We start from the raw sequence: 57,671 nt of genomic DNA, 5'->3' as shown, positions 1-57,671 counted from the left end.
CTGGGTTCTGGCCTGTTTGTAATTGGTATCCGCCGGCATATGGTAAATCAGCCCCTCGGTGTCGATGGCCAGTGTCATCACGTGGCCCAGATATGGTCGTCATTGCTATCGAGCAGCGCCAGTAACGGTGACCTCTTCATCGTTTTCTCTCTCAACCGAATATTCATTATTTTTATGACTGCTATCTCTCATGTAGTCATAATTGTGAATATACGGGCTGCCGAGTCGCCATCGATGGGCACGAAATCGAAACTGAGAGGTCGGTATCGGTCATTGGCGCGCCGAGCATCAATCTGCAGCGCCCGCAATAGCTGACTTTTACGGACTTTTCAGTCTCAGAAAAACAGGCGAATCTTCGGTTCTGGTCTAAAATTGTTCTTTTTTTGATCAATAAAAACCGGTAGTGTGTGGGCTTCCTTGTTCCGCCATGGAGGGCCTCAGAAGAGACAACCTAGTGGCTAGAACTATGTTTCCTCGCACACTCGCAGTATTGGTAATTTTTTTCGGTTTTGTGCTCTCAGGCTGTAAGGCAAACCTGGGTGAAGAGACCTGGTACCAGGTAGAGAGTGACAACTTCCGCATCGTCACCAATGGCGACCCCGCGGCGGTGAAGACCCTCGCCGCCGATCTGGAGCGCTATCGCGCCGTGGCGTTGCAGCTGCTCGACGCCCCGCAGGATAGCCAGAAGCTCACTATTTACGCCGCCGCCGACCGCAAGAGCTATGCCGGCCTGGTGGGCGAAGAGCTGGCGGAAATGACCAACGGCCTGTTCGACACAACCGCGCAGGGCAGCTACGCCCTGGTAAACCTGGACGGTCGCAATGGCAAGCGCCAGCTGCGCGCCCGTGAGTTCCTGTTCCACGAGTACACCCACTTCCTGAGCTACAACGGCAACACCACGCACTACCCCTATTGGTACAGCGAAGGCTTTGCCGAGTTCATGTCGACGATGACCTTTACCCAGAACGGCGGCTACCAGTTGGGTGCCATTCCGGAAGAGCGGGCGATGACCCTGATCTTTGCCAGCCAGATGCCACTGGAGAAGCTGTTGCGCGCTACCGTCTCTAACACGACCGGTGACGAAAAGGCCCAGGTATACGCCAGCGGCTGGATGCTCGCGCACTGGCTGATCATGGAAAGCGGCAAGGTGGAGCAGTTCAAGGACTACGTGAAGGCGTACAACAATGGCGCCGACCCGGTAAAGGCTCTCGAAACGTCGCTGGGCATGTCCCTGGCGCAGATTGAGGAAAAGTACGAGGCCATGTTTGAGAAGGGCAGCTTCAACCTCGTCGGCGGTGCGATTCCGGCCGACTTCCGCGAGGCCCGTCCCGTGGTGAGCAAGCTCGCTCCGCGAACTGCCGTAGCAGAAATCGGCCACTTCCTGGTGATGTCCGGTTACAACCTCGACGGACTGCTGGATCTGCTGCAGTACGCCCACCTCGCCGGCGTCGACAGCCCAAAACTCACTGCGGTGCAGGCGGATGCGGAGACCCATGTCGGCAACTTCGAGCGTGCCGGGCAGCTGCTGGCGAGCATCCCGGCGCGATACCGCGATGAGATCTGGTACAAGAATGTAGATGCGTGGCTCGGCCTTAACCGCCAGGTCAATCGTCCGGGCGATGCGCGCAGCCGTGACGAGCTGAAAAAGGTACGCGACCAGTTCGTATTTCTGGTGAATAACGATTCCGACACCGCCTCCCACTGGTACGGACTCGCGATGTCGATGGAAATGCTCGACTATCCGCGGGAAAAATACGTGGAAATGCTCGAGCAGGCCTACCTGCGCGCACCGCGACAGGTGCATATCGCCCAGTGGCTGGCACGGGAACTCTACGAACAGCAGGATGCGGAATTCTTCGCCCATGTCGCGCAGCCGCTGATGCTGGAGCTGGAAAGCGAAGAGGAATTCGAGCAGATGAAGGCAATGCTGGCGGAAATGCAGGGGCAGAAAAAATCGACGGACAAGGCGCGGACGACGCTGGCCCGAAAAGAGGGTTAAGTTCAAATAACCAAAAAAGCCCCGGTCGAGAGACCGGGGCTTTTTTGTGTCGGTCTTGGCGCAACTAAATCAAATAGCGACTGCCGCTGCCTAGCTCGCGATAGTCGATCAAAGCATCAGGGTATTGGTTTTGAACTCGTTGACGCAATGATCAGCGGCCGACAACAGCTGTGATTTCAATAGCGCGGCCTGATCGGCCATAAGTTCATCATAAGTCGGAGCGCTTTCACTTTCGTCGGTGCTCATCTTGCTGCACACAGATTCGGCCAGTACCTCTTGAGTAGATGTGTCGATTAATCGCAGCTTCGCACTATATCCAACCCGATACCTGTTCCATACGGTTGGGAAGTAACCCATGTTCCAGCCTATGGTGCGAACATCTAACAGTAGCCGCGCATCGTTAACATTGTCAGCCAGGTCAGCCGGTTTGACACTGGAAGTACGGATACTGTTGTCATCAAGCAGCCGCAAGGAATACTGCTCGGCAAGCACCGGTGCCAGTGATTCGTAGATATAGGACGCGGGATCTTCAACACCGTTTTCTTCGATTATCTTGTTGCCGGCTGAAATCATTGCCACGGCACCCAGCGCACCGAACATGGCTTTGTCAGCGGTCATTGCAGCGAAGCCCGGCTTTTCATCGGCAAAGGCCCCACTCATCATGCGGCCTTCCATCAGCGGTGCGGTATCCGCTGACAGCGGAATGGTTTTGGTTCCTGCGCAGCCTGCCATGAATACAATGAGGCTGAATAGCGCGAGCTTCTTAATCATTTTTATCGTTTCCCTAGAGCGTATCATTGATAACAAGATCCAGTGCTTATCGTTTTCAATAACGTTGAGATCGCTATTGCATTGCAGACTGGGGGAAAAATTATAAATGTGCCAAACGGCAAGTGATAGTTAAAATCAATTACAGCCAATTACAGGGTTGTAAAGCGGGTAATAAATGGCTCACTTGAGATTGAAGAGCAATAGATGAACTGCGTCACCGATGTGATCCGATAGTTCGACAGAAAGTTGCAGTCAGCTTAAACAGTACTTAACGCGAAAACGCGAATTCTGGCCATTACCGGCAAATGAGTTAGGTGAGGCTGGGACGGAACGCTGTAATTGCTAGTAGGCTACACCCCAATAATTAAAGCCGGCCAGCTTGAGCGACAATATGTAAGCGGAATCCTGTGACTGAATATCGAAGCCGCTATTTTCGATAAGTGCAGGAATCGGCCGGTTCAGGTTGCAGCCGCCGAATGCGCGGCGCCAGTAGGGGTTTAGGCGATCCTGCCACTTGCGGACACTGGCATCCGGCGCACGGCCGTGTTCGCTGAAGACCAGCTCGCCACCGGGCTTCAGCACCCGTCGCATCTCTGCCAGTGCGCTGCGCCAGTCAGGGATGGTGCACAGGGTGTAGGTCAGCAATACCGTATCCACACTGTCGTCCTCCAGTGGTATCTCTTCGCTGGGCAGATCCAGCCAGCGAACCTCGAGCGGCGACTTGCGGACATTGTCGCGCGCACGCCTGCGCATGCCCGCCGAGGGCTCCAGCCCCCAGACAAACTCCACTTTATCGGTATCGTAAAAGGGCAGGTTGAGGCCGGAGCCGAACCCCACCTCCAGCACGCGGCCGCGGGCCTGCGGGACCACCAGCTGCCGCTGTTTGCGGAATGCCTTGAGGCCGCAGGCGCAATTGATCAGATGGGGTAAGCAGTGATTTTCGTAGAAGCTCATGAACGATGTTCCAAAGTACCTTTTGCCGGCTCACCAGTAATTCCGCTTTTTCGCAAAATTCCACCAATACTATTGGTTCAACTTCTCCACGAGCGCACGTGAATCCTCCAGTGACCGTACCTTCATTCGCGCCCGCTCTTCATCCGTAACTGCCGATTCATCTATTTTGTAGAGTTCCCACGGGTCTTCTGGAGACGGTCTCGAAAACTGTGTGCCATACCATTGTGGCATGTCTTCTCTCATCATGATGCGGTCCCAGGCCGCCGCGCTGAGCCAGCGCGCCGAGTCATTAGATGGATCAAGGGTGATCGCCATCCACGCGAAGCTGAAAGCTGTTCTTATATCGTCGGCTGATTCGCCATGCTGGAAAATCATCGCGGCGTGATAGTAGTCTTCGGATGTATGTAGTTGTCCCGCGGCAACCATTGCAAGCACGGATCTGCGACGCTCTGCATCCTGTCTGGCAATAATGTCCCAATCGACATTCTTGGATTTTCTCACTTGCTGGTCTTCGTTGAACAGTTCCAGCAGCTCCTGATTGGTAGATGCGTCCGTGTCGGCATGGGCCGAAATGTATGTAAATAGCGCAATCGTGAGAAACAGTATCTTATTCATGCTTTAACGTGTTGATCGCGTTAGCCGGGCCATTGGTTGGAGCATTAGTGCTCTTGATTTATTCCAATCTTTTATACAACGAATAGGTATCGAGTCGCCATGGCTGGTATCTACCTCATGCTTCTTTATCATTGGTGTTAACCTATGGCTTGAGATTGCTGCGACGAGCTAATCTCCAACTTTGCATCGAGAACAGATAAAAACAACAATATGATCAATCTACAGGAATGGCGGCGCGGTGGAAGCACCTTTGAATATCGCGGCTGGCCAGTATTTACGCGCACTGGCGGCAATCCGGACGGCGAGGCGCTGGTGCTGATCCACGGCTTTCCCACCTCATCCTGGGACTGGAACAAGATCTGGCCGGAGCTCGCCCGGCACTATTTGCTCTACACCATCGATATGCTCGGCTTTGGCGACTCCGCCAAGCCGCGTGATTTCTCCTACCAGATTGCCGATCAGGCCGAGCTGATCGAAACCTGGCTGACGGCGCAGGGTGTCGGTGATTACCACATCCTGGCCCATGACTACGGCGACACCGTGGCCCAGGAGCTGATGGCCAGGGACCGCGAGCGCCTGAATGTCACCCGCGCGGATGACTCGAATCTGCGCATCAGGAGCGTCTGCCTGTTGAACGGCGGGCTCTTCCCGGAAACGCACAAGCCGGTGCTGATACAGAAATTACTGCTATCCCCAATCGGGGCAATGGTTGCCAGGCTGTTCAGCAAGCAGAAGCTGGCGGCCAATCTGCACAAAATCTGCGGCCCGAATACGCCGCCCTCTGCGTCGGATCTCGACGGTTTCTGGGAGCTGGTGCAGAACAACGATGGCGTGGGGGTGATGCACCGGCTGATTCACTATATGCCACAGCGCCGGCGGCATCGTGCGCGCTGGGTCGGCTCCCTGTGCAATGAGTGGATGCCGGTGAAGCTGATCGATGGCACGCTCGATCCGATATCCGGTGCGCATATGGTGGCGCGCTATCGGCAGCTGGTGCCCAATGCGAATGTCACCGAGCTCACGGAAGTCGGACATTACCCGCAGACCGAAGCGCCGGAACAGGTGCTCCGCGCCTATCTGGCCTTCCGCACGCAGATCGAAGAGCCCGAGCCGATGATGGTGTCCAGCTAGCAGTTATTCATCTACTAAAAGGGAGAGGCGAACCGTGAAAAAAAGGATTTCACCGGCTGTTATTTTTCTCGTCGTGGCACTGATGGCCGTGATCGGCTGTGAGCAGCGCGCAGACGAGAAGGCGCCGGCGGTGCAGGCGGCGCCCGAGGAATTGGCAGAGTCGCAGGAGCCGGCGGCGGAAGAAGCGGCCGTTGCGGTATTTCAGAACTATATCGAGACCGGCGATCTGCCGGCGATGCGCCAGCGCGGCGTGCTGCGCCTGCTCGCCCCGCGCCTGGCCGAGGATGAGGCCCTGCCCCGCGATGGTCTGCCCAGTGCCGAGTGGCGGGCGCTGGCCGAGAAGTTTGCCCACAGCCGCGGCCTGGAACCGCAGTGGGTCTATGTGGACAGCTTCGCGGAGCTGATTCCGGCGCTCACGGAAGGCCGCGGCGATGTGATTGCCACCAATTATTCCCGCACCACCGAGCGTGCTGAGCAGATTGCATTTACCCGCCCGCTGCAATACGTGCGCGAGCTGCTCGTGACCCGTCAGGGCGCCGAGCCAGCGCAAGCCGATGCCGAACCGCTGCAAGTGGCGGTGCGCCGCGGCAGTGCCTTCGCCGAGACACTGTCGAATGGCGGGGAGCCGCAACAGCGTTTCGAGATCGCCTACCTGGACGAGCCGATACAGCACGACGACCTGCTGGCCGCGGTGGCCGACGGCGAATATATGGCGACGGTGATCGATAGCAATCTCGCCGAAGCGCTGCTGCCGTCCTATCCGCACCTGACCACCAGCAGTGAGCTGGATTCCCAACGGGCCATCGCCTGGGCGGTGCGCCGCGAGGCGCCAAAACTGAAGCGCGCACTGAACGAGTTCTTCACCGCCGAACACGTGCTCGCCAGCCAGCACCGGGAGCGCCCGCTGCGCGATTGGCAGGCGATTAAGGAGACCCGCACGCTGCGCGTGCTAACCCGCAACCACCCCGCTTCCTACTTTATCTGGCGCGGTGAGTTGATGGGTTTCGATTACGACCTGCTCAAGCAGTTCGCCCGCGAACACAAGCTGCGTCTGAGCATGGTGGTGCCCGGGCCCGATGTGGATCTGGTGGAGGCGCTGAACGCCGGCATGGGCGATATGATCGCCGCGTCGCTCACGGTTACCGACTCGCGGCGTCAGCAGGGCCTGGTCTTTTCCCGGCCCTACATGAGCGTCACCGAACAGGTCATTGCCGCCGGTGCGGCAGCGGCTGAATTGCAGGCGCAGCCGGTGGCGGAACTCCTGGCAGGTAAGCAGGTGGTCGTCAATCCGCTTACCAGTTACCACGGCAGCCTGGAGAAACTCGCCGGCGAGCAGAGCACACCGATGCAGATAGTACCGGCCGCGGGGGCGACCACCGAGCAACTGATCGACGCGGTTGTCGAAGGCGTTTACCCCTATACCGTCGCCGACTCCCACCTGGTCGCGATTGAAAGCACCTACCGCGATGACTTCACCGTGGTGGGAGAGCTGCCGGGCGAGCGCGATATCGCCTGGGCAGTGCGCGGCGATCAGTCGCAGTTGTTACAGCAGCTGAACGGCTTCCTGAAAAAACACCACCGGGGCCTGTTTTTCAACGTCACCTATAACAAATATTTCAAGGAAACCAAGCGCATCCTCCGCCACCAGCGCGATCGCCTGCGCAGTATTGATCAACTGTCGCCTTACGATCCGCTAGTGCGCGAATATGCCGCCGCTGCCAATCGCGACTGGCGCATGGTGGTTTCGCAGATGTATCAGGAAAGCCAGTTTGACCCGCGCGCCCAGTCATTCGCTGGCGCCCGCGGCCTGATGCAGGTGTTGCCGCGCACCGCGCGGCAGATGGGTATCAGCGATCTATTTGTGCCGGAAAACAGTATCCGCGCCGGTGTCTCCTATCTCGAGTGGCTGGAACAGCGCTTCCCGCGGGATCTGCCATTCGACCAGAAAATCTATTTCACCCTTGCCGCCTACAATGCCGGTCACGGCCATGTCAGGGATGCGCGCAAACTCGCCGCACGCCTTGGCAAGGACCCGGACCTGTGGTTCGGCAATGTGGAGGAGGCGATGCTGTTGCTGTCCAGGCCGGAGTATCACCGCCAGACCCGGTTCGGCTATGTGCGCGGCCGCGAGCCGGTGAACTATGTGCGGCAGATCCGCGAGCGTTACCTGGGCTATCTGTCGGTGGCCAGAAACGATAAAGAAATTGGTAACTGAATCCCCAGCGTTATTTGCCTTGCTGGGTAATCAGTTCAGCAACCCACGAATGGGATTGTGGGTACTCGTCCATATCCAGCACAAATTCCTGCCCCCGGGCAGCACATTGCAGGTGGCAGTGATCGCCGTCGCTATTTGCGAGATCCAGACTCCAGCGCTCCAGCTTGCTGTGGTAACTCAGCGGAGTCTGCCCCGCGCGCGGGTAGAGAAATTTTGGCAGGCGCCAAGCCGTCGGTTTTGTTGAGCCCGGCCGAGTCAGTACCAGCGGCGGAGCGAGTTGTGAGAATATCCCCGCCCCTGCAAGCGCGCGCGCACAGCGACTCGGTGAAAATCGATCGGCGGCGAGGTACAGCGTATTGGCGGCGTCAGGGCCTATCGCGAAATGCGGGTGGTAGCGTGCCCATGGGAGCGCACCGGACTCAAGTGCATCGACTTTGATGACTTCGCCAATTGATAGCCAGCCCCAGAGGACATGACGGGCCGGTTCGTCTTTGACAAAGCGCCAGTGGCCGTCAAACTTCTCTACCGGCCGGAACAGCCCGAAGAACAGGAACAGATCGCCAACCCCCACGCCCTGCTTGCGCAGATGCCCCTGGGCGGCGCCGGTCTGACCCAGCAGCGGCCGCCAGCCCGGTAGCCGCGGCAGCGCAGCGGTTTGCATATCCGGGTCCAGGTGCGCGCCCATTTCGGCGGTAATCCTGCCGCGTGTCAGATCCTCCACCAGCGCGCCTATATCGTGCTCGCCATGGTGGATGTCACCGTAGTGGATCTTGGACTTTGGATCGGGAATCGGCAGCGCGTATAGGCTGCCGTCGGGGAAGATCGGGCTGGGACAGCCGCCAGCGGAGGAGTCGAAGCCCTTGCGGCTCAATATCAGGCGCATAATTCCGTCTGTTGCCGCTCGCACATCGGCATAAAAGTGAATGCCGATTAATTTTGACTGCGATTGAACCGATTTAAAACCCCACCGCTATTCGTTGCAGCGGTGACCGAACAGCTCCAGGCCTTTTTCCAGGTGGTCGGCCAGCAGCGGGTGTGCAATCAGGTATTCCGCGGTTTGCGGATTCCACCTGTCGGCGGCCTGTGCGATTGCATCCTGCCATTCTGCGCGGGTGTAATCGCCACGCCCCAGCCACAGCAGTGCTACCACTTCCTGCTGCTGGTCGGGCTCCAGGTCCGCAATAATGGTGTTGAATTCCTGCAGGCTGGCGTCGTCCGCATGGCTGGCCAGCATCTGTCTTGCCCAGTCACCACTCGGATCGGGTATGGTGACCCCTTCCTGGGCATGAAACTCCCGTGACAGCTGGATCAGGCGGCAAATATTGTCAGGGCTGACACTAAGCATATTGTCCTCCCGCAGAACAGGCGGCGTGCGGTTGCAGCCCACATGGCGGGCTGAAAAGGAAGTGCTGTCTTAAGCCTAGGTGCTTTTTGCCGAAGTGTGAATGCGGGGGCGGTGCCCGGCGGTACGCCGAGTTCTGGTGTGAATGCAGGAAAGGCCCTTGCGGGCCTTCTCGCTACAGGCGGATTGTCCGCGGTGAACGGCGGGGTCAGTTGCTTCTCCCTTTTATCTGCAAATCCGCCATCGCCATACACCACTTGCTCTGCTGGCGGCGATTCTTCAACACGCGCCCCAGTGCCGGCATCAGTTCCTTGTTCTGTTTCAGGACCTGGCTGTACTGCGCGATATCCGTTTTTCTGCAGGTGATTGGAAACAGTGTCGCATAGGCCTTGTTGTACAGCGTATCCTTGGTGTCGCTAACCTCGGGCACGGCACCGAATAGCTGGGAACTCAGTTCGCGAAACATTTTCAGCTGTTCCGGCGGGAAGAGTGCACCGGCGGCGGCGCGGATCTGGCTCAGCTTGTACTGGTCGCGTTTGTTCAGGATATTGTCCAGCCACTCTTTTTTCGCCTCGAGGGTCGGTCGGATAGCGCGAGCGCTGATCGCGTAGTTACGGGCGCGGTCGGTGTTGTCCCGTTTCAGTTCATCCTCGACCAGTTTGGCGTAGTCGCCGTACTGGTGGCGGTTCAACAGTACGATCAATTGCCAGCGCATATCCTGGTCGATCGCCAGGCCGTTGATTTCCTGTTCGCCGGAGAGCAGCTGCGCGGCATTGCCCAGGGCCTCATCGGTATGGGCAATTTGCGTAAACGTCTCGAACCAGGTTTTCTGTGCATCGCTGCCCGCGGGGGAGCTGTTGACCTTGGCCCAGACGAAATCCTCGATCGCATCCAGACGTTCCGCGCGCAACTCACCCGGCACCCTGAAGCGGTAGGCGTAGGCACTGGCCGCCTCCAGGTGGCTGCTGATCAGGCGAATAACATTGATGTTGCTCTCGACACCGGCGTTGTTCAGCGCGAAGGTGATCCAGTCGTCCAGAGGCCATTTTGCGTCGGTGACACTGTCAAACAGGCTCTGCCACAGCATCAGGCGCGTAAAGGAGCTCTCGATGGCATTGATGTGACGCGTTACCTGGCCGACGGACTTGTCATCCAGCTCCGTTTTCACGTAGGCCCAGTCTTCATCATTCAAGTGCAGGATCTGCGGGCAGGGCAGGCCCGCCGCCTCCTTGACCGGAGTCTTGGCGCCGCTGTAGAGGACCGGCAGGGCCTGGACGCGGGCCATGATATTGTCCTGCAGGCGGTAGATGCCCAGCTGTATTTTCTGTGAGCGCAGGGTCGGGTGTTCCTTCGGTGCCGTCTGGTTGATGGTCAATTCGGTGATCTTGTCATCGGTGCAGGTATAGGCGGCGGAAATGGTGTTCAGGCCGGCCTTGTACAGCCAGTTCTGCGTCCATTGCTCCAGCTCTTCGTTGGCGGCCTTGCCGAGGTGGCCCATAAAGTCCTTCAGCTCGGCATTGCCATAGGAGAATTCGTGTAAATAGTTGCTGACGCCCTGGCGGAACGCCTCTTTGCCCAGGTAGTGGGGCAGCTGCTCCAGTACCGAGCCGCCCTTGCCGTAGGTAATACTGTCGAAGTTGGAGAAAGCCTCTGCGGTGTTCGGCACGCGCACTTCAATGGGGTGGGTGGTGGCCAGCTGGTCGGCCTGATAGGCGGACTGCTTCGAACGCAGGTAGAAGTTCTCCCATACATCGTCGAATTCACTGTTGCCCGCCAGCGCCAGCGATGCCATATAGGTGGCGAAGCTTTCCTTCAGCCACAGGCCGTTCCACCATTTCATTGTCACCAGATCGCCAAACCACATGTGCGCCATCTCGTGGGCGATGACGTTGGCGAGTTTCTGTCGCTGTGCCTGGGTTTTTTCACCGCGGGAGACATACGCCTCGTTGAAGGTCACCGCGGCGACGTTTTCCATCGCACCGATGGTGAAGTCCGGCACGATCAGCTGGTCGTATTTGCCGAACGGATACTTGATGCCGTAATACTTCTGGAAGAATTCGAAAGACTGCTGCGTGAAGGTGAACCAGTCCTGCGGTTTCACGTTCGGTGCCAGCGTTTTGCGGGCCATCAGGCGCAGCGGAATATCGCCGGCTTTACTCTCCCACACCACAAATGGGCCCGCGTGCAGCGGCAGGATATAGGTGGAGAATTTCTTGGTCGCGGGAAACTGCCAGTGTTTGCGGCCGTCTGCCAGATCCTCGATTTTTTCCTCGCGCGTGCTGGTGACTACGTGCCAGTCCGCCGGTGCCTTTACGTCGATGGTATAGCTGGCTTTGAGGTCTGGCTGATCGAACAGCGGGGCAAAACGGTTGGCCTTGTAGGGTTCGAAGTGGGTGTAGAGGTAGACGTTGCCGTCCTGGGGATCTTCGAAACGGTGAAGGCCGGATCCGTCGGTGGAGTAGGGGTGACTGTAGTCGACGGCGATAGTGTTCGGGCCCAGCTGCAGTTGTTCCGGAGCGATGCGGATGAAGTAGCCGTTGTATTCGAACGGGATTTCCTGGCCGTCGACACTGACAGAGTGCACCTCGCCGCCAGTGAAGTCGATTGTGAGTGCCTGTTGCAGTGGCCGCGCAATTTCGGTTTTCGCGACGACACGGCCTTCGAAGCTCGAAGATTTACTGTCCAGTTCTACGGAAATCTTGTAATCCACATTCGCGATCTGCAGCTTGCGCAGCGCCGCGTAGGCGGCGGTGAGCCCGGGCTCATCCGGGCGCGCGACACGCGGCACCGCCTCCACTTTTGCCGGCGCGGCGGTTTCTGTGTGGGCGGGCTTGTCCGAAGGGGGCGTTTTATCGCCGCAGCCGCCCAGCAGGGCGCCGCACAGGAGTGCTGTGGTTATGAAGTTCGAATACCGCATGGTTTTCTCCAGAAACAGGCACGGCGGTCCCGCAGTGTAAATTCCGCTGCTCAATATGCGTTTATAGCGTCGTCGAGGTCAGAGCGGAAAAACCGCGGCCGTTCGATATTTTTATTAGCAATAAAAAAGGCCCCGCAGGGCCTTTAAACGTTGTTGCTTGTCGTCATCCCGGCGCAGGCCGGGATCCATGTTCCGCGGTGCTGGACCGCGGGTCAAGCCCGGGTGACTAAGTGTTAACCCTTGTTCTGCCCGGACAGCAGCGCTGACATAGTCAGGCAGCGCTGGTTTTCATGGCGGCGGTTCTTCAGGGCTTTTTCCAGCAGCGGATTCAGCTCCTTGCCGCTGTCCAGAATTTCACTCACCTGCTGTAGGCCTTTCTCGCTACAGTTCAGCGGGAAGAGCTTCGCGTAAGTGCCGACGAACTCCGGTGCGTCGCTGGCGTTGACGTCATCCAAAGCGGCGACGATGCGCTCGACATTGGCTTCAAACTGGTCACCCTGTTCGGTGGGGAACAGAGAGTAGGCGGCGTATTTCAGCTGAGCCAGCTTGAAGTTGTCGCGGTGCTGCAGGATATTCTCCAGCCACTTGCTCTTGGCTTCCGGCAGCGGGCGGATGGCTTCCGCGGCAATGGCCTGCAACTGGGAACGGTCGGAGTTGTCCTTGGCCAGCTCGCGTTCGATCGCCTGTTCGTAGTCGCCGTACAGATGCTGGTTCTGCAGTGCGATCAGATCCCAGCGCATATCCGGGTCCAGCTTCAGGCCGTCGACGTTCAGCTCGCCGCGCAACAGTTGCTTGGCGTTGGCCAGGGCATCGTCGGAATGGGCCACACCGGTGAAGGTGGCGAACCAGGTCTTCTGTGCGTCGCTGCCGGCCTCGGCCTGCTGCAGCCGATCCCAGACGAAGTTTTCGATTGCCAGCTGCAGCTCATCGCGCTTGGCATCTTCCATCGCAACCTGATTCAGGTAGCCGTAGGCATAACCCAGGTGGCGGGATACCAGGCGTACCACGTTGATATCGCGCTCGTCACCGGCATTGGACAGTACGAAACTCACGTACTGGTCAAGCGGCAGTTTGGCGTCGTAGACACTGTCGTAGAGGCTCTGCCACAGCATCAGGCGCGCGAACGGCTGCTCGATATCGTTGATGTGGTTGGACATATTGTCCACGGATACCGCATCCAGGTTGATTTTGGCAAAGGCCCAGTCGCCTTCGTTCGGATACAGAATCTGCGGGCAGGGCTGGCCGACGGCTTCCGCCACCTTGGTCGAGGCGCCGCTGTACATTACCGGCAGGGTCGCCACGCGCTGCATGCTGTTGCCGTCCATGCGGTAGAAGCCGAGCTGGGTGCGCTGTTCACGCAGGGTGGGGTATTCCTCCGGCGCGGACTGCGTCAGGGTCAGGCTGGTGACCTTGTCGTTTTCACACTGGAAGCTCGCCTCGATGGTGTTCAGTCCGGCCTGGTACAGCCACTGCTGCTGCCACTGATCCAGGTCCTTGCCGGCGGCCTTGCCCAGGTGTCCCATAAAGTCGTCCAGGGTGGAGTTCTTGTAGGACAGGTCCTTCAGATAGTTGCTGACGCCTTTACGGAATTCTTCCTTGCCCAGGTAGTAGGGCAGCTGCTTGAGGATGGAGCCGCCCTTGCCATAGGTAATGCCATCGAAGTTGGCGAAGGCCTCGTCGGTGTTTTTCACCGGCAGCTGGATCGCGTGGGTGGTGGGCAGCTGGTCGGAGTGGTAGGCCCACTGCTTGGTGCCGAGGTAGAAGTTTTCCCAGGTGTTGTTGAACTCGCTGTTCTCCGCCAGCGCCAGGTTGGCCATGTAGGTGGCAAAGCTCTCGTTCAGCCACAGGTCGTCCCACCAGTTCATGGTAACCAGGTCGCCGAACCACATGTGCGCCATCTCGTGGGCGATCACATTGGCCAGGCGCATGCGCTGGGCCTGGGTTTTCTCACCGCGGGAAACGTAGCCCTCGTTGAAGGTCACTGCGGCGACGTTTTCCATCGCGCCGGCATTGAAGTCGGGCACGATGACCTGATCGTATTTAACGAAGGGATAGTCCACTTCGAAATACTGCTGGAAGAACTCGAACGACTGCTTGGTGAAGGTGAACCAGTCGTCAGGTTTTACGTACTGGGCCAGAGTCTGGCGTGCCATCAGGCGCAGCGGGATGCCGTCGGCATCATCTTCCCAGACGTGGAAGGGACCGGCGTGCAGGGAAAAGATATAGGAAGAGAATTTCTTCGACTGCGGGAAGTGCCAGTGATTCACTTCGCCGTCTTTTTCGATGCGGTCTTCGCGCACGGAGCTGACGATGGTCCAGTCCTTCGGCGCGGTGACGTTCAGGGTGTAGTGCGCCTTCAGGTTCGGCTGATCGAAGTGCGGGAACAGGCGATTGGCATCGTACGGCTCGAAGTCGGTGTACATATAGACTTCGCCGTCTTCCGGATCTTCGAAACGGTGCAGGCCCGAACCATTGGTGGAATAGGGGTGCTGGTAGTTTACCGCGATCGCGTGCTCGCCTCGCTGCAGGTGCTCCGGCGCGATGGTGATGAAGTGGCCGTTGTATTCGAACGGCACTTCCTTGTCATCGACACTGACGGAATCCACGCTGCCGCCGGCAAAATCGATCGTCAGTGGTTGCTGCAGCTGGCCGTTGAACTGGGTATCGGCGATCAACTGGCCGGAAAAACTGCCCCCGGTCTTGTCGATGGTTACCGACAATTCATAGTTCACCGCGGCGATCTGCTGCTTGCGCAATTTGGCGTAGGTCTCGGACAGTCCTGGCGCGTCGGTGCGGGCCGCGGCAGCCGCTGTGGCGGTGCTGGATTCGGTGGCTTGCTGGTTGCCGGGTTCCTGGCTGCAGGCGGCCAGGATGGCGCTGCACAGCAAGGTGGCAGCGAACTTGGGCGCGGCAATTTTTCCGGTCTTGTTCATGAGTACCCCCCCCACGGGTTCGATTTGTTGTGTTGCCCGAATGGTTCCGGGCGGAGTTGTCGCGAGAATAGTGGCTCGTTATAGCACGATGGTCTCGCTCTGGCGGTCACTTCATCGCGTGTGGGGTGCAGGCTATCGCGCGCCAGTTGATTCTGTGGATAAATTGTGAATTGCGGGATTATCAACTAAGCGGACGGAATTTTTTAGAGGAGTGTGTGGCCATAGTTGGGGCCCGCCCGGGACACGGAGTTCCCGGGCGGCCTCTGCGGCGGGCGGAGATCAGTTGCTCGGGAAGGAGAACTGGGCGCCCTCGCGCACGCCGCTGGACGGCCAGCGCTGGGTGATGGTCTTGCGATTGGTGTAGAAACGCACGCCGTCCGGGCCGTACGCGCTCAGGCAGCCGAACAGGGAGCGCTTCCAGCCGCCGAAGCTGTGGTAGGACACTGGTACCGGCAGCGGCACGTTGATACCGACCATGCCGACGAGAATGTTGTCGCTGAAGTAGCGCGCCGCCTCGCCGTCGCGGGTGAAGATGCAGGTGCCGTTGCCGTACTCGTGATCGTTGATCATCTGCATGGCGGCTTCCATGCTGTTGGCGCGCACTACTAGCAGTACCGGGCCGAAGATTTCCTCTTCGTAGCAGGTCATGCCCGGCTTCACGTTGTCAATCAGCGTGCCGCCGACGAAGAAACCGTTCTCGTAGCCTTTTACTTCCGGATCGCGGCCGTCGACGACGATGGTCGCGCCCTGCTCCGCGGCGCTGGCGATATAGCCGTTCACCTTGTTTTTGTGCGCCTCGGTAATCACCGGGCCGAAGTCGTTGCTGCTGTCGGTGTAAGCGCCCACTTTCAGCTTCTGCATTTCGCCGCTCATTTTCTCGATAAAGGTATCGGCGGCTTCGTCGCCCACACACACGGCGACAGAGAGGGCCATGCAGCGCTCGCCGGAGGAGCCGAAGGCGGCACCGGTCAGCGCGGCCACGGCGTTGTCCATATCAGCGTCCGGCATGATGATCGCGTGGTTCTTGGCGCCGCCGAGGGCCTGGCAGCGCTTGCCGTGGGCGGATGCGGTGGAATAAACGTATTCGGCGATCGGGGTGGAGCCGACGAAGCTCACCGCCTGTACTTCCGGCGCAGTCAGCAGGGTATCCACGGCGACCTTGTCACCGTTGACGACGTTCAGCACGCCGTCCGGCAGGCCGGCTTCCTGCAGCAGCTGGGCCAGGTACAGGGAGCAGGATGGGTCGCGCTCGGACGGCTTCAGCACGAAGGTGTTGCCGCACACGATCGCCAGCGGGAACATCCACAGCGGCACCATGGCCGGGAAGTTGAACGGGGTGATACCGGCCACGACACCCAGCGGCTGCATCTCGCTCCAGGAATCGATATTCGGGCCGACGTTGCGGCTGTGCTCGCCTTTCAGCAGTTGCGGGCCGTAGCAGGCGAAGTCCACGTTCTCGATGCCGCGGGTCAGTTCGCCCATGGCGTCGTGAGAAATCTTGCCGTGCTCCTCGCCGATCATCGCGCAGATCTGCTCGGCGTTTTCCTCCAGCAGTTGCTTGAAGCGGAACATGATCTTGGCGCGCTTGGCCGGCGGCGTGTTGCGCCAGGCCGGGAAAGCGGCCTGGGCTGCGGCGATGGCCTCCTCAACGGTTTCCTTCGCGGCAATGGCGACCTGCTTGGTGACTTCACCGGTGGCCGGGTTGAACGCGTCCTGGGTGCGCTCGGCGGCCTCGCTGACCTGACCGTTGATGTAGTGGCCCACAATCTTCATAAGTAAATCTCTCTATTTTTTAAAATTCTGAAAATCTGTTTTCTTTTGAATTCGTCATACCGGCGCAGGCCGGTATCCAGTTCGCACTGAGCTCTCCGGCTCCGCGAAGCTGGATTCCGGATCAAGTCCGGGATGACGACCTTGGTTCTTAGCCGGCGGCGACTTCGGTGATGGAGTCCCCCAGCGCGCTCACCAGCGTGTCGATCTCCTCCGGCTGCGCCACAAACGGCATGCCCAGCTGGATGGTGTCGCCGCCGTAGCGCACGTAGAAACCCTTCTCCCACATCTTCATCGCGATCTGGTATGGGCGCAGCAGCGGCTCTCCCGGTGCCGCCTCGATGGTGAGGCCGGCGGCCACACCGCAGTTGCGGATATCGGTGATCAGCGGGGTGCCCTTCAGCTGGTGTACGCGCTCTTCCAATACCAGCGCCAGTTCACCGGCGCGGGCGAACAGGTTGTCCCGCTCGAGGATATCCAGCGCGGCCAGCGCCGCGGCGCAGGCCACCGGGTGTGCGGAGTAGGTGTAGCCGTGCGGCAGTTCCAGCAGGTAGTCGGGGCCACCCTGTTCCATGAAGGTGTCGTAGATCTCCTGCTTGGCGATCACCGCGCCCATCGGCACGGCGCCGTTGGTCAGCTGCTTGGCGGTATTGATGATGTCCGGCGTCACCCCAAAGGCCTCGGCACCGGTGGCGGCACCCATGCGCCCGAACGCGGTGATGACCTCGTCGAAGATCAGCAGGATGCTGTGCTGGTCGCAGATTTCTCTGAGGCGCTGCAGGTAGCCCACAGGCGGCGGCAGCACGCCGGCGGAGCCGGCCATCGGCTCGACGATCACCGCGGCAATATTGGAGGCATCGTGCAGGGCGATCATCTCCAGCAGCTCGTCCGCCAGGTGTGCGCCCTCTTCGGGCATCCCCTTGCTGAAGCGGTTTTCCGGCAGCACGGTATGCGGCAGGTGGTCGGCATCCACGGCGGTGCCGTAGAGGGCACGATTGGCACCGATGCCGCCAACGCTGATGCCGCCGAAGTTCACGCCGTGATAGCCCTTGGCACGGCCGATCAGTTTGGTCTTGGACGGCATGCCCTTCTTGCGCCAGTAGGCGCGGGCGATCTTCAGGGAGGTCTCGGCGGATTCGGAGCCGGAACCGGTAAAGAAGACACGGTTCAGGCCTGCCGGCATGAACTGGGTGATGCGCTCCGCCAGCTCGAATGCCTTCGGGTGGCCGAACTGGAATGCCGGGGAATAGTCGAGAGTGCGCAGCTGCTCGCTGACCGCATCGGCGATCTCGGTGCGGTTGTGGCCGGCACCGCAGGTCCACAGACCGGACAGGCCATCGAAGATGCGGCGGCCGTCGGCGCTGGTGTAATAGCAACCCTCGGCGCCGGTGATGATGCGCGGATCCTGCTTGAACTGGCGGTTGCCCGTATAGGCCATCCAGTGGGCGTCCAGCTGCGCCTGGGTCAGCCCGGCAAACTTGTCACTCATTGTTATTCTCCCGGAAATACTCGATTTGATCGTGTGATGCCCGGACTTTAGGGGAGGATTAAAGTTGCATAAATTGCAATTTATCCACGTTTGGTTTCATATATCTGAAACTAACATGGCGATGAGATATGGGACGCAAACAGGCGGCGCTGCTCGGGCAGCTCAGCGATATCGACCTGCGGCTACTGCGGGTCTTCCGTGCCGTGGCGGAGGCGGGCGGCTTCTCGGCGGCAGAGCTGGAACTCAATGTGGGCCGCTCCACCATCAGCCGCCATATCAAGGATCTGGAGGTGCGCCTGGGGGTGAGCCTCTGCCGGCGCGGTCGCGGCGGCTTCGCGCTGACCGACGAGGGGCGGCAGATCTACCAGGCGACGATACGTCTGCTGGCTTCCCTCGATACTTTTCGCGGCGAGGTGGCCGACGTGCACAAGCGCATGACCGGCCATATCGCCATCGCGCTGTTCGACAAGATGGTCACCAACCCGGCCGCCCATATCGGCGAGGCCCTGCGCAGCTTTGACGACCTGGCGCCGGAGGTGAGCCTGGATATTCATATCGAGCCGATCAACGAAATCGAGCGCGGGGTCATGGAGGGGCGCTTCCAGCTCGGTGTGATCCCCGCGCACCGGGCGTCACCTAGTCTCGACTACCAGCACCTGTTCTACGAGCAGATGTACCTCTACTGCGGCTATCGCCACCCGCTGTTCGACACCGCGGATATCGCCATCGACGACGATGCGATCCGCAGCTGCAAATATGCGGGCCTCGGCTATCACTCACCGAATATGGAGGTTGGCAACCGGTTGGGGTTGGAGCGGGATATCACCGTCAACGACCAGGAGGCCATTGTCCACTGCCTGCAGTCCGGCCGCTATATCGGCTACCTGCCGGATCACTACGCGGAATCGTTTTTAAAGAAAGGTGAGATCCGCGCGGTATGTCCGCAGCGCTATCAGTACCAGTGTGACTTTGTGGCGATACAGCGGGTATCGCCGAAGCCTTCTCGGATCGTGAAGACTTTGTGGCATTGCCTCGCTGCGGTTCATGAAGTGGAGTGAGGTCCCACACTGGGACTAGGGTGTGATTGCCTGACTTTACTGTCTGTTGCGAGGATAAAACGGCGCCTATTTCTCGGGTTCATGCAGTAACTTTGCAGCATTTCTATTAAATTGGCTTCGGGGCCAATGGCGAACTTTCGGAGGCTCCGGGTCAGCTCTGGGCAGCATGCTGCTGTTACTGAATAAAATAACGAGAGTGGATGCCATGGACCGTGCCCGCCCCTGTATCGCCCGATATCTAATGGTCTGTCTCCTTAGCTGTACAGCTCAGACGTTTGCCGCAGTGCCAAAGGCTGAATTCGACCTATATCGGATGGTCGCGGGGGATTCCTATCAGGCTAATGCAGCGCATGGCTGGCTCGCAAATGACGTCGATGGCGACGGCGATGAACTTTCGGTGACAGAAGTTTCCCGCCTACCAGAACATGGAGAGCTGAGTTGGCAGAGTGATGGCTCTTTTATTTACACGCCACAGCCGGGTTTTAGTGGCAATGACCGTATCTACTACCAGTTAAGCGATAGCAATGGCGAAAGGTCGAAAGGTCTCGTCGTTTTCCATGTGACACCGAGCGCTAAGTTTCTACTTGGAGGAGATTGGTCAGGGGCTGGTAATGGCAGTGGTCACACGAGTTACCAGCCGGGTTTTCTGTGGGATAAATCTCCAGAATTGCTGTGGCAGTACGATGGCGGTTCAGACGAATCATACTATCTGCCACCTGCCGTGGCTGACGGCCAGATTTTCCTTTCCACCGCTTTTTGGAAACCTGGCGAAATACCGCAAAGGCAGTATGGCCTCACTTCCCGTTCGCTGCGCACGGGTGAGCTGCTATGGCAAGCGCCAATTACCAGTGGCGAACAGATAACCCCTCCTTCCAGCGAGGCTGGTCACGTCTTTGTACAGAGACGCCGCGATGCCGACAACGGCGAAGTGGTTGGAATCAAAGTAGGTGAAGGCTCGGTGCACTGGGCCTCCGCATATCCGCAACCCTACCTGAAAGATGCAGACGATTTGCCACCACCTACCCCGGCGGAGGATGCCGTCTGGGTTCCCGGAAGTTTTTGGCGAAACTACTTTGGCTTCGATAAAAAAGAAGGTCATGAAATTTTCAGTTACATCTTTTCTACAGACGAGCTTGCTTTTCAGTTGGCTCCCACACTGATGAATGGCAGGCTATATGTTGGTGAGGGAGACCTGATTAAAGAATACGATGCCAGTAGCCGCATGCCATTGCGCGCGCTTGAGCTGAACAGAATTGGTGTAGGCAGTGCTATTACCGCCAATGATATTTATGCCAGTGATGGAAGCCTGTTTGTTCTGGGGCCGGCAGAGCTAATTGCCATCGATGCCGAAAAACTACAGGTGCGCTGGAGAATTCCACTCGACCGTCCGAGTGCCCTCGCCGTGGCACATGACCTGCTGTATGTGGTGCATGAACGGACGGTCAGCATGATCAATGCGCTCGATGGCAGCGTCGTTAGCTCGATACCGGATTTCAATACGGGTTTTGACAAGCCTGCAATGATTGTTTCCGACAGTTCCCTGATTGTTGCCGCCTATCTGGCGATACATGTGTTTGACCGATTTTCCCTGGAGGAGGAGTTCTTCATTGATTCCCAGGGCCCAGCGATTGCCCTTGCTGATGGGGTACTGGTGACAGCAAACGGCGACCTTAGGGCTTATCGGGTCAGTGATTCCGGGGTGTCCAGCGCAGAAAAGCCCGAAGTAGTTTCGGTTCCGGAGCAACTGGTCATGGACATGTCGGAAAATCGCGTACTGAATTTGAGGGAGATCTTCTCTCACTCCAGCGCAGGCCTCAATTATGTAGTGGAACTAGCGTATAAGAATGGCCTTCTCACCAGTAGTGTCGAGGGAGACCTGCTGACGCTATCCGCATCCGACTTTCCGGGCGAACAGCAGGTTACCGTACGCGCTCACTTGAATGGTTACTCAGAGCAGGTTCAATTCGACGTTCTGGTCCAGAACCCGGAAGTCGTCATCGAGATCTATGATGTTAACGGGGGGCCCGTTGTTCCCGGTGATACCGTCACCGGCGAAATACATGGAAAGGTGACAGTGCGCAACAAGCGCGGTCAGCATGCACAGTTCTACAAGAACTTCATGGTGCTACACACCCATGAGCATGGCCATATGGTGAATGAAGAGGTCTGGCTCAGGGAATTTACGCTGGATACCAGCGAGTTCTTCGATGGGGAAAATCTGATCAGTGTGCACGTACATCCGATGAGTATGCCCGGAGAACGTTTCACCACCAATTTTGATGTAGGAGTTTTCCGGCTGGTGACGAGCAACAATAATCCGGCACCAAATGGTGATTTTAAACTGCCGAGAGCTGAGCTGATGGAGGGCTCCCTTGAGCTAAATGCCTCAACATTATTTCCTGGTCATGCCGTCAGCTCGGGGTTCAGGGATTTTCGAGTATTCGATGATATTGATGAAATCTATATCGATGGAAACAGTTTTCACGGCGAGGCTCAAGTCATTGCGCATTTGGGGGCGAGCGTCCTCGGCAGGAAGCATTACTTTTTTGATAGTTATGGTGGTTTTCCCTCTCCTGCCACTGACTACAGGAAGATGTTTGAAAGCGTGCATCTGGTGAATTTCCAGCAGCCTCAAGCCATTAACAGCAAGGTGGTATATTTTTTTAGTGACGGCGCGGGCCGGGCAAATTATGGATTTCATGCGCTGGAAATTCCGGCCCTACCTGAAGAGGATCTGGAAGCGTTTAGCCGTCAGATGCCCGAAGTGGACTTTTTAAACCTGCAGCAGGGGGATCACCTGTTTATCGGTGAGGAACAGTTTTTCCGGGTGCAGGTAAGGGTAAAGATGGCGGAAAAATTCTCCGAGATATTTCATCAGGTGGTGATCTGGGTCGGCAACCAACCGATGTATTCCGCTGGTGTAGATCCCGACTGGTTGTCATGTAATGTGCCGGAGGGTAGTGATACCTATATCGCTGAACTGCTCATCCCCGCGGTAAAGGTGGAGCAGCTCGCACAGGCAAGACAGAAGGGCGTGGGTACCGGCGCGTTTGCGGTATGGAGCGAGTTGTCCCCGGGCACGCTGGGTCCCAGTCTGCCGGTGCGCGAACACGTGCATCTTTCCTCGCTGAGAACCTCGGCAAATGCTGAAGACCCGGACGATTATGACCGAGACGGCATCGTTAACGACCTAGATAACTGCCCTTATCTCTCCAATTCGCAGCAGCAGGATAGTAATGAGGACGGTCAGGGTGACCTCTGTTACGGCTTTCCACTAGAGATCTTTGACGATACTCAAAACGGTAAACGCTTGGTCGGCGGGATGTCTTCCGGGCGTCACCAGAGATCCCTATATGTACAGGTGCCGGATAGTGAATACGAGGGAACCTGCGCTGATCGCAATTACTCGCTCTGGCCACCGCTGGAGGTGAGTGACGAAAGTGAACTAGCGGCTATCGCGGCAGATCTGAACCTGGATCTGGGTACTATAGAGGCTACCCACGGTCGCCTGCAGGTAACCCTGAACGGCCAGCCGCTGCACTTTTACGGCACGGACTTCTCTATTCAAGATACCATCGGTCAGGGTGTCGGACGTTGGAAGCTGGCTGTCTTGAATGAAGGCCTGACTGAAGACGAGGTTGGAGACGTCACTGCTGATGTTGGTGGTGCGACTGATGATGGCGGCGGTGCGACTAATAATGTTGGCGGTGCGACTGCTAGTGGCAGCACCTCTGGCAGTGAGCGCACTTCTGAAAATTCTGCCAAGCGCAGTGGAGGGGGAAGCATAGACCCGGCCACACTTCTCTTGATTCTGCTGGCTATGGCACTAAATTTTTTCAGACGATACGCGCGGTAATAGCGTGTTCTTACTCGCCTTTTGGCAAACTGGCGGCCGGCTGATCAAAGCCGTGCACAATATCTGGATTCACTTGGCCTGTCATAGGTACATCATGAAAGGATGGAAGCTGAGGTCGGTTTCAGTTTCTGGAACGTTCTGGAGCTGTGGCTACAGCCCTGTTCAAATGTGGGATCAGACCGCAGTAGCAGTCCGATCCAGATAGGGCCTGTACTTGAAAGTTTCCTCGCGCGACAGGCGGTTGAACTCATGCGGGAAAGCCAGCCAATCGTTGGCCTTGCGGGGCTGGTCATCCTGTCTGCGTCGACTCAGCCCTTGCCGTCGATTGTTTCGCGGATCTTGCCGAACACGTTGCGAATCAGCTTTTTTGCTGCCGGCATTTTCTGGTCTATCTCTGCGCGCAAGGCGAGCAGCTCTTCATCTTCAGGCTGGATACGCAAGCCGCGCTTCACGTTGTAATCGGCCTGCTTAAGATCGTCCTCGAGGAGACTGGAGCGGGCGCGGCGAGCAAATTCCGCGGCCAATTGCTGCATGCCGGCATTGGCCTGGGGGTTTTCGGCGTCCAGTGCCAGCGCCTTGCGGTAATAGTGGAGTGCATTGTCTCCCTTGGGGCGATTCAGGCGGCCGCTTTCCAGCGCCTCGGCGCCGCGGGCAACATAATCCTCGATCAGCCTTGTGGTGACAGTCTCAAGACCTTGGTTCGCTTCGCTATTGTCATTGTCCAGCAGCAGCACCTGGCGGTAGTAATAGCGCGCATTGTCGTGCTCCGGGAATATGTAGCGCCGCTCGTCCAGGCTCAGTTCCGCCTGCTCCAGCAGCTGGCGGATCTGCCGCTCGGTCTCGCTTTCATAGGTCAGCGCGAAAACCAGCAGGACTGCGGCAACTAAACCCAGTGCGGGCAACAGCAGGGGGTGCGTCTTGCCGCCCAGCCGGATCGCACCGAGGCGCGAGGCGAATGGCACTGTCTTGTTGCCAGCTGGCTTCTTCACGGTGGGGTCGAGTAATGGTTCGATCGAATCCACCAGTTCCCGGCATGACTGGAACCGCACGGCTGGCTGCTTCGCCAGCATGCGCGCGAGCAGTGGCGACAGATATTCCAGTGCGGCGGGCAGGGCCGGAATCGGTTGCTGGATATGGTTGATTGCAGTGGAGGTATGGCTGTCACCCTTGAATGGGTTATGTCCGAGTAACAGTTCCAGCAGGATCACGCCCAGGCCATAGATATCGGTGGTGATATCCAGCGGCTGTCCCTGAGCCTGCTCCGGGCTGCTGTAGGACGGGCTACCCAGACTGAAGCCGGCCTGGGTCAGGTCGGAGTTGTTGTCCACATCCTTGGCGATACCGAAGTCCGTCAGCACCGCAGAGCCGTCTTTGCGGAACAGGATGTTGGCCGGCTTGACGTCGCGATGGATGATGCCTTTTTCGTGCACCACCGCCAGGCCGTCGGCGATCTGCCGGACGAGCCGCAGGGCCGCGTCGGGCTGCTGAAAGCGGTGCTGGTTGTCGGTCAGGTCACCGCCATCGACATACTCCATGGCAATGTAGTTATCGCCGTTCGGCAGCGTGGAAATATCGTGAATGGTGATGACGTGCGGATTGGAAAGGCTGGCGATGAAGTGCGCTTCTTTGACGAAACGCTCACTGATCCCTTGCTCGGCACTGTTGCGCAGCACCTTGATCGCCACCTTCCTGTTCAGGGATTCCTGGGTGGCCAGGTAGACCGAAGCCATACCGCCGTGGCCGATCTGGCCGTGCACGGTGTAGCCGGGAATGTGCATGTCGGAGTGGTTCATATCGCCTGGCTTGCCTGCCAATGGCCGGGGCGTCGGTTCAATAAGCAGCCGGGCCCGGCATTTTCGTTTTATCTGCGGGCGGCAAGGATACCGCTCCGCCTCGGGGAGATAAACCAAATAGCGCACGCTGTGAGGCGGAAAATCACTGCGGTTGTGTCAGGCGGTGAGGGGGAGTTGGGGGGTGAGCTGCGGGCGCGGCCTGTGGCCGCGCTCGGGCAGGTGGAGCGATCAGGCCGGTTCAGCGACAGGTTCTACAGTCTTGATCCGGTCGATGTAGGGGGCCAGCTCCGGCTTGTACTCGAGGATCTCCTCGCGCGACAGGCCGTCGATCTCGTGCGGGAACACCAGCCACTCGCTGGTCTTGTGGATATAGTAATCCGGCTCGCGCTCGGTCTTGTTGTTGGCCGGCTTGTAGTAAGGGGTGGCCACGCGGATTTCCGGCGTGTTCTTCTTACAGGCCCTGTGCAGGTCCTTGATGGTCTGGTCGATGCTGAGGCCGGAGTCGTGTACGTCGTCGACGATCAGCAGGTTGTCGTGTGACTCCAGGCGCTTGATCAGGTAGGTCAGGCCGTGCACGCGCACATGCTTGTCGCGCTGGCCGATACCGGTGTAGGACGATGTGCGGATGGCGATATGGTCAGCGTCCACGCCCATCACGTGCAGCAGTTCCTGCACCGCGATACCCACCGGCGCACCGCCGCGCCAGACACCGACGATATAGTTGGGGCGAAAACCGCTCTGGAAGACTTGTTCCGCGAGCGCGTAGGAATCCGCCAGGAGTTGCTGCGCGCTGATAAACTGTTTTTTCACGATTGAAGCCCTTAGAAGAAGATGAACTTGGCAATGAACAGGGCCGCCAGCAGGTACACGCTGATGCTGACATCCTTGCTACGGCCGCTCAGGGTCTTGATCACGGCATAGGCGATAAAGCCCAGTGCAATGCCGTTGGCGATGGAGAAGGACAGCGGCATCATCACCGCCGCCACCACCGCGGGTGCGGCTTCGGTGATGTCATCCCAGTCGATGGACGACAGGCCGGAAGTCATCAGCACCGCCACATATAGCAGCGCGCCGGCGGTCGCATAGGCGGGCACCATGCCTACCAGCGGCGAGAAGAACAGGGCCAGCAGGAACAGGCCCGCGCACACCACCGCCGTCAGGCCGGTGCGGCCGCCGGCGGCAACGCCTGCGGTGCTCTCCACATAAGTGGTGGTGGTCGAGGAGCCCAGCAGCGAGCCGACTGCGGACGCGGAGCTGTCGGCCATCAGCGCCTTACCCATGCCGGGCAGCTGGCCCTTCTGGTCCAGCAGTTTGGCGCGGTCCGCGGTACTCAGCAGGGTACCGGCGGTATCGAACAGATCCACGAACAGGAAGGCGAAGATCACGCTGATCATGCCCACCTCGAAAGCGCCGGCGATATCCAGCTGCATAAAGGTCGGCGCCATGCTCGGCGGTGCGGACACCAGTCCGGCGTACTCCACCTTACCCATCAGCAGCGCGATAACGGTGACCACCAGGATGCCGATCATCACCGCGCCGAGCATGCGCCGGTGGGCCAGTGCGGCGATCAGGAAAAAGCCCAGCGCCGCCAGAGCCGCATTGCTGGAGGTCACATCACCCAGGGTCACCAGCGTGGCCGGGCTGGCCACCACGATACCCGCGCTCTTCAGCGCGATAATGGCGAGGAACAGGCCCACGCCCGCCGCCAGTGCCTGCCGCAGCGACATCGGGATACTGTCGATGATCCACTCCCGTATCCGGAAGATGCTGAGCAGCAGGAACACCACGCCGGAGATAAATACCGCCCCCAGGGCCACCTGCCAGCTGTACCCCATCTCGCCGACCACGACAAAGCTGAAAAACGCATTCAGCCCCATGCCCGGCGCCAGTGCGAACGGGTAGTTCGCGTAGAGCCCCATGATCAGGCAGCCGATGGCAGCGGCCAGGCAGGTTGCCGTGAACACCGCCCCCTTGTCCATCCCGGCCGCGGCCATGATGTTCGGGTTCACGAAGATGATGTAAGCCATGGTAAGGAAGGTGGTCACCCCGGCGATCACTTCCCGGCGCACCGTCGTGTCGCGCTCCGACAGCTTGAACAAGCGCTCCAGCAGCGTGCGCTGCCCAATGGATTGCGGAGCTGCCGAAGTGGCGGTTGTCGACGAATTGATATCAGTCATGTGCGTGCCCAGTAGCAGAATTCAGGATCAGAAGTGATATTTCACCAGCAGGTTCACGTTGCGCTCATTGGAATCGATACCGAAGGTGCCGTCCTCGATGCCGAACTTGTCATCCCAGTGCACGTATTCGATACCGGCATACAGGCTCTTCGGCTGGCCCCACTGGGCGCCTACATCCCACTTCAGCTGGGAGGTGAAGTTCATACTCGGGTGCGCATCCGCTGACGCACTGGTCCAGTCGATAAAGCCGTCGTAGAGGAAGTCCGCGCTGCCCAGGCTAAACGGCAGGCCCCACACCAGGGTCAGCTGCTCGTTACTGGCTTTGTCGTCGTTGTCGCGGTGGTAGACGTTCGCCTGTACAAAGGAGAAGCCCGGCACCGCCAGGTCAAAACCGACGCCGGCCAGTTTGTTGGTGAAATGCGGGCCGGTCGCGGTCAGGTGATCCGGATCATCGAAGTTGCCGAATTCCAGCGTGGAGGCCAGCAGCACATCCTTTACCGGGCCGAAGGCCAGCTCGCGGCCGCTCAGCTTGCCCAGGCTCAGACGCGGCGATACCTCGGTGTACAGCTCGTCGGAGCCGGCGCTTGAAGTCAGGTAATCGGCGAACATAAAGAAGTCGCCCCAGCTGTGGCCGCTGACGTGCTCATAGGTCACCACCGTGCGGCTGGAGTCGTCGGTGCCGAGGCTGTAGTTGACCTTGTAGTCGCTGCCGCTCAGCAGGCTCAGGCTGTTGTCTTGCCAGAGCACTTCGGCGTTCGCCGCTAACGAAGCCAGGCCGGCGGTAATAAAGAGCAGGGACTTGGACAGGTTCACGGTTACCTCAATTACTGCGATTAAGCGGGGCTGCCCCGCGCGGCTGTAGACAGGTGCCGCTGGCGGATGGTTAAAAAATGAGCGCGGAATTTACAGGAATCGTGACCAGTTTTCCAATTTTTTTCCGGCCGATATAAGGCTTAATTTGCCGGCCAAAAGGCAATAAATTTCTATAGAAAATAAAATTAAGAAATTTAATTCTTTATCGGTGAGTCTGAATGGTTTGGGTGGGAAATTGATCTAGTAACGGTCCGTTGTGTGCGCATAAATTTCAGGGCCGACAGCAATAGTCGCCTGCCCTCGGCGTTTGTACGCGATGCAAGATTGTATGGCGGCGTTAAACAGCTGGGGGGCGGCCCCACTGCCGTTGGCGAGATCGGGCGTCGAAGCCGATAGGCTTGTCTAGAGGAGACGTCCGGAGCCCGCCGCAATAGCAGCGGGCCCCGAGTCTGGATTGCGCTACTATTCGGCGGTTACCGGGTCGATCACACTGGTGACTTCCGAGACGGCATTCGCCGGGAAGCCACCCATTTCTGCATGACTGATGACGGCTTCCTTGTTGGGGGCAATATATACACAGTAAACCTTGTCCTCGGTGACATAGCTCTGCAGCCACTGTACCGACGGCCCCAGCTCTTTCAATACACCGCAGGATTTCTGCGAGATTCCCTGAAGATCTTCTTTGGTCAGGTTTCCTGCTCCGGGAATTTCCCGTTCGATCACAAACTTAGGCATGGTCAATCTCCTTATTGTTGGCTGAAACATCTGTGTTACAGCGCCCGGCACATACGGGGAGTTGCCCCGGGGCGGGCCGAATACCACGGCACGAATATATACACGGGCGGTAAGCCCAGCGAGTGAGTGACGTGCCAAAGCACAGTAGTGCGGAAAGAATGGCGCCTCATTAGCGTTACTTGAGTTTGTACGGTGTTTCCCGGTAGTGAGCCACGAGAGATATAAAGTGCTGGCGAGCCGCTTGGTAATGATTCCTATGCCACTTCTTGCGCCGGCCAAATATCGCAGGGTGTCTGCTACGCTTCAAATTTCCGATTCTGCGAGCGGCAAAGCGCTGACCACTGCTTTTATATTCCCACCCGCGCGAGCCAGGGGGAGGCCATGTTGGACTACAAGCTCTATTACTGGGATTTACCATTCCGCGGCAACTTCATCCAGCTCTTCCTGGAAGAGGTCGGGGCCAAATACGAAAGGCATGACGCCACTGAACTCTATCCAGAGCGCAGCCTGAAAATTAAGAATCCCGGCATGGCGCCGCCGTATCTGTACGAGTGCAAAAGCAAAACCTATTTCGCGCAGATGCCCGCGATCCTGATGCACCTGGGCAGGGAATATGACTACCTGCCCAAGCGCGCCGAGACTCACACGCTTGCGCTGAAAACGATCCTGGACAGCAACGATGTGCTGATGGAGATCACCAACTTCAACGGCATGGCGATGTGGGAAAAAAGTGATTGGGAGGAATTCCGCTATTCCCGCCTGCCCGACTGGATGAAGGTCTTTGAAAGGACCGGGCTGGAGCACGGCCTCAAGGGCGACAAGGGATTTATGCTCGGCGCCACACTTACTGTTGCCGATATCGCCACGACGGCGCTGTTCGGAACCATGATTCATTCATTCCCGCAACTGAAGGAAGACCTGCAGGAAAACGCCCCACAAATCGCCAACCTCTGCCACAGAATCGAAGCGCGTCCGGCGATCAAGCGGTTTCTTGGCGCGCAAAGAGAAGAGTTAGGCAACGGCTATTGCGGCGGGCAGATTGAGAAATCCTTGCGGAAGATGATTGAGTAGCTGACTGCTTGCGAGCAAGTGCGATCAGATAAAAAAGAACCAGGCAGATTCGACCTGGTTCTGTCCCTTGCTGGAAACATTCTGCGCACTATTGCTCAGAAACCTTCCAGCACAATCTTGCCGATCGCCCGCCCGGATTCCAGTTCCTCATGTGCGGCGCGCAGGTGTTCTGCGTTGATGGTGCCGAGGTTCTTGCCGATGGTGGTCTGCACCAGACCCTGGTCGACGAGATCCGACAGCCGGTTCAGGAGCTTTCCCTGTTCGTCCATATCCGCGGCCTGGAACATCGAACGTGCGAACATGAACTCGATGTGCAGCGACAGGCTCTTGGGTTTCATCTTCATCACATCCAGCGGTTTTTCCGGATCATCGATCATCGCGATCTTGCCGAAGGGCGCCAACAGATCGATAAACGTCTCGAAGTAACTGTCGGTGCGGTGCAGGCTGGCGACGTGGGTAACCGGGCCTATGCCCAGCGCCTCGATCTGCGGCTGCAAGGGTTTGGTATGGTCCACCACGTGATGTGCACCGAGTTTCTTCACCCACTCACTGGAGCTTTCCCGGGACGCGGTGGCAATCAGCGTGGCGCCGGTCAGTGCCCGGGCCAGCTGCAGCAGGATGGAGCCCACCCCGCCGGCCGCGCCGATCACCAGAATTACCTCTTCGGATTGCCCGCTGGCGCCTGCGGATTGTCGCTGGATGCCCAGGTGCTCGAACAGCATTTCCCAGGCCGTGATTGTCGTCAGCGGCAGCGCCGCCGCTTCCGCATCGGACAGGCTGCTGGGCTTGCGGCCGACGATGCGCTCATCCACCAGCTGGAACTCGGCGTTGCTGCCCTGCCGGTTCAGGTCGCCGGCGTAAAAGACCGCGTCGCCAGGCTGGAACAGGCTCACCTTGTCGCCGGTGGCAACTACCTCGCCCACGGCGTCCCAGCCGAGCACCTTGTGCTCGCCCTCTGCCGGTGCGGCCCGCTTGCGCACCTTGAAGTCCACCGGGTTGACCGCAATCGCCCTGATCTTCACCAGCAGGTCGTGTCCGCTGGCGACGGGCTGCGGCAGCTCTATGTCCATCAGGGAGTCGGCATCGGTGATTGGCAGGGATTGGCGGTAGCCTACGGCTTTCATGGAATTTCTCCCGCGGTTTGTTCGATGGGTGAATACTAGACACTGGGGGCTCGCCAGGAACGCCTGCCTCAAGGCACTTTGTCACTCAGGCAATTAACTGAAAACCAATCAGCGCAACGCACAGCAGAAAAGCCAGCGCCGGAAACGCGATCGGATAGCGGATCACCCCGGCTTCTGTCTCGCCGCCGCGCACCTTGATGGCAAACAGGGACAGGTTAACCAGCGAGAAGATCACCAGCATGATAAAGGCGGTGATTTTCGCCAGCACCGTCAGCGGCAGCCACAGCGCGAACACCAGGATAATTCCACCAACCAGAACTGTGGAAACCACCGGCGTCTGGGTTCGCGCACTGATGCCGGCAAAAATCTGTGGGGCCAGGTTCCTCTTCGCCATACCGTACAGCAGCCGCGACGCCATGATGATCTGCACCAGCGCACCGTTGACGACCGCAAACATGCTGATGATGCCGATAAAATTGGTCGAATGGCCGGCATTGGTGACCATGGTGGCCAGTGGCGCCGCACTCTGCGCCAGTTCGGGCACCGGCAGCGTGCGCACCGCCAGCGCAGCGACGACCATGTACAACAGTGTCGATACGCCGATGGCGATCATTATTGCCCGCGGCAATGTCCTGCGCGGGTTCCTGACCTCCTCGGCCAGATTGACCATGTCCTCGAAGCCGATAAACGCATAGAAGGCGAGAAAGCTGCCCACCAGCACGCCGGCCCAGGCGCCCGTGTCGGGAAACGCAAAGATCTGATTCCACGCATTGGCTACGGGTGCCTGGCGGCAGACATAGATCACAAACAGCAGGCCGCCCACCTCGATCAGCGTGACGACAGTCACCGTCAGCGCGGATTCGTTGATGCCCCACAGCGCGATCAGCGTCAGCAGCGCAACCAGCAGCGTGATGGCGAGGTAGTCCGGTATCTGGATAAAGAGCGCGAGGTAGCCGACGAAGCCGTTGGCGATCGTCGCCGCCGAGACGATACCGGTAACCGCAACCAGGAAGCCGACCAGCTGCGCCAGCCAGCGCCGCTGCCACGCATTCTGGATATAGGCGGCGGAGCCGGCGCTGTGTGGAAAGCGGGAGGACAGCTCCGCGTAGGACAGCGCGGTCAGTGCGGCGATGATGCCGGCCAGCAGGAAGGCATAGGGCAGAAACAGTCCCGCCACCGCCCCGACTTTGCCGATCAGTACATAGATGCCCGCACCGATAATCGTGCCGATGCCGTAGAAGCTGGTCACCGGCAGGGACAGGGAGCGTTTCAGGGCGACGGGGTCTGGCACGCAATTCCTCTACGAAATGAATTGTTGGGAAAACGGGCAAATTTTGCTACGTTTCTTGCGTGAACGCCGTATCTATTGAGGATAAATATTGCGTCAAACTTTTTGTCAGATACGAATTATTTCAAGAATAATAAATTTCTGGAGTATGTATGAAATCTAATTGCTTACACTTGGCGATTCCCGCCGGTGATCTGGAAAAGGCCAAGATCTTCTATTGCGAGGTGCTGGGCTGCAAGACCGGTAACAGCGAAGAGGGGCGCTGGGTCGACATCGACTTCTGGGGTAATGAGCTGACCCTGCACCAGAGCGAAGAGCAGCTGCCCAACGTGCGCCACAAGGTGGATATGGGCGAGGTGGCGGTGCCGCACTTCGGCATCCATCTGCCGGATGATGAGTTCCAGGCGCTGAAGCGCCGCATCGAAGCCGCGGGGCTGGAGTATCTGGACAAGCCCTACCGCCGCTTTGTCGGTAACGAGTACGAGCAGGAGACGTTCTTTATCGAGGATCCGAACGGCAATATCCTGGAGATGAAGTCGATGGTGAATCCGGAGTTGATGTTCCGGTAGGCTGACTCTTCGCGCTGAAAGCTTGTGTGGTAACCAAAAGGCAGGTGCCGGGTAGCAACTCGGCACCTGCTTTTTTAATTACAGCGCGTAGCGCCCGATATAGTGTGCGATATCCACAATCCGCGACTTGCCGCTGAACTCGAAGCGCACTTTGCCGAGCGAGGAGAAATACAGTTCCAGCTCGCTGTCGATATCCAGGGTGCCGGAGGTCTCTACGGAGTAGGCGACGATATTCTTGTAGGGCAGCGAAGTGAAATCCTTCTTGCTGCCGGTAATGCCCTGCACATTGACGGCGATAATGCGCTTGCTGGTAAATACCACGCCGTCGCGCATGGACTTGAACGAGTCCAGCACTTCCTCGCCGTCCAGCAGCAGCGGGGCTACCTTTTCCGCGTAGGCCGGGTTCTGTTTAAGCTTGAACAGGCTTTTATTTTCAAAGTCGATCATTAGGGGCGGATTTCCGTATTCTGAGTTTTCACCGGCATTTTCATACGGACAATTCCGAAATGCCAGCGCGCCAATCGTAGCGAGTTGACGTGGTTCAGGCAGGGCGAGTGGAGTGGCAGGTCAGCGCTCACCCCAGGGGTTTGGCTTGCTGAAAGTCGCGATGTACAGGGCCTCTACCTTGCTGCGTGCCCAGGGCGTTCTGCGCAGAAACTTGAGGCTGGACTTCAAGGACGGGTCGCTCTTGAAGCAGTTGATATCGATTCGCTCCGCCAGCCCATCCCAGCCGTAGTGCGCCTCCAGCTCTTCAACGATGGTGGCCAGCGTGACACCGTGGAGCGGGTTGTTGGGTTGGGAATCGGGCATCTTGATGGACTACCTGGCCGGGAACTCGCCGGCATAACCAATGGAATGGTGCGATTGTACGGACTCAATGGAGCGCGAATCTACTGCAACTGTAGGTCAAACCTGCTTAGGACCGTTGTCACAGTTGCCGGGCGAGCTAGGACACTACGCTTGCCAAAGCGCCTACCTACCCCCATATATTGATGCCATCCCGCTCTGACAAGTAGACGTTTATGCCGAATACCGCCGAACCCGTTGCCAGCCCAGCCGTGGAGGCGCCGGCCAGAAACTCATCCAGCATGAGTTTCCGCGACATGATGGCGGAACTCTGGCAGTTTATGCGACCGTACAAAAAGGTCCTGCTGGCGGCGGGGGTGGCGCTGGTATTTACGGCGGGCATCACCCTGTCCATCGGCCAGGGGATCAGGCTGCTGGTTGATCGGGGTTTTATGGCGGGTTCCAGTGCGGCCCTGGGTAACGCGGTGCTGGTTCTGATGGCGCTGGCCCTGTTGATGGCGGTGGGCACCTACGCGCGCCATTACCTGGTGTCCTGGTTGGGCGAGCGGGTGGTGGCGGACCTGCGCAAAGCGGTGTTCGACCATATCGTGACGCTGCACCCCAGTTATTTCGAAACCAACCGCAGTGGTGAGATCATGTCGCGCCTCACCACTGACACCACCCTACTGCAACATATCATCGGCACTTCCTTCTCGATGGCGCTGCGCAGTGCGCTGATGTTTGTCGGTGCACTGGCCCTGTTGCTGTTCACCAATCTAAAGCTGAGCCTGATGGTGCTCGTCGGTGTGCCGCTGGTGCTGCTGCCGATCGTGCTCTATGGCCGCCGGGTGCGCCGCCTGTCGAAGGCCAGCCAGGACTCGATTGCCGATGTCGGCAGTTATGCCGGCGAGATTATCCAGCACATCAAGACCGTGCAGAGTTACACCCGCGAGGACCATGAGAAACAGGCCTTTGGCCGGGAAGTGGAAACCGCATTCCAGGTGGCCAAGCGGCGCATACGCCAGCGCTCCCTGCTGATCGCCTCGGTGATACTGCTGATGTTTGGCGCCGTAAGCGGGCTGCTGTGGGTTGGCGGTAACGACATGATTGCCGGGCGCATGAGCGCCGGCGACCTGGCCGCCTTCGTGTTTTACGCCATGCTGATGGGATCCGCGGTGGCGACCATTTCCGAAGTGTACGGCGAGCTCCAGCGCGCGACCGGTGCCACCGAGCGGCTGGTGGATCTGTTGAATGTGGAGGCCGACATTCCCGTAAGTACAGGTGAGGATCAACCCGCAAAAACTCTGCACGATGCCAAAGCCCAAGTGGCCTTCGAGGCAGTGGATTTCAGCTACCCGTCACGTCCCGATCAGCCCGCTATTCGGGGGTTGAGCCTGTTGGTTGCCGAAGGCAAGAGCCTGGCCCTGGTCGGGCCGTCCGGTGCGGGCAAGTCGACACTGCTGGAACTGTTGCAGCGCTTCTATGACCCGCAGGGCGGGCGCATCACTTTAGACGGCGTGGACATCCGCGAACTGGACACCGGCATTCTGCGCAAACAGATGGCGGTAGTGCCCCAGCAGCCGGCACTGTTCACTGCGGATGTCTGGTACAACATCCGCTACGGCAGGCCCGACGCCAGCGATGCAGAAGTCATCGCTGCGGCCAAGGCGGCCCATGCGCATGAGTTCATCGAGCAACTGCCGGACGGCTACAACAGCCACCTCGGCGAGCAGGGCACGCGCCTGTCGGGCGGGCAGAAGCAGCGCCTGGCGATAGCCCGCGCGATTCTGAAAGACCCGAAGATCTTGTTGCTGGATGAAGCCACCAGCGCGCTGGATGCCGAGAGTGAATATCACGTACAGCAGGCGCTGCAGGAACTGATGAAAGGCCGCACCACTATCATCATCGCCCACCGGCTGGCGACGATTCTGCACGCCGACAGTATCGCGGTGCTGGATCAGGGGCAGCTAATCGCGCAGGGCACACACGCAGAACTTATAGAAATCTCGCCGCTGTACAAGCGTCTGGCGGAGTTACAGTTTCAGGATGCGGAGAGGCAGCAGCCGGCTGTCGATTAACAGCCGGCTTGCGAAGGGATCAGGCTGCTTGGGCTTCCGTTCTCGCACGGTCCGCCAGGTACTCGTCGTAGGTGCCCTGGAAGTCGATCAGTTGGTTGTCCTTGATCTCCAGTACCCGGGTGGCCAGCGAGGATACGAATTGGCGGTCGTGGCTGACGAAGATCAGGGTGCCCTCGTATTGGGACAGCGCCTTGTTCAGCGCCTCGATGGATTCCATGTCCAGGTGGTTGGTGGGCTCGTCCATGATCAGCACGTTGGTGTCCATCATCATCAGCTTGCCGAACAGCAGGCGATTCTTCTCGCCACCGGAACACACCCGCGCCTTCTTGTTGGCGTCGTCCGCGGTAAACAGCAGGCGGCCGAGCATGCCGCGCACGGTCAGGTCGTCGTGCTTGGGCTGGCGCCACTGTGACATCCACTCGAAGATGGTGAGGTCGTTGTCGAAGTCCGCGCTGGCGTCCTGCGGGCAGTAACCGATAGCGGCATTCTCCGACCATTTCACCACGCCGCTGTTGGCCTGCAGCTCGTCCACCAGGCAGCGCAGCAGAGTGGTCTTGCCCACGCCGTTCTCGCCAATCACCGCCAGGCGCGCGCCGGCTTCCAGGATCATCTCGCCACCGGCAAACAACTGCTCGCCGTCGAAGCCGTGGGACAGGTCTTCCAGTGTCAGCGCCTGCCGGTGCAATTTCTTGCTCTGCTGGAAGGTGATGTAGGGTTTTACCCGGCTTGAAGGTTTGATTTCTTCCAGCTTGATCTTCTCCATCTTCTTCGCCCGCGAGCTGGCCTGCTTGGCCTTGGACGCGTTGGCGGAGAAGCGGTTTACGAACGACTGCAGCTCTTCCAGCTCGGCCGACTTCTTCGCGTTTTCCGCGTGCAGCTGCTCCTGGATCAGCGTGGAGGCCGCGACGAAATCGTCGTAGTTGCCGGGGAAGATGCGCAGCTCACCGTAATCGATGTCCGCCATATGGGTGCACACCTGATTCAGGAAGTGACGGTCATGCGAGATGATGATCATGGTGCTGCGGCGCTGGTTCAGCACTTCCGCCAGCCAGTGGATGGTGTGGATATCCAGGTTGTTGGTCGGCTCGTCCAGCAGCAGGATGTCGGGATCCGCAAACAGCGCCTGCGCCAGCAGCACCCGCAGCTTCCAGCCCGGCGCCACCTGTTTCATCAGGCCGAAGTGCAGGGATTCCTCGATACCGGCCTCTAGCAGGATCTCGCCCGCGCGGCTCTCGGCGCTGTAGCCGTCCAGCTCCGCGAACTGCACCTCCAGCTCCGCCACGCGCATGCCGTCTTCCTCACTCATCTCCGGCAGCGAGTAGATGCGGTCGCGCTCCTGCTTGATCTCCCACAGGCGCGTATCACCCATGATCACCGCGTCCACCACGGTGTACTCCTCGAACGCGAACTGGTCCTGGCTCAGGATACCCAGGGTGCAGCCGGGTTCCATGGACACATTGCCGGCGGTCGGCGCCAGCGCCCCGCTCAGGATCTTCATAAAGGTGGACTTGCCGCAGCCATTGGCCCCGATCAGGCCGTAGCGGTTGCCATTGCCGAACTTGGCAGAGATGTTCTCAAACAGCGGCTGGGCACCGAACTGCATGGTGATGTTCGCGGTGGTGATCAAGAGCGTGTTCCCGGGAGCTTGGAGGTGGGTATTTCTGATGAGGGTCATCGATGAGGCCCGCCATGCCGGAAGCGTACGGCGGGCCGCGCACTATAAGGAGTTGCGGGCAGCGTGTCGAGGAGAATGTATAAAAATCATACAGCAGGGCGGCAAACTATGCGTGGCGTGTTTCAGGTCAGCGCCGGCTCGGTGCTACCTAGGGGTCAGTTAGGGCAAGAGCTTGGGGGTTGCTGTACCGGTGAGTCAGGCGGCCCCTTTTACACAAACATAAACAGAATTCGTAGATTCGCCATTGAGAAACGGGTTATAGAAAGAGATCACATGGGAATTGACGGTCTCAAAGACGGTCTTTAATAAAGCCTCAAAGCTTTCTTCCGGCAGGTTCTGCGACCACATCGCAAATACGCCCTTGGGCTTCAGCTGCTCTGCCATCAGCGCTAGGTTTTCGGTGCTATAAAAGCCCGCGTTGGCTGCATTCAGGAATTCGGTCGGCGAATGGTCGATATCCAACAGAATGGCATCGAACTTTTTGCCTGCGCTGTCCAGATCAAAGCCCGTATGTGGGGCGGTGGCCAGATCGAAGAAGCTGCCGTGCACATAGCGGTTGCGTGCATCCGCGTTGAGAACCTTGCCGAGGGGGACAAGCTCATCTCTATGCCAACCGATAACCGTATCCAGAGCCTCAACAATTAGCAGCTCAGCAATTCGTTCGTCCCTTAATGCTGCCACGGCGGTATAACCCAGGCCCAACCCACCAACAACAACACTGAGCTTGTCGCCCTGTACTGCTGCCAGGCCAAGAGACGACAGAGCCTCTTCAGCCTCAACAAACATGCTCGACATTAAAAACTCTTCGCCGAGCTTCACTTCATAAATGTCCCTATCGCCAAGCGCGGGAATGCGTCGCCTGCGCAGGGAGATCTCACCCAACGGTGAGGGCTGGCTGTCAATTTCTTCAAACAATAGGGACATCGTTGATTCGTCCTGAGGTGATCGAATAATGGGCGCGGAGTTGGTGCGGACACTGCCATTGAGCTGGAAGACCAGTTCGTCCCTGTTGCTGGTCAGTGGCCCAACTTCAGCGCCCCTATGGCATCCAGCTCGGTGTTCAATGCCGGCGCCCGGTTCTTGAGGATTTCCATGGCGGCGCGCTTGGCGGCGGGCTGAACCAGGGTGATGCTTTCCAGTTCCTCAATATCCAGTGCGCTCCACAGCTTGCCGAGTTCGGTGCCAAGCCGTGTGAGGAATTGCTCGCTGTTGGTGTTCTGTGTGGCCATAAACTCGAGCGGGCCGAGCGTATCTTCCGGATCGAACTCGAGAATCTTCGGCAGTACAGACAGGCGCTCTTCATCGCTCTTTTCCTGGTCGTACAGCCGGTCCAGCAGCGGGTAGAGCGGCTTCTTGCTCTTTTCCAGGCGGCGGTTGCGCAGGGTCTGGACGGCAAGCTGAATCGACAGCAGTGCGAATAGGATCAACGCCGGCACAACGTAAGTCAGCGCCCGCTCGCGGCGTTCCAGCAACTTGGGTGCCTTGCTGTCGTAAGACAGGAGTTCGCGCCCGTCTACCTGCAGATCCCATAGGTAGTAGCCATTTCCTTTGGGCTGGCCTAGCGCGGTAAATGGCATGCCCTTCTCAAATAGCTTTTCGCTCCAGCTGTAATTACACAGGCACTCATACTTAACATCCACGCGGCCGCTATCGGTATTCACCACACCGCTGCTCTTGCCAATACGCTGGATAGTGCCAGTCAAGGGGGTAAGGCTCGCTCTTTCAGGAGCGGGATCGAATAGCGGGTCCCAGGAGGTGGCTAGCAGAAAGATCACTGCCCAGGGGGAAATGTTGACGAAGAACTGGTAAACGGGGTTTGTAAATATTTTCTGCATTTATGTGATTGAGTCTGTTGGTTACAGGTGCCTGATTTCTATGCTGTTAATTTGATCAGGCGATGTTCTGAACTGTTATGCAGTTCGGATACGAGGAGCAGCCCGGAACTGCTTGCCCGCATTTGCTCCTCGTTAGCTTGTGCGCTTGATCATCTGGTTGCCGCATTTTGGGCATAGTCTTTCTGCGTTCGGATTATAGCGAGCTTTGAGTTGCTGTACGTGCTGCCGGTGCATTTCGCGCGTGGGAATCGATACCGAGAAGGCCGGGCTTAGTGCTGCCAAGTGGCATAGGCGGGCTTCCGGTTTGCGAAGCGATACTGCGATGGAAGCTAGTTTCCGCCAGTTTCGCTTCAGTTTTTATTTTTGTTTGCGTCCGCTATTTAAGCAAAAGCTGTCGCGAATGCAATCCATGATCGCCAGGGCGAATGTGAATTGCACTGGAGATTGTCCAACTAGTAGGCGCGAGTAAATTTCGGTCGCCTCACTCTGCAATATTCATATCAATTAAGCCGTCGATATGGCCAGAAGTCTTTCCGCCTGGCGGCGCAACTCGGCCCTGAGGTCTGACGGCGTGAGAATCTCGAAGGTAAATGGCAGTCGCACCAGCTGCGCGGCGAACCAGTTCAGGCAGCCGGTGTGTGCGCGCCATAACACCGCATCGCCTTTGGGAGTTAGCAGGCCCAGCTCGTCGCCGAGTACGGCGCTGGCATTCGCCAGGTCCGTATGCAGCAACAGCTCCACTTCAATGCCCGAATCCATGCTGGCAAAACTGCTGGTGAGATAGGCGGCAGCGTCGAAATCCTGCGGCCGTTGGAAAGGGACCTCCAGTCGACGCAACTGCTGCATGCGGTCGAGGCGAAAGGTGCGGAGATCTGCGCGCAGATGGCAGTGGCCCACCGCGTACCAGCGACCGCGGCGGAACACCAAGCCATAAGGGTCGAACTCGCGCCGCGTCGTACTCTCTTTACCTTCAGCGTTACCGTTACTGCTACCGCCGGTGTAGTCGAACACAGTGCGGCATCTATTTTGGGTGGCGGCCGCCAGGGTTGCCAGCGTGACACTGTCCGGCGCCTCCGTCGGCACCAGGTCCAGGGTGACGCTATCACCGAGCGCGCGCAGTTGCTGTTTCAGCTTCTGCGGCATGACCCGTTCGAGTTTGGCCTGGGCACTGGCGACGGCGGTGGAGACCTCGCCCACACTGAGGCTGCGCGCCGCGAGCAGGCCAAGGGAGATGGCCAGCGTCTCCTCGTTGGTGAACATCATCGGCGGCAGCTTGTAGCCAGACACCAACCGATAGCCGCCGTGGCGCCCGCGCTCGGCCGTCAGTGGAATGCCGATCTCCTCAAGGGTCGCGATGTAGCGACGCAGCGTGCGGCCGTCCACGCCGAGCATCTGCGCCAGTTCGCTGCCACTGGCGTTGCCGTGGATCTGCAGCAGCTCCAGCAGTGCCAGCACCCGTGTCGTCGGATTCGACATGACTTGCATCCCGCAAAATTTATTAGGGCGGAATATAGCCTATTTAACAATTACAGTGCGCCCGTTCCTGTCACAGGTCCTAACAACCGAAGAGAAATGAAGAGCAACGGAGAGCTGCTATGAACGATGAAGTAATTCTGTATACCAACCCGCAATCCCGCGGCCGTACTACACGCTGGATGCTGGAGGAGGTGAATGCGCCCTATCGCACGGAGATTCTCGAATACGGTGGCAGCATCAAGTCACCCGCCTACCTGAAGATCAACCCGATGGGCAAAGTGCCGGCCATCGTGCACCGCGACCAGGTGGTGACCGAGGCTGCAGCCATCTGTGCCTATCTGGCGGAAGCCTTCCCGCAGGCGGGACTGGCACCGCTGCCCGAAGAGCGCGCCAGCTACTACCGCTGGCTGATCTTTGCCGCCGGGCCACTGGAGGCGGCGATTACCGACTTCAAGGTATTCGGGGTGGAGCCGGATGCGCAGAAGCAGATGATGGTGGGCTACGGCAGCTACGCGGCAGTGCTCGACAACCTGTCCAACTGGTTTATGGGTCACACCTATGTAACGGGCGAGCGCTTTACCGCCGCCGATGTCTACCTGGGATCCCAGCTCAACTGGGGATTGGAGTTCGGCACGATTGAAAAGCGCATCGAGTTCGTCGACTACGCGCAGCGGGTCACAGCGCGCGATGCCTATCGCCGCGCCACGGAAAAAGATGACGCACTTGAGGCAACGGCCTGATGAAAAAGACCTGCCACGGCAGCCGTCACTGCGGCTTGCGCTCGCTCGGTAGGGCTAGTTGAAGGAAATAGGCGGCGACACTGTCGCCGCCTATTTGTCGCGGTGAGACAGCGTTATCCCGCAGCGGGATCCATCCACATAATCTCCCAGATATGTCCATCCAGATCCCGGAATGAGCGGCCGTACATGAAGCCGTAGTCCTCGGGCTCGCGAAAACTACTACCTCCCGCCGCAACTGCCTTGTCAAGCAGCCCATCCACCTCGGCGCGGCTCTCCGCGGAAAGGCACACCAGTACCTCGGTGCTCTTGTTAGTGTCGCAGATCTCTAGACCGGGCGTGAAGCTGAGGAACTTCTCGCGGGTGAGCAGCATGACAAAGTTGCTTTCGCCGACGATCATGCAGGTTGCGGTGTCATCGGTGAACTTGGGGTTGAACTCGAACCCGAGCCGGGAGAAAAACTCGATAGATTTCCCTAAATCGGCAACGGGCAGGTTTACGAACATCTTTCTGGACATGGTATTTCCTCGGTTACAGCCAACGATGGATTGTTTTGGTATCCAATAGTCGCATCAGGTAGTCGGCGATCGACAGCGGCGGCAAATTATGTGGCGGAAAAAGCCTCCCGAGGTGGGGATTACCCAGATAGGACTATTGATGATGCGGCCTGCGAGAATCGGTGGGCGATAGCGGGTGAGGAAATACTTGCGTCGATTGGCGCTGTGAGTGGCTTACGGACGCACAAAATTATTCGCGACAATTGCCGCGATTCATGTCATGTTCGTCATGAGCCACCAAGATTGATGTAGCAAGTTTCGAAATAATTGGGGTTGAGTAAGTTTTTGATTTGGCTTCAGATATTTACTGTCGTGTCAGAATATCATTCTTGCCCTATTTATTTTGGGTTAGAAGCCATGCGAATAGCCTCGGATTATTTTGAATGTCACAAACATCAAGCTAAACGGTAATCTCTGCGAAGCAGTGGCTGCCCGGTGGAGGTCACGTCGTTCGTGGCCGTAACGAATTTGAGCGCCTTGTTTTGTGAACTAAACGCCATAATGTTTCTCTCTATGGCAATTCGGGCATAGTGCTTGCGCATTCTCAACAGTGTCATCTCCGCCTTTAGCTAGGGGAACTGTATGATGTACTTCTAAATATGGCGTATTGTCGGATTTGCGAGTGAAAGGTGCGGGCATATTGCAGCATTCACAGTTACCATTTGCTCTAAGGAGAACCTCTGCAACGACATCTGGATTCCGGTCAAAGACTTCGATTGTGGCGGTAGATTTCTTTGGCTTTTTCGCCGCACTTTTTAACCGCTTTTGACGGCTTTCTTTAGTGTCTTTTTTGGCCTTTGATACTCTTTGCTCGAACTCTTGAAAAAAATCGTGCTTGGTACAGGAAAGAACAAACTCGGAATACATAACGAGTGCGCGTCGATACATGTCTTTGCCACGCTTGTTCAGTTCGTACAAATATCCTGACTCGTCGTGCTTCTCGCAGTAAGCTTTAAATCGCGCATCTGATGCAAGCTGACTATGATCAAATGATGAGTGTTCAATTAAAGCTGCATGAGCAGAGAGCTTGCCGGACAAAGGAGCTGAATAATTTTTCGCCGTTTTTGGTGAGCGCCCTTGCTCAATCAACCAATCGTAAAACTCCATAACTACCTCTATTCACCTAACGCCCGCAGCAGGGGCCGCCGGAGCGTAGCGTAGGCCGTCCCACGGAGGCCCCGATAGGGGCCGGAGTATACTGCCTGCGATTGTTATGCAGCTGCAAAGTCCACAGCATTTTCATTGTAGTAGTTTATAAGTTGATACATGTCTTCAATGTACTTTACAAACTGCCCCATATTTGCGAGCAAAACACCCTTATCTAGATTCGGTGGCAAGTGAGGATGACCGGCCTCGTTTCGGCAAATTCGACAGAACTGGAAAATTTGTTCGATTTTTATTTCAATATCATTAGTCCAGCCATAGCCATGTGGTTTATTAGTTGAGGTTTTCCATGAAGCTTTAAATTCATCAAAAACTTTAGAAATAAATTTCTTTGAAGTTCGACTAACAAATCTTTCTTTTATCTTCTCATCTTCTATCGCATTGGTGTATGCATCAATAAGAAGATAGATTGCTTTCTCTGACGCCCCGCCCAAAAGGAAAGCACATCCTAGATTTGACCCTGCCTTTATTGTGACAATTGCTTCCTCGATAAATCTAACGATAATTGGATCTATGTTTGGGATGGTATCTTTAAGAACTTGCGGAAATTTCTCAATCTCAAAAGGCAGCATTTCGCCAATGTTTTCTTCATTTTCAACCGCCTCTTTTGCTTGGGAAAGGGCCTCTTTAAGCTTGCTATCTGCCCCTTGCAGTTGAATTGTTCCGGTGTTGTAGACTTTAACTACACATTTTGCCTTACCATTCTGTATGTCAAGACGCTTGCAGTTACCCTCAACTTTTTCTTGAAACGGGAAATTATTGCGCTCAACATATGACTTCATCTGCGCATAGTTACTTTCCATTATTTCTGACACTAATTTCTCCTTATATTGAGTTGCATAACATTTATATCTTGTCGCTACGGTCGATATCCCACCGACTGATATTTTCTGATCGACTTCATCACAGAATGGTTCAGAGGGCCCGTGCCGCTACACTCTTAGCCAATATGAGATGATCATTCTGGTTGTCGAAATATTTTTCGCGACAGATATCCCTGATTCCATAGGCTGTTAGTAACTGCCTGTTTTACCGACTTTTTCCCAGCCAGCTGGTGCTCTGGTAAAAGATCACGGTCGCCACGACTGGAATGCCTCGCCGAATACACTGATTCGCGCTGCAAGGTATGGCAATATGCAGAGTGGTTCCGATTTGAGAGTGCCCATGTCGCCACATCACTTGCCTTTGTAACCTTGAGAAGTTCAGAGCTCTGCGGACTTCTTGGCTAGAGATTTCCCCGCTTTCCGCTCGCTCTTCTATTTCGCTTGTATAGCAATTGCAGTAGTCACTCAATGTGATGGGTGACTCATTGCGCGTGTCGCTATTTATAACATGGGGGATTGTATGGGGTGCAGTGCTGTAATGGGCGGGATGACGATGAGCGAGACACGTAACTGGCTGCAACTTTGTATGTGAGCAATCACATACTGCGAGTGTTATTGTGCAGGCTGCTTTGGGAGCTTTTCTATATAGAGGATTAAGTCGGTCACGCCTCGGGACCACCAGTCGCTCAACCCCACGACTCCTGCTATCTTCCTGCCTATAACAACGCACAGGAACCCTCCATGTTCAGGAACCTTACCGCCTCCGTGGCCCTGCTAACCGCCGCGTCCATCTCGACAGTCGGCCTTGTAGGCTGCGACCGCTCCCAGCCCGAATCAAAAGCACAGTCGGAACAATCGTCCCAGTTCGCCATCGACTACCAGCGGTTCCAGCTGCAGAACGGCCTCAATGTGCTGTTCCATATCGACCGCTCCGATCCGGTGGTGGCGGTGTCGCTGACGGCCCATGTGGGATCGGCGCGGGAGAAGGAAGGGCGTACCGGCTTTGCGCACCTGTTCGAGCACCTGCTGTTCCTGGAGTCCGAGAACCTGGGCAAGGGCGGGCTGGATGCGATGAGTGCACGCATCGGCGGTTCCGGGGCCAATGGTTCCACCTCTCGCGACGTCACCAACTATTACCAGACGGTGCCCAGGGATGCGCTGGAGAAGATGCTGTGGGCCGAGGCGGACAAGCTGGGCTGGTTTATCAACACGGTGACCGAGCCGGTGCTGGCGAAAGAAAAGCAGGTGGTGAAGAACGAGAAGCGCCAGAGCTACGACAACCGCCCCTACGGCCACACCCAGTACGTGATCGACCGCAACCTCTATCCGGCGGACCACCCCTACAGCTGGCAGGTGATCGGCTCGCTGGAGGACCTGCAGAACGCGACCCTCAGCGACGTGAAGGAGTTCTTCCGCCACTGGTATGTGCCCAACAACGTGACTCTGGTAGTGGCCGGGGATTTCGATCCCGAGCAGGCCAAGGCGTGGGTGCACAAGTATTTCGACGAGGTGCCGGCGGGCGAGGCCATCGAGCGCGCGCCCAAGCAGGCGGCGGTGCTGAAAGAGTCCGTGCGCCGCTACCACGAGGACAACTTCGCCCGCGAGCCGGCGCTGACCCTCGCCTGGCCGGCGGTGGAACGCTACCACCCGGACAGTTACCCGCTGGCGGTATTGCTGGAATACCTGTCCGACGGCAAACGCGCGCCGCTGTACCGGGTGCTGGTGGAAGACCAGCAGCTGACCGCGGGCGTGTCCATGGGCAGCTACGATTCGGAACTGGCCGGGCAGGTCCAGCTGCAGGTGCGCGCGTTTGAAGGTCGCGATCTCGACCAAGTGTACGCGGGTATCCAGCAGGCGTTCGCCCTGTTCGAGAAAGAGGGCATCGCCGCGGAAGACCTGAAGCGCATCAAGGCCGGCCAGGAAATCGCGTTCTACAACGGCCTGTCCAGCGTGCTCGGCAAGGGCTTCCAGCTGGCCCAGTACCAGATGTACCAGGGCGACCCAGGTTACGTGAGCGAGGATATCCAGCGCCTGCTGGCGGTCACCGCCGAGGACGTGCAGCGGGTGTACCGCAAATACCTGCAGGGCAAGCCGTTCGTGGCGGCGAGCTTCGTGCCCAAGGGCGGCGTCGAGCTGGCTCTGGCGGATTCCGTCAAGGCGCAGGTGGTGGAAGAGCAGATCGTCAGCGGCGCCGAGGAGCAGTTAGATGCGTCGGCGCAGGCCGACTATGAACGCACCCCGTCCAGCTTCGACCGCACCAGGGAGCCGTCCTACGGCGAGCCGGCGCAGACCGCGGTGCCGCAGGTATGGCAGGCGGCGCTGGCGAACGGCGTGCAGGTCTCCGGTATCGAGAGCAGCGAAGTGCCGACGGTCAACTTCAGCCTGGTGATCGACGGCGGCCAGCTGCACGAATCCCTCGGCAAGACCGGCGTCGCCAACCTGACCGCGATGCTGATGGAACGCGGCACAGCCAAGCGCACACCGGAAGAACTGGAGACCGCGATCCAGACCCTGGGTGCCGATATCGAGGTGTCCGCCGGCAAGGAGAGCTTCCGCTTCGATGTCACCACCCTGGCGCGCAACTTCGAGCCGGTATTCGCGCTGCTGGAAGAAATGCTGATGGAGCCGCGCTGGGATGCGGACGAGCTGGTGCTGGCGAAGAAGAGTGTCGCCAGCCAGCTGAAGCGTTCGGCGGCCGAACCCAACGCCATCGCCAGCAAGACGTTCGCGCGCCTGCTGCACGGCAAAGACAGCATCCGCGGTTACAGCCTGCTCGGCACCGAGGCCTCCGTGGCCGCCATCACCATGGACGACCTCAAGGCCTATTACCGCGATTACCTGTCGCCGTCGGTCGCCCGCGCCCACGTGGTCGGGGATATCGACAGCGCTGGGTTCCTGAAGGCCACCGAGTCCCTGGCCAAGCGCTGGCCGGCGCAGGCGGTGAAAATCCCGCAGCCTGAATCCGTAGCCGCCGCACCGGGTATTTATTTTGTCGATGTACCCGGGGCCAAGCAGTCGGTGCTGCGCATCGGCCGCCCGGCCATGTCGGCGCTGTCTGACGACTATTACCCGGCGGTGTTCACCAACTACATTCTCGGCGGTGGCGGCTTTGCCTCGCGCTTCACCCAGCAGCTGCGCGAGGGCAAGGGCTATACCTACGGCATCCGCTCACGGGTGGACGGCGGCAAGACCGGTGGCGAGTTCGAGATAGGCACCGGCGTGCGCGCCAATGTCACCGCGGAATCGGTGCAGCTGATTCACGATATCCTCAACGACTACGCGCCGACCTACACCGAGGCGGATCTGGAAACCTCGCGCTCCTACCTCACCCGCAGCAACGCGCGCGCGTTCGAGACCGCCGGTGCCAAGCTGGGCCTGCTGGAAAACATGAGCCGCTACGACTGGCCGGCCGACTACGTGCGTGAGCGCGAGGCCATCACCAAAGGCATGACGGTGGATAAGGTGCAGAAGATTGCCGATACCTATATGCAGCCGGGTTCGATGATCTGGGTGGTGGTCGGCGATCGCGCGACTCAGTTCAGCCGCCTGCAGGAGCTCGGCCTGGGCGAGCCGACGTTGCTGGATGGCGACAAGCTGACGCAGGTGGCGGAGCTGTCCGCAGTGGAGTGATTAGCGAGGGGCCCGGAAAATTCCGGGCCCTTTTGCATGAGACTGAATTCTTCGGTGGCCCTATTCAGCCACCGCAACCTCTGGCAGTTCGTACTCTCCTTTCAGAACGGAAGGCCCCGGCCGGTAGACGCGCATGGCGAAGTTCCAGCCGTCGGTGATATCCAGCCGGTTGGGCTTGTCCCCGCAGGCTTCTTTCGAGCCGAAGAACACATCGAAGGTGCCGTCTTCGTTCAGCTTCACGTTGCGGTCGTTGACGATGTTGTTGTCGGACTTCATAAAGCCGTCATCGCCGTACACGGTGATCGACCAGAAGGCGTTGTTCTCCGGTACCCGGTAGTTGGCCATGTAGCACTGGCTGGCGTCGGCCGGGCCGGTGTAATTGATGTAGACCGCCTCCTTCGCCGGCAGCAGGCCCCAGCCGCCGGCGACGGCGATATGGCGGGTCTTCTCGTTCACCTCGCCGCGCGGGCCCATCCAGTCCGGCTCGAAATTCTCGTACTGCTGGAATTCCTTTTCATAGCCCTGGCGCAGCGCCAGCATTGAGTCCTTGTCCCACTTGGGAGCGGGGAAGGGATCACTGCTACTCGCATTGATCTTGATGCCTTTTTGCAGTTTGTTGACCAGCGCCACGTCCTTGGCATCGTTCGGGTCCCGCAGCTCGATACGCTGGATCACCGCCACGTACTTGGTGTCGGCGTCGATCTTGTGGGTGCCGGGCTCGTGGAAGACGTCGACGGCGTAGTGGTCGTTGTCGATCACGTAGACCGAGAAATAGCGGTCGTCGGGAAACTCGGGAATGGTGACGGTGGCACCGCCTTCGGTATCCACCAGCGCACCGGCATACAGGGTGTCGCGGTTCATACGGATAATCGGCTGCTTATCCAGTGGCGTCGGCTCGGTGATATAGAAGAATTCATTCACCTTACCGCCGGCATCCTTCTGGAATTTCGCGAAGGCGAAATCGGTCTCCGCGCGGATGTAGTTCTCGGGTGTGACCTTCTCGCCGCTGGCCGCCCAGGCACAGGCAATAAACACCAGTGCCGCGCTGGCGATACCTATTCCAAATCGCTTCATGATCGTCCGCGCCTCGTATCGTTGGTTCGGGAATCCGCAGCTGAAGCCGCCGTTGGCTAAAACGGGAGGCACAACCACGGTGCGCCGGGAGTGCCGGTATTAGCGCGAAGTGTAGAGTGGGTATATTGCCGGTACGAATGCAGGGGCGGGGCGCCAGTATTGACGCCCCGCGTTAGCGGCAGGCGCTATTGCGCCTGCACCGGGTCGATCAATGGCGTGCGCACGGGCTTGGCCAGGCCGAAGAAGACTGCTGCACCGTCGCCGCCAAAGCGCGGGGACAGCGCATCACCCTTTTTTCATCGTGTTATCACCACATCATCACGGCGGTGTCGTCGCTGGCATAATTCAGGTAAAGGCGTATCCGCAGTACATAGCGCCGCCCCTGTTGTAGGCGCACGGCAATATGCGCATTGTGCTGGGTGCCACTGTCATCGTCCCCGTCGACAAACCGCAGATCGCCGTTGACGTCCTCGAACAACACCATCACCGTATCCGAGCGCCCGAACGTCTGTATAAAGTAGTCGTCGGTGCTCTGCGGCTCGATGACAAAGTTTTTCTGTTCAGCCGGGGCCAGGTTCAAGAACTCCAGCTGGAACGGCTCCAGCTTCGGATTGCGCGCGTCGTCCAGGGGAGGGTAGAAGCGCCGCACTTCCTCGATGTCATGGTCAGACAGCCCCAGCTCTGGCGTCAGGCCACCTCGGTACTCCGTCGGGCTGGTGATCAGGCCGGCCGGAAAGCTGTAGTGCATCACGGAATCCGGGTCCCACTCGGATCCTTCCACGGCTGCGGACGGCAGCTTGCGCAGAACGTTGTGGTAAGTGGTCTGTCGCGGCCAGTTGTTAGGAGACCCGCCGAAGTAGGTGTATACCGCCTCCTCGTCCCAGACGATGCCCGCAAACGGATTCTGGTGCTCGTGGGGGAAACCGAGGGTATGCCCGATCTCATGTACAGGCGTATCGACTCCCCGTGGATCGAGAGTGAGGTCCCAGCCGAAATTCATGGTGCGCTCGAACTGGCCCGGAATATCAATTACGTCGCGCCCGACATAAGACCACGCGCCATCACCCTGTTGGAAGCCGATACGAATCTCGGCCTCATTGATATTGGATACTTCCTCGAAGGAAATTCCGATACCCACGTCCTCCCAGACACGGAAGCCATCACGGACTATCTCCTTCTGGTTATTAGCTCCGCTGTAGGGGCCGCTGTCAAAAAAGTAGTAACGCAATGTAGTCCCGTTTACCCACTTCTTGTCGATCCAGCGGATCAGTCGCGCCCGGTTCGGTGAGACCTCGGCAGGAAAGCTGCGCTCGGGAACTTCAGGAAGTGAGCAGAAGTTCATGACAGACTCTGCAGCCTTTGGGTCTGTAACCGCCTTGCCTGTTCGGTCGGTTCGTTGTTCCAGCTTGTCCAGACGAGTTGAAAGATCGGCGATTTGTTTGGAGATGGATTTGGTCGACTCAGCCATACCCTGGCCTCCGGCTTTGATGTTAGTCGAATATATTTTGTGAGCCTGTTGGGCTCATGGGAGTAAGTGAGATATTAATAGAAGTTTTAGGGGGTGGCCTGAATGAGCAAAAAAGTCAGCGCTTGATTAGACCAGTATTAAAAGCTTGATAAGAGGTGGCGATATTTTTCTTGTTGGCGATAAACGGGATACACTACAGAAAAATAATCGATTTAGCTGAGCAAATTGTGATTTATGGAATTTTGCTTGTCTGAAATTGCTGGTGGATCCGCATGCTGATTTTGTGGGCGCTATTGATGCTCTGGCAAAAATTTAATGTCGCGTCGTAATTGATCTTTAGCTTCAAGATAATTGGCTGATAGAGAGTCGAGCAGCGTTTTTAAGTCGCCCGCTATAAGTGAACCCGGTGGGGTAAGAGGAGCAGATCTGCTGGTTATCATCCCAGGATATGATTGGCGTAGGTTTGCTTCAGGCTTTGTCGGTAGTGAGATAGGCGTTCGCTAACGGAGAGTCTGCGCCGTATGGCTTTCCGCGCCGACTGATAGAAATGTTGCGTTTGTTGCTGGTCAGGTAGTCGATGTACTAGTTAAAAATTATCAGGATCAAGGGTTATTTCCTTCGCCCGCGCTCGCAAAGCCTTGAGCTCCGCAGCATCCATCTTGTCCAGCTGGCTCAGTATCATCGCCATGCGCTGGTTGCCGTCGAAGTGCTCGCGCTTGTCGGCGAGAAAGTTCCAGTAGAGGCTGTTGAACGGGCAGGCGTCGTCGCCGGTCTTTTCCTTGATCTTGTAGCGGCAGCCCCCGCAGTAATTGCTCATCTTGTTGATGTAACTGCCGCTGCTGATATACGGCTTGGTGGCGACCAGGCCGCCGTCGGCGAACTGGCTCATGCCGCGGGTGTTGGTGATCTCCACCCATTCGATCGCGTCGATATAAATACCCAGGTACCAGGCATCCACCTGATCCGGGTGCACCTGGGCCAGCAGGGCAAAGTTGCCGGTGATCATCAGCCGCTGGATATGGTGGGCATAGGCGTGCTCCAGGCTGTTTTTGATTGCGTGGTGCAGGCAGTTCATCTTGGTGTCTGCGGTCCAGTAGAAGTCCGGCAGGTCTTTCTGGTTGTCGAGGCGGTTGCAGCGGCGGTAGCCGGGCATCTCTTTCCAGTAGATACCGCGCATATACTCCCGCCAGCCGAGGATCTGCCGTACGAAGCCTTCCACCTCGTTGATCGAGATGTTCTTGCGATTGTTCTGCCAGTGTTCGATCACCGCATCGATTACTTCCCGCGGGTGCAGCAGCTTGCTGTTCATCGCGAAACTGAGGCGGCTGTGGAACAGGTAGATTTCGTCCGGATCCATCGCGTCCTGGTAATCGCCGAAGTGCACCAGTAGCTCGTCGCAGAAGTAGCGCAGCACTTTCAGGCAGTCTGCGCGGCTGGTGGGCCAGTTGAAGTGTTGCGGGTCTATGTCGCCGAAGGTCTTTACGCCGGCCTCCTCAATGCGCTTGACGGTATCGCGAACATCCTTGCGGAAACCTTTTTCACGAGGAATTTCCGGCTGGCCCTTCCACTTGTTGCGGTTGCTCTGGTCGAAGTTCCACTGGCCGCCTTCAGGCTTGCCGTCCTTAGTCATCAGGATGTCGTGTTTCCTGCGCATATGGCGATAGAAACTCTCCATCAGCAGTGACTGTTTGCCGTCGAAGAATTCCGCCAGTTCGCCGCGGCCGGTGAGGAAGTGTTCGCTGTCGAAGGCCTCGGTGTCGATGCTGAGGTCGTCGGCCAGTTGCCTGAGTTGTTCATCCAGCCGGTATTCGTCCGGCAGCTGGTACTCGAACTTTTCGATGCCGTGCTGCTGCACGAGCCTGCCGATGTTCTTGCCGAGGTGCTGGGTGTTTTCCGCGTCATCGAGCCGCCAGTGGATCACGTTTTTGCCGCGATCGCGCAGCCAGTCGGCGAAGCCGGCCATGGCCTCGAAGAAGGCCACCACCTTCTGGATATGGTGTTTGACGTAGTCGGTCTCCTGGCGCATCTCGGCGATGAAATAGACGGTGTCCTTGTCGTCATCGCGGTACCAGGAGTGCTTGTGGTTGAGCTGGTCGCCCAGGACCAGGCGCAGGGTTTTCACGTGTGACCACCTGTTGCATGGGCGTCGCTTGCGCCGCCGCGGATTCAGCCGGTTATGCACAGCCTAGTCCAGCCGCGATGAAGGCAGGGCGTGGGACCGTGAGCCGAAGTTGAGGAGCTATCGTAAGAAGGGAACACCAAGATGAATCGGGGAGAGGCTATGCCGGAACCGGATGAGAGTTTTATACGCCGCTTTTTCCAGCTGGAGGCCGCCGGCGGGATTCTGCTGATTCTGGCGGCGGCGCTGGCGCTGCTGATGGCCAATTCGCCGCTGGAGCGTATCTACGCGCTGTTGCTGCAGACGCCGGTAGAAATCAGCGTCGGCGACTTCTCGATCGACAAGCCGCTGCTGCTGTGGATCAACGATGGCCTGATGGCGGTGTTCTTCTTCCTGATCGGCCTGGAGCTGAAGCGCGAGCTGATCGAGGGCGAGCTGTCGGAGCGTTCCCAGGTGATCCTGCCGGGGGTGGGTGCGATCGGTGGCATGATGGTGCCGGCGCTGATCTATGTCGCGTTCAACTGGGATGATCCGGAAGCGTTAAAAGGCTGGGCGATCCCCGCGGCGACGGACATCGCCTTTGCGCTGGGTGTGCTGTCGCTGCTCGGTTCCCGCGTGCCGCGCTCGGCCAAGGTGTTCCTGACCTCTCTGGCCATCTTCGATGATATCGGCGCCATCCTGATCATCGCCTTCTTCTACACCGACAATATTTCACTGTTTGCGCTGTCGATGGCGGCGGGCTGCGTGTGCGTGTTGACGATTATGAAAGTGGCCGGCGTCGAGCATCGCCGCGCCTATTTCGTCGTCGGGCTGGTGATGTGGGCGTCGCTGCTGAAAAGCGGTGTACACGCAACCCTGGCGGGGGTGGTACTGGCGCTGTTTATTCCGATGTACACGCGGCGCGACCCGGAGTTTTCGCCATTGAAAAAGCTCGAGCATGAGCTGCTTCCGACGGTCACCTTCGTGATACTGCCATTGTTCGCGTTTGCCAATGCCGGCGTGGATTTCGGCAATATGGACAAGGGCTATTTCCTGCACGGTGTGCCGCTGGGTATTGCGCTGGGCCTGTTTGTCGGCAACCAGATCGGCATCTTTTCCCTGTGCTGGCTGGGCGTGCGCCTCGGGCTCGTGAAGCTGCCGCAGGATATGTCCTGGCTGGTCCTGTACGGCATCGCCGTGCTGTGCGGTATCGGTTTCACGATGAGTCTGTTTATCGGCTCGCTGGCGTTTGAGGAAACCGGTGTCGATCGCTTCTTCGACGAGCGGGTGGGTATTCTGTTCGGCTCGATCCTGTCCGGCGTCGTCGGCTATGGTGTGCTGCGCTTTGCGCTGCGTGAGCGCGCCGGCCGGCAGGGCGGCGCGGGGGACAATGGCTGATCGGCGTGCCGCGGATGTACCGGTGTCGTCAGGCAATGACGCCCTGCGCCTGCATCTGCTCAATTTCCTCCTGCGTATAGCCGAGCGCGTTGAGCAGTGCGTGGGTGTGTTGGCCGAGAGGTACGCCGGCGGTATGTCGCCGCGGCTTGTTGCCGTCAAACGTCAGCGGTGAGTTGATCTGCTGCTGCGTGTCGCCGTTCGCCAGCACTGCCTCACACTGCATCTGCCGCTCCTCGATCAGCGCACTCTCACTGGCCTCGGAGAAGTTCAGTACCGGTTCCACGCAGGCATCACACGCCTCAAACACGCGCATCCAGTCATCCAAGTTGGCCATGGCAATGGCCTCGGCGATATCCCGCTTGAGGGGTTCCTGTTCGTCCGCCTGCAGTATCCGCTGCAGCCACTCCGGGTGGCCGATGGCGTTGAAGAACTGTTCTGCGAACTGTGGTTCCAGGCTGCCGACAGACAGGTAGCGGTTGTCGGCGGTGCGGTAGTAATCGTAATAGCTGCCGCCATTCAGCAGTTCCTGCTCCGGCATCGGATCGCCGGCGCCGGCGAGTGCATTGGCTCCGCAGATGGCGTTCAGCGCGAAGGCGCAGTCGGTCATGCTGATATCGATATGGCTGCCCTTGCCGCTCTGCTGGCGCTGATACACGGCGGCGAGAATGCCCATCACCGCGTGGTGCGAACCGCCGGCGATATCGGCGATCTGGGTGCCGCTGAGGCTCGGGCCGCTGGCCTCGCGGCCGGAATAGCTGGCGAGGCCGGCCAGCGCCAGGTAATTGATATCGTGGCCGGCGCGCTGCTTGAGCGGGCCCGTCTGGCCGTAGCCGGTGATGGAACAGTAGATAAGATCCTTGCGCGCTTTGCGCAGGGATTCGTAGCCGAGGCCGAGTTTATTCATCACACCGGGGCGGAACTGTTCGACGACGATGTCGTACTCCACCAGCAGGCGCCGCACTATCTGCTTGGCCTGTGGGTCTTTCAGGTCCAGCGCCAGGGATTGTTTGTTGCGGTTGATGGTGGCGTGAGCGGCGGATACCGGTTGCTCGCCGCCGACCATCGGCGGCAGGCCGCGCAACATATCGGGGCGCGTGGGGGATTCGATCCGCAGTACCTCCGCGCCCATATCCGCCAGCAGCATGGTGGCGTAGGGGCCCGGGAGCAGGGTGGAGAAGTCGAGGACTTTCAGTCCCTTGAGCGGCCCGTTAACGTGATTCATAGATTGTCTTCAGTGACGGCGATATTTTTTGTCACTCGTCATACCGGCGCAGGCCGGTATCCAGTTGCAGGTATCTGGATTCCGGCCTGCGCCGGAACGACGAATGAGCGGTTTCGGAGACCTGTTAATCCCTCAGCAGCTCGCGGGAAATGATCAGCTTCATGATTTCGTTGGTGCCGGCGTAGATGCGCTGCACGCGCGCATCGGCCCAGGCGCGGGCGATCGGGTATTCCCACATATAGCCGTAGCCGCCGTGCAGCTGTACGCACTCGTCGAGCAGCTTGCACTGGAAGTCGGTGGCCAGCAGCTTGGCCTTGGCGGCGGTGCCGGCGTCGAGCTTTTTCTCGTAGTGCAGTTCCAGGCAGCGGTCGATGAATACGCGCAGCGCGCTGAGTTCGCTGTCCAGTTCCGCCAGTTTGAACTGGGTATTCTGGAAGGCGGCGATGGGTTTGCCGAAGGCCTTGCGCTCGCGCACATAGTCGACGGTCCACTGCAGACCGGCTGCGGCGTTGGCGATGGCGCCGATGGCGACGCCGAGGCGTTCCTGCGCCAGCTCCTGCATCAGGTAGATAAAGCCCTGGCCCTCGCCGCCGAGCAGGTTTTCCGCCGGCACCTTGACGTCGTCGAAGAACAGCTCGGAGGTGTCCTGGGCCTTCATGCCGACCTTTTCCAGGTTGGTACCCTTCTTGAAGCCGGGGAGATCGGTCTCCACCAGCAGCAGGCTGACGCCGGTGGCGCCTTCGTCCGGGTTGGTCTTCGCCACGACGATTACCAGGTCGGCCATCTGGCCGTTGGTAATAAAGGTCTTGGAACCGTTCAGCACATAATGGTCGCCGTTCTTGATCGCGGTGGTGCGCACATTCTGCAGGTCGGAACCGGTACCCGGCTCGGTCATCGCGATGGCGGTGATGATCTCGCCGCTGATGCACTTGGGCAGGTATTTCTGTTTCTGCTCTTCACTGCCGTAGTTGACGATGTACGGCACGGCGATATCCGAGTGCAGCCCCCAGCCGATGCCGGTGAGGCCGAGGCGGGATATCTCCTCGTCGATTACCGCGTTGTAGCCGAAGTCGAGGCCGAGGCCGCCGTATTCCTCCGGGATCTGCGGGCACAGGAAGCCCATCTGGCCGGCCTTGGTCCACAGTTCCCGGTCGACCTGGCCGTCCTTCTCCCACTGGTGGTGATGGGGCGCGGCTTCGTTTTCGAGGAATTTGCGCACCGTGTCGCGAAACTGTTCGTGATCTTCGTTAAAGACTGTTCTCGGGATCATCGCTTTTCTCCGCAATATTATTCGTATTATTGATCAGTCAGGGGCAGGTTGGTCTCAGCCATCTGCGTCAGTGTCTTGGGTGGCGCGAAGCGCTCGCCGTAGTGTTCGGCCAGCTCCCGCGCGCGTTGGGCGAAGGCCGCCGGGCCGTACTGGTTGATGTACTGCAGCGCACCGCCGGTCCACGGCGGGAAACCGATGCCGAAGATCGAGCCGATATTGGCATCGCGCACGCTGCGCAGCACCTGCTCTTCATAGCAGCGCAGCGTTTCGATGGCCATGATAAACAACAACCGTTCCTTCACATCCTCGAGCGGCGGTTGTTCGCCTGCGGGGAATTCTTTCGCCAGCCCCTGCCACAGGTGCTTCTTGTCATTTTCCGGGTAGCTATAGAAACCGCCACCGGCGGCCTTGCCGGCGCGGCCCAGTTCCAGCATATGGTCGATCACCTTGTCCGCCGGGTGCGATGGTGCCTGTTTGCCCTCGCGCTGCAGGTCGTTGATGGTCTGCTGGCGGATCTTGCCCATCAGTGTCAGCGATACTTCGTCGCTCACCGCCAGCGGCCCGACCGGGAAACCGGCCAGGGCCGCGGCACTTTCGATGGTGGCCGGAATGACGCCCTCGCCGAGCATGGCGATACCCTCGTTGGTAAAGCAGCCGAATACCCGCGAGGTGAAAAAACCGCGGCTGTCGTTGACGACGATCGGCGTCTTGCCGATCTGCAGTACAAACGCGAAGGCGCGGGCGAGGGTTTCGTCGCTGGTCTGCTCACCGCAGATAATTTCCACCAGCGGCATCTTGTCGGCCGGCGAGAAGAAGTGCAGGCCGATAAAATTGCGCGGCCGCTTTGAGGCCTTGGCGAGGCCGGTGATCGGCAGCGTCGAGGTGTTGGAAGCGAAGACCGCGCTCTCGGGGAGCTGTTCCTCGGCCTCTGCCGTGACTTTGGCCTTCAGCTCGCGATCCTCGAACACCGCCTCGATGACCAGTTCACAGTCTTCCAGGTCGGCGGCACTGTCGGTTGGCTGGATGCGCGACAGCGTCGCCTGCATGCGGGACTCGTCCGTGCGCCCACGCTGCAGGCGTTTCTGCAGGGATTTCTCCGCGTAGCCCTTGCCCTTCTCGGCGGCCTCCAGCGAGACATCCTTGAGCACCACGTCGAGGCCCTTGCTCGCGCAGGCGTAGGCGATGCCCGCACCCATCATGCCGGCGCCGAGAATACCGATTTTCCTGAGCGGCGCGGTGTCGATATTGCGCGCCGCTTCCGGCAGCGAGGCGCCAGACTTGATCGCGTTGAGGCCGAACCACAGAGTGCCGATCATGTTCTTCGCCACCTGACCACAGGTCAGTTCGACGAAGTAGCGCGACTCGATGCGGCTGGCGGTATCGAAGTCCACCTGGGAGCCCTCGATCACGGTGGCGAGGATGGCTTCAGGTGCCGGCAGGCAGCCCTTGGTTTTCTGCTGCAGCATCGCCGGCGCGACGACCAGCAGCTGCGCGTTCTTCGGATTCCTGGCATCGCCGCCGGGCATGCGGTAGCCGGGCTGATCCCACGGCTGCTGGATTTCGGTATCGGCATTGGCGAGCACAAAGGCGCGGGCGTGGTCGAGCAGCTCGTCGGCGTTCTTTGCGGTCTGGTGAATCAGGCCCGCCTCCAGCGCCTGTTGCGGGCCCACCTGCTTGCCTTCGAGCAGATACGGCAGCGCATTCTGGATACCGAGCAGGCGCGGCATGCGCACGCAGCCGCCGCCGCCGGGCAGCAGGC

General features: G+C 58.5%; 42 protein-coding genes (1 of these 42 running past the window's edge). 11 read left to right on the top strand and 31 right to left on the bottom strand.

Features of this window, described 5'->3' with window-relative positions; genetic code table 11:
• The first annotated feature begins 511 nt into the window (after positions 1 to 511).
• Positions 512 to 1,999: a collagenase gene (locus BLW36_RS08875; RefSeq protein WP_244506201.1), complete on the top strand. Its 1,488-nt coding sequence runs from the start codon at positions 512 to 514 to the stop codon at positions 1,997 to 1,999.
• A gap of 108 nt (positions 2,000 to 2,107) precedes the next feature.
• On the opposite strand, the gene BLW36_RS08870 is transcribed toward BLW36_RS08875, so the two are convergent.
• The 3 genes from BLW36_RS08870 to BLW36_RS08860 form a co-directional block, all read right to left on the bottom strand.
• Positions 2,108 to 2,770 carry a hypothetical protein gene (locus tag BLW36_RS08870; protein WP_091387407.1) on the bottom strand — a complete coding sequence of 221 codons (663 nt, stop codon included), beginning with the start codon at positions 2,768 to 2,770 and terminating at the stop codon, positions 2,108 to 2,110.
• Positions 2,771 to 3,112: 342 nt separating this feature from the next.
• Positions 3,113 to 3,724: a class I SAM-dependent methyltransferase gene (locus tag BLW36_RS08865; protein WP_091387405.1), complete on the bottom strand. Its 612-nt coding sequence runs from the start codon at positions 3,722 to 3,724 to the stop codon at positions 3,113 to 3,115.
• Between the two features lie 69 nt (positions 3,725 to 3,793).
• Complete coding sequence (locus BLW36_RS08860) at positions 3,794 to 4,339, bottom strand: hypothetical protein (protein WP_091387403.1); 546 nt, start codon at positions 4,337 to 4,339, stop codon at positions 3,794 to 3,796.
• A 210-nt stretch (positions 4,340 to 4,549) separates the two neighbouring features.
• On the opposite strand from BLW36_RS08860, the gene BLW36_RS08855 reads away from it, so the two are divergent.
• Both BLW36_RS08855 and BLW36_RS08850 read left to right on the top strand, forming a co-directional pair.
• Positions 4,550 to 5,470, top strand: coding sequence for an alpha/beta fold hydrolase (locus tag BLW36_RS08855; protein WP_091387401.1), 921 nt, complete (start codon positions 4,550 to 4,552; stop codon positions 5,468 to 5,470).
• A gap of 34 nt (positions 5,471 to 5,504) precedes the next feature.
• Complete coding sequence (locus BLW36_RS08850) at positions 5,505 to 7,685, top strand: MltF family protein (protein ID WP_211567170.1); 2,181 nt, start codon at positions 5,505 to 5,507, stop codon at positions 7,683 to 7,685.
• 10 nt (positions 7,686 to 7,695) lie between these two features.
• Here the strand turns inward: BLW36_RS08850 and BLW36_RS08845 are convergent, their stop codons facing one another.
• The 6 genes from BLW36_RS08845 to aptA form a co-directional block, all read right to left on the bottom strand.
• On the bottom strand, positions 7,696 to 8,568 hold the full coding sequence (locus BLW36_RS08845; protein WP_091387399.1) for an Nmad3 family putative nucleotide modification protein: 873 nt from the start codon (positions 8,566 to 8,568) through the stop codon (positions 7,696 to 7,698).
• Between the two features lie 87 nt (positions 8,569 to 8,655).
• The gene (locus tag BLW36_RS08840; RefSeq protein ID WP_091387397.1) at positions 8,656 to 9,030 is read right to left on the bottom strand and encodes a DUF3775 domain-containing protein; all 375 of its coding nucleotides are present in this window, start codon (positions 9,028 to 9,030) and stop codon (positions 8,656 to 8,658) included.
• A gap of 205 nt (positions 9,031 to 9,235) precedes the next feature.
• The gene (gene pepN / locus BLW36_RS08835; RefSeq protein WP_091387395.1) at positions 9,236 to 11,944 is read right to left on the bottom strand and encodes an aminopeptidase N; all 2,709 of its coding nucleotides are present in this window, start codon (positions 11,942 to 11,944) and stop codon (positions 9,236 to 9,238) included.
• A gap of 233 nt (positions 11,945 to 12,177) precedes the next feature.
• Positions 12,178 to 14,877: an aminopeptidase N gene (gene pepN, locus BLW36_RS08830; protein ID WP_091387393.1), complete on the bottom strand. Its 2,700-nt coding sequence runs from the start codon at positions 14,875 to 14,877 to the stop codon at positions 12,178 to 12,180.
• Positions 14,878 to 15,156: 279 nt separating this feature from the next.
• The gene (locus BLW36_RS08825; RefSeq protein ID WP_091387391.1) at positions 15,157 to 16,650 is read right to left on the bottom strand and encodes a CoA-acylating methylmalonate-semialdehyde dehydrogenase; all 1,494 of its coding nucleotides are present in this window, start codon (positions 16,648 to 16,650) and stop codon (positions 15,157 to 15,159) included.
• 148 nt (positions 16,651 to 16,798) lie between these two features.
• On the bottom strand, positions 16,799 to 18,136 hold the full coding sequence (aptA, locus tag BLW36_RS08820; RefSeq protein ID WP_091387389.1) for an omega-aminotransferase AptA: 1,338 nt from the start codon (positions 18,134 to 18,136) through the stop codon (positions 16,799 to 16,801).
• 128 nt (positions 18,137 to 18,264) lie between these two features.
• Between aptA and BLW36_RS08815 the strand changes: the two genes are divergently transcribed.
• Positions 18,265 to 19,194, top strand: coding sequence for a LysR family transcriptional regulator (locus tag BLW36_RS08815; RefSeq protein WP_091387387.1), 930 nt, complete (start codon positions 18,265 to 18,267; stop codon positions 19,192 to 19,194).
• Positions 19,195 to 19,399: 205 nt separating this feature from the next.
• Entirely contained in the window at positions 19,400 to 23,050 is a 3,651-nt protein-coding gene (locus tag BLW36_RS08810; RefSeq protein WP_170833173.1) for an Ig-like domain-containing protein, read from the top strand.
• A gap of 308 nt (positions 23,051 to 23,358) precedes the next feature.
• Here the strand turns inward: BLW36_RS08810 and BLW36_RS08805 are convergent, their stop codons facing one another.
• The 5 genes from BLW36_RS08805 to BLW36_RS08785 all read right to left on the bottom strand — a co-directional run bounded on the left by BLW36_RS08805 (position 23,359) and on the right by BLW36_RS08785 (position 28,568).
• Positions 23,359 to 24,843, bottom strand: a complete 1,485-nt coding sequence (locus tag BLW36_RS08805) for a serine/threonine-protein kinase (RefSeq protein ID WP_091387383.1) — start codon at positions 24,841 to 24,843, stop codon at positions 23,359 to 23,361.
• 228 nt (positions 24,844 to 25,071) lie between these two features.
• A complete protein-coding gene (locus BLW36_RS08800) occupies positions 25,072 to 25,653 on the bottom strand; it encodes a phosphoribosyltransferase (RefSeq protein ID WP_091387381.1) in 582 nt (193 codons plus the stop codon).
• An 11-nt stretch (positions 25,654 to 25,664) separates the two neighbouring features.
• The gene (locus BLW36_RS08795) at positions 25,665 to 27,020 is read right to left on the bottom strand and encodes an NCS2 family permease (RefSeq protein WP_211567169.1); all 1,356 of its coding nucleotides are present in this window, start codon (positions 27,018 to 27,020) and stop codon (positions 25,665 to 25,667) included.
• 27 nt (positions 27,021 to 27,047) lie between these two features.
• Positions 27,048 to 27,833, bottom strand: coding sequence for an outer membrane protein OmpK (locus BLW36_RS08790; RefSeq protein WP_091387379.1), 786 nt, complete (start codon positions 27,831 to 27,833; stop codon positions 27,048 to 27,050).
• A 462-nt stretch (positions 27,834 to 28,295) separates the two neighbouring features.
• Positions 28,296 to 28,568, bottom strand: coding sequence for a DUF4242 domain-containing protein (locus BLW36_RS08785; protein ID WP_091387377.1), 273 nt, complete (start codon positions 28,566 to 28,568; stop codon positions 28,296 to 28,298).
• A 381-nt stretch (positions 28,569 to 28,949) separates the two neighbouring features.
• On the opposite strand from BLW36_RS08785, the gene BLW36_RS08780 reads away from it, so the two are divergent.
• The gene (locus BLW36_RS08780) at positions 28,950 to 29,639 is read left to right on the top strand and encodes a glutathione S-transferase (protein WP_091387374.1); all 690 of its coding nucleotides are present in this window, start codon (positions 28,950 to 28,952) and stop codon (positions 29,637 to 29,639) included.
• Positions 29,640 to 29,734: 95 nt separating this feature from the next.
• On the opposite strand, the gene BLW36_RS08775 is transcribed toward BLW36_RS08780, so the two are convergent.
• Entirely contained in the window at positions 29,735 to 30,763 is a 1,029-nt protein-coding gene (locus BLW36_RS08775; RefSeq protein ID WP_091387372.1) for a zinc-binding alcohol dehydrogenase family protein, read from the bottom strand.
• A gap of 85 nt (positions 30,764 to 30,848) precedes the next feature.
• Positions 30,849 to 32,054, bottom strand: coding sequence for an APC family permease (locus BLW36_RS08770; protein WP_091387370.1), 1,206 nt, complete (start codon positions 32,052 to 32,054; stop codon positions 30,849 to 30,851).
• 149 nt (positions 32,055 to 32,203) lie between these two features.
• Between BLW36_RS08770 and BLW36_RS08765 the strand changes: the two genes are divergently transcribed.
• The gene (locus BLW36_RS08765; protein WP_091387368.1) at positions 32,204 to 32,620 is read left to right on the top strand and encodes a VOC family protein; all 417 of its coding nucleotides are present in this window, start codon (positions 32,204 to 32,206) and stop codon (positions 32,618 to 32,620) included.
• A gap of 78 nt (positions 32,621 to 32,698) precedes the next feature.
• Here BLW36_RS08765 and BLW36_RS08760 read toward each other — a convergent pair whose 3' ends face one another.
• Both BLW36_RS08760 and BLW36_RS08755 read right to left on the bottom strand, forming a co-directional pair.
• Entirely contained in the window at positions 32,699 to 33,067 is a 369-nt protein-coding gene (locus BLW36_RS08760) for a PH domain-containing protein (RefSeq protein ID WP_091387366.1), read from the bottom strand.
• Positions 33,068 to 33,187: 120 nt separating this feature from the next.
• Positions 33,188 to 33,430 (bottom strand): VF530 family protein, encoded by a 243-nt coding sequence (locus BLW36_RS08755; RefSeq protein WP_091387365.1) that lies wholly within the window; start codon positions 33,428 to 33,430, stop codon positions 33,188 to 33,190.
• A gap of 212 nt (positions 33,431 to 33,642) precedes the next feature.
• On the opposite strand from BLW36_RS08755, the gene BLW36_RS08750 reads away from it, so the two are divergent.
• Positions 33,643 to 35,484, top strand: a complete 1,842-nt coding sequence (locus BLW36_RS08750) for an ABC transporter transmembrane domain-containing protein (protein WP_091387363.1) — start codon at positions 33,643 to 33,645, stop codon at positions 35,482 to 35,484.
• Between the two features lie 19 nt (positions 35,485 to 35,503).
• Here the strand turns inward: BLW36_RS08750 and BLW36_RS08745 are convergent, their stop codons facing one another.
• The 4 genes from BLW36_RS08745 to BLW36_RS08730 all read right to left on the bottom strand — a co-directional run bounded on the left by BLW36_RS08745 (position 35,504) and on the right by BLW36_RS08730 (position 40,470).
• Positions 35,504 to 37,111, bottom strand: coding sequence for an ABC-F family ATPase (locus tag BLW36_RS08745; RefSeq protein ID WP_091387361.1), 1,608 nt, complete (start codon positions 37,109 to 37,111; stop codon positions 35,504 to 35,506).
• Positions 37,112 to 37,354: 243 nt separating this feature from the next.
• Positions 37,355 to 38,083, bottom strand: a complete 729-nt coding sequence (locus BLW36_RS08740) for a polyamine aminopropyltransferase (protein ID WP_091387359.1) — start codon at positions 38,081 to 38,083, stop codon at positions 37,355 to 37,357.
• 92 nt (positions 38,084 to 38,175) lie between these two features.
• The gene (locus BLW36_RS08735) at positions 38,176 to 38,994 is read right to left on the bottom strand and encodes a hypothetical protein (protein WP_091387356.1); all 819 of its coding nucleotides are present in this window, start codon (positions 38,992 to 38,994) and stop codon (positions 38,176 to 38,178) included.
• Positions 38,995 to 39,498: 504 nt separating this feature from the next.
• On the bottom strand, positions 39,499 to 40,470 hold the full coding sequence (locus BLW36_RS08730; protein ID WP_091387354.1) for a helix-turn-helix transcriptional regulator: 972 nt from the start codon (positions 40,468 to 40,470) through the stop codon (positions 39,499 to 39,501).
• A 119-nt stretch (positions 40,471 to 40,589) separates the two neighbouring features.
• Here BLW36_RS08730 and BLW36_RS08725 point away from each other — a divergent pair, with 119 nt between their 5' ends.
• On the top strand, positions 40,590 to 41,210 hold the full coding sequence (locus BLW36_RS08725; protein ID WP_091387352.1) for a glutathione S-transferase family protein: 621 nt from the start codon (positions 40,590 to 40,592) through the stop codon (positions 41,208 to 41,210).
• Between the two features lie 113 nt (positions 41,211 to 41,323).
• On the opposite strand, the gene BLW36_RS08720 is transcribed toward BLW36_RS08725, so the two are convergent.
• From BLW36_RS08720 to BLW36_RS08710, 3 genes are all read right to left on the bottom strand, one after another.
• Positions 41,324 to 41,725 (bottom strand): VOC family protein, encoded by a 402-nt coding sequence (locus BLW36_RS08720; RefSeq protein WP_091387349.1) that lies wholly within the window; start codon positions 41,723 to 41,725, stop codon positions 41,324 to 41,326.
• A gap of 528 nt (positions 41,726 to 42,253) precedes the next feature.
• Positions 42,254 to 42,871 carry an HNH endonuclease gene (locus tag BLW36_RS08715; RefSeq protein ID WP_091387347.1) on the bottom strand — a complete coding sequence of 206 codons (618 nt, stop codon included), beginning with the start codon at positions 42,869 to 42,871 and terminating at the stop codon, positions 42,254 to 42,256.
• 104 nt (positions 42,872 to 42,975) lie between these two features.
• On the bottom strand, positions 42,976 to 43,743 hold the full coding sequence (locus tag BLW36_RS08710) for a hypothetical protein (RefSeq protein ID WP_139304844.1): 768 nt from the start codon (positions 43,741 to 43,743) through the stop codon (positions 42,976 to 42,978).
• Positions 43,744 to 44,493: 750 nt separating this feature from the next.
• On the opposite strand from BLW36_RS08710, the gene BLW36_RS08705 reads away from it, so the two are divergent.
• Positions 44,494 to 47,382, top strand: coding sequence for a M16 family metallopeptidase (locus BLW36_RS08705; RefSeq protein WP_091387342.1), 2,889 nt, complete (start codon positions 44,494 to 44,496; stop codon positions 47,380 to 47,382).
• A 60-nt stretch (positions 47,383 to 47,442) separates the two neighbouring features.
• Here BLW36_RS08705 and BLW36_RS08700 read toward each other — a convergent pair whose 3' ends face one another.
• The 3 genes from BLW36_RS08700 to BLW36_RS08690 all read right to left on the bottom strand — a co-directional run bounded on the left by BLW36_RS08700 (position 47,443) and on the right by BLW36_RS08690 (position 52,046).
• Positions 47,443 to 48,456, bottom strand: coding sequence for a DUF1214 domain-containing protein (locus tag BLW36_RS08700; protein WP_091387340.1), 1,014 nt, complete (start codon positions 48,454 to 48,456; stop codon positions 47,443 to 47,445).
• Positions 48,457 to 48,763: 307 nt separating this feature from the next.
• Positions 48,764 to 49,924, bottom strand: coding sequence for a matrixin family metalloprotease (locus BLW36_RS08695; RefSeq protein ID WP_091387338.1), 1,161 nt, complete (start codon positions 49,922 to 49,924; stop codon positions 48,764 to 48,766).
• A gap of 586 nt (positions 49,925 to 50,510) precedes the next feature.
• Complete coding sequence (locus BLW36_RS08690) at positions 50,511 to 52,046, bottom strand: cryptochrome/photolyase family protein (protein WP_091387336.1); 1,536 nt, start codon at positions 52,044 to 52,046, stop codon at positions 50,511 to 50,513.
• Positions 52,047 to 52,205: 159 nt separating this feature from the next.
• On the opposite strand from BLW36_RS08690, the gene nhaA reads away from it, so the two are divergent.
• Complete coding sequence (gene nhaA, locus BLW36_RS08685; protein WP_091387334.1) at positions 52,206 to 53,420, top strand: Na+/H+ antiporter NhaA; 1,215 nt, start codon at positions 52,206 to 52,208, stop codon at positions 53,418 to 53,420.
• Positions 53,421 to 53,448: 28 nt separating this feature from the next.
• On the opposite strand, the gene BLW36_RS08680 is transcribed toward nhaA, so the two are convergent.
• The 3 genes from BLW36_RS08680 to BLW36_RS08670 form a co-directional block, all read right to left on the bottom strand.
• Positions 53,449 to 54,642, bottom strand: coding sequence for a CaiB/BaiF CoA transferase family protein (locus BLW36_RS08680; protein WP_091387333.1), 1,194 nt, complete (start codon positions 54,640 to 54,642; stop codon positions 53,449 to 53,451).
• Between the two features lie 124 nt (positions 54,643 to 54,766).
• Positions 54,767 to 55,912 carry an acyl-CoA dehydrogenase family protein gene (locus BLW36_RS08675; RefSeq protein ID WP_091387331.1) on the bottom strand — a complete coding sequence of 382 codons (1,146 nt, stop codon included), beginning with the start codon at positions 55,910 to 55,912 and terminating at the stop codon, positions 54,767 to 54,769.
• 26 nt (positions 55,913 to 55,938) lie between these two features.
• Positions 55,939 to 57,671 carry the 3' portion of a 3-hydroxyacyl-CoA dehydrogenase NAD-binding domain-containing protein gene (locus BLW36_RS08670; RefSeq protein WP_091387329.1) on the bottom strand. Its footprint extends 421 nt past the window's final position, so only the last 1,733 of its 2,154 coding nucleotides appear in the window; its start codon lies beyond the right edge, outside the window — the gene reads right to left on this strand; the stop codon is at positions 55,939 to 55,941.

This window comes from Microbulbifer marinus, from assembly GCF_900107725.1.
Classification (GTDB): Bacteria; Pseudomonadota; Gammaproteobacteria; order Pseudomonadales; family Cellvibrionaceae; genus Microbulbifer; species Microbulbifer marinus.
Note: the sequence above shows the minus strand (reverse complement) of the source record. Positions and strands in the feature narration are given on the sequence as shown.

What these genes read in the sequence shown, in the direction of transcription:
- BLW36_RS08870 (WP_091387407.1), bottom strand. Translation starts at nt 2,770, where the DNA reads ATGATTAAGAAGCTCGCGCTATTCAGCCTCATTGTATTCATGGCAGGC.
- BLW36_RS08865 (WP_091387405.1), bottom strand. Translation starts at nt 3,724, where the DNA reads ATGAGCTTCTACGAAAATCACTGCTTACCCCATCTGATCAATTGCGCC.
- BLW36_RS08860 (WP_091387403.1), bottom strand. Translation starts at nt 4,339, where the DNA reads ATGAATAAGATACTGTTTCTCACGATTGCGCTATTTACATACATTTCG.
- BLW36_RS08855 (WP_091387401.1), top strand. Translation starts at nt 4,550, where the DNA reads ATGATCAATCTACAGGAATGGCGGCGCGGTGGAAGCACCTTTGAATAT.
- BLW36_RS08845 (WP_091387399.1), bottom strand. Translation starts at nt 8,568, where the DNA reads ATGCGCCTGATATTGAGCCGCAAGGGCTTCGACTCCTCCGCTGGCGGC.
- BLW36_RS08840 (WP_091387397.1), bottom strand. Translation starts at nt 9,030, where the DNA reads ATGCTTAGTGTCAGCCCTGACAATATTTGCCGCCTGATCCAGCTGTCA.
- pepN (WP_091387395.1), bottom strand. Translation starts at nt 11,944, where the DNA reads ATGCGGTATTCGAACTTCATAACCACAGCACTCCTGTGCGGCGCCCTG.
- pepN (WP_091387393.1), bottom strand. Translation starts at nt 14,877, where the DNA reads ATGAACAAGACCGGAAAAATTGCCGCGCCCAAGTTCGCTGCCACCTTG.
- BLW36_RS08825 (WP_091387391.1), bottom strand. Translation starts at nt 16,650, where the DNA reads ATGAAGATTGTGGGCCACTACATCAACGGTCAGGTCAGCGAGGCCGCC.
- aptA (WP_091387389.1), bottom strand. Translation starts at nt 18,136, where the DNA reads ATGAGTGACAAGTTTGCCGGGCTGACCCAGGCGCAGCTGGACGCCCAC.
- BLW36_RS08815 (WP_091387387.1), top strand. Translation starts at nt 18,265, where the DNA reads ATGGGACGCAAACAGGCGGCGCTGCTCGGGCAGCTCAGCGATATCGAC.
- BLW36_RS08810 (WP_170833173.1), top strand. Translation starts at nt 19,400, where the DNA reads ATGGACCGTGCCCGCCCCTGTATCGCCCGATATCTAATGGTCTGTCTC.
- BLW36_RS08805 (WP_091387383.1), bottom strand. Translation starts at nt 24,843, where the DNA reads ATGAACCACTCCGACATGCACATTCCCGGCTACACCGTGCACGGCCAG.
- BLW36_RS08795 (WP_211567169.1), bottom strand. Translation starts at nt 27,020, where the DNA reads ATGACTGATATCAATTCGTCGACAACCGCCACTTCGGCAGCTCCGCAA.
- BLW36_RS08785 (WP_091387377.1), bottom strand. Translation starts at nt 28,568, where the DNA reads ATGCCTAAGTTTGTGATCGAACGGGAAATTCCCGGAGCAGGAAACCTG.
- BLW36_RS08780 (WP_091387374.1), top strand. Translation starts at nt 28,950, where the DNA reads ATGTTGGACTACAAGCTCTATTACTGGGATTTACCATTCCGCGGCAAC.
- BLW36_RS08775 (WP_091387372.1), bottom strand. Translation starts at nt 30,763, where the DNA reads ATGAAAGCCGTAGGCTACCGCCAATCCCTGCCAATCACCGATGCCGAC.
- BLW36_RS08765 (WP_091387368.1), top strand. Translation starts at nt 32,204, where the DNA reads ATGAAATCTAATTGCTTACACTTGGCGATTCCCGCCGGTGATCTGGAA.
- BLW36_RS08760 (WP_091387366.1), bottom strand. Translation starts at nt 33,067, where the DNA reads ATGATCGACTTTGAAAATAAAAGCCTGTTCAAGCTTAAACAGAACCCG.
- BLW36_RS08755 (WP_091387365.1), bottom strand. Translation starts at nt 33,430, where the DNA reads ATGCCCGATTCCCAACCCAACAACCCGCTCCACGGTGTCACGCTGGCC.
- BLW36_RS08750 (WP_091387363.1), top strand. Translation starts at nt 33,643, where the DNA reads ATGCCGAATACCGCCGAACCCGTTGCCAGCCCAGCCGTGGAGGCGCCG.
- BLW36_RS08740 (WP_091387359.1), bottom strand. Translation starts at nt 38,083, where the DNA reads ATGTCCCTATTGTTTGAAGAAATTGACAGCCAGCCCTCACCGTTGGGT.
- BLW36_RS08735 (WP_091387356.1), bottom strand. Translation starts at nt 38,994, where the DNA reads ATGCAGAAAATATTTACAAACCCCGTTTACCAGTTCTTCGTCAACATT.
- BLW36_RS08730 (WP_091387354.1), bottom strand. Translation starts at nt 40,470, where the DNA reads ATGTCGAATCCGACGACACGGGTGCTGGCACTGCTGGAGCTGCTGCAG.
- BLW36_RS08725 (WP_091387352.1), top strand. Translation starts at nt 40,590, where the DNA reads ATGAACGATGAAGTAATTCTGTATACCAACCCGCAATCCCGCGGCCGT.
- BLW36_RS08720 (WP_091387349.1), bottom strand. Translation starts at nt 41,725, where the DNA reads ATGTCCAGAAAGATGTTCGTAAACCTGCCCGTTGCCGATTTAGGGAAA.
- BLW36_RS08715 (WP_091387347.1), bottom strand. Translation starts at nt 42,871, where the DNA reads ATGGAGTTTTACGATTGGTTGATTGAGCAAGGGCGCTCACCAAAAACG.
- BLW36_RS08705 (WP_091387342.1), top strand. Translation starts at nt 44,494, where the DNA reads ATGTTCAGGAACCTTACCGCCTCCGTGGCCCTGCTAACCGCCGCGTCC.
- BLW36_RS08700 (WP_091387340.1), bottom strand. Translation starts at nt 48,456, where the DNA reads ATGAAGCGATTTGGAATAGGTATCGCCAGCGCGGCACTGGTGTTTATT.
- BLW36_RS08695 (WP_091387338.1), bottom strand. Translation starts at nt 49,924, where the DNA reads ATGGCTGAGTCGACCAAATCCATCTCCAAACAAATCGCCGATCTTTCA.
- nhaA (WP_091387334.1), top strand. Translation starts at nt 52,206, where the DNA reads ATGCCGGAACCGGATGAGAGTTTTATACGCCGCTTTTTCCAGCTGGAG.
- BLW36_RS08680 (WP_091387333.1), bottom strand. Translation starts at nt 54,642, where the DNA reads ATGAATCACGTTAACGGGCCGCTCAAGGGACTGAAAGTCCTCGACTTC.
- BLW36_RS08675 (WP_091387331.1), bottom strand. Translation starts at nt 55,912, where the DNA reads ATGATCCCGAGAACAGTCTTTAACGAAGATCACGAACAGTTTCGCGAC.